The organism is Pandoraea sp. XY-2 (assembly GCF_004193915.1).
Classification (GTDB): Bacteria; Pseudomonadota; Gammaproteobacteria; order Burkholderiales; family Burkholderiaceae; genus Pandoraea; species Pandoraea cepalis.
This window is the reverse complement of the sequence record NZ_CP030849.1, coordinates 976,126-1,033,796: the sequence shown is the minus strand read 5'-3', so window position 1 is coordinate 1,033,796 and position 57,671 is coordinate 976,126. Positions and strand designations below refer to the sequence as shown.

The following is a 57,671-nucleotide window of genomic DNA, read 5'->3' as shown; positions in this document are numbered from 1 at the left end:
TGATATAGGTGGGCACATCCACCGTTCGCGTCTGATTCATGAAACTGTCTCCTCGGGGCGTGCCCGCCCCGGCTGTCGTCGCTTTGTAATTTTTGGCATTCGCCGCCGCGCAGGCGCGTCCATTTGCCGGGGGTGGCGCGCTTGTCGGCTAACCTGATTCGGCGGGTTTGCGGCGTCGATTTTCTGCCGCTACTGTAAGTCTTTCAACCGGTCGTCGAAATGATCTTTCGTCAGATCATCCATAACGGCCGGTTATACGTGCGAGCTGGCGAGCACCGGTGCCCGCGTGCCGATGCCCCGCCCTGCGCCTCAGGCAAGCGGCAGCCCCACATAGTTCTCCGCGAGCATGAGCGATGCCGCGCGCGAACTGACAACGTACTCCAGTTCCGAGCGCTGCATCTGTTGCTCGAACGGCGTGGCGTCGTCGAGGCGGTGCATCATGCGCGTCATCCAGTACGAGAAGTGCTCCGCGCGCCAGATCCGCTTGAGCGCCGCCTCCGAATATCCATGCAAACCGGCTTCGTTGTCGCGATGGAAGAAGTCGTCGAGCGCGCGCGCCAGACGCCACACGTCGGCCACGGCCAGGTTCATGCCCTTGGCGCCCGTCGGCGGCACGATATGCGCCGAGTCGCCCGCCAGGAACAATCGACCGTACTGCATCGGCGTGGCGACGAAGCTTCGCATCGCGATCACGTTCTTCTGGAAGATCGGCCCCTCCTTGAGGCGCCACCCGTCGTCGCTTTCCGTGCGCATGTGCAGCTCTTGCCAGATACGCTCGTCGCTCCAAGTCTCGGCGCGCTCGCTCGGATCGCATTGGAAGTACATACGCTGCACCGTCGGGGAGCGCGTGCTGATCAACGCGAAGCCGCGCTCGTGTGCCGCGTAGATCAGTTCGTCGGACGATGGCGGCGCCTCCACCAGCACACCGAACCAGCCGAACGGATACACACGCTGATATTCCTTGCGTACCGAGGCGGGCATGGCCGGGCGGCACACTCCGTGGAAGCCGTCGCAGCCCGCGATAAAGTCGCACGTCAGCCGTCGTACCTGGCCGTCCACCTTGAATTGCACGCTCGGTGTCGTGCTATCGATGTCATGCACCGAGACGTCCGACACGTCGAACAGGACGTCACCTTGCGCCGCTTCGCGCGCCGAGATCAGATCCTTGATCACTTCGTGCTGTGCGTAGACGGTAATGGCACGGCCGCTCAGCTCGGTCAGCGCAATGCGATGACGCTGGCCGCCGAACGCCAGCTCGATACCATGATGCAGCGCGCCTTCACGACGCATGCGCTCGCCCACGCCGGTTTCGTTGAGAATGTCCATCGTGCCCTGCTCCAACACACCGGCACGAATGGTCGACTCTACGGCAGCGCGCGCGCGCGATTCGAGCACGATCGAGTCGATGCCTTGCAGATGCAGCAGATGGGAAAGCAGCAGTCCGGCCGGACCGGCACCGACGATGACGACGGGGTAATGGGTTCGCATGCGTTGTCTCCTGTAGTGGCATTGCCCGCGCCTGGCACACCCGTGCCGGGGCATCTCGCGACGGGTCTACGGCATGCATGCGGCTTGCATTTCTCTGCTGCCTTGCGCCTGCTGCACCGAATTGGGACTACGCGTAAACGAGCATCCCTAAACCGATGGACACGCCTTGTCACGAGGGGCGAATGCGTCATATCTTATGGACCGCACGCGTCGGGTTGAATGGATGAATCGACGCCTTTCTTGTACTTTTTCGACAACTTCGACCAAGGGAAAACCAGAATGTCAGGCGCGTCACCCCGGCTGCGCGCGGCGCGCGAGGCGATTCCGGAATTCTCGCTGTATGGTGAATTGACGGGCACCGACAGCGCCGATTTCGTCCATATCGAGTGGATCGAAACGCGCAGCCGCCTCTACGACTGGCATATCGACACGCACCGGCATCTGGGACTGTTCCAGGTGCTGGCGATCTTCGAAGGGGCGGTGGAGGCGAACGTCGACGACGCCACGTGGGAGGTGCAAGGCCCGGCCGTCATCACCGTGCATCCGTCGGCCGTCCATAACTTCCGCTTCTCGCGCGGCGCGCACGGCTTCGTGTTGACGATGGCGCAGAGCGTGCCGTTCGATGCGGCGCTCGGCGCCGATGCCGACATGGCGTCGCTGCTGCGCAAGCCGTGGCTATTCCCGCTGGGGGACGCACCGCAAACGCGCGACCGTCTCTATACGTTGCTCGGCCTCATCATGGACGAGTTTTCGCGCCCGCAACTCGGGCATGCGGAAATGGTGGGATGGCTCACGCGCAGCGTGCTGCTGCTGCTCGCGCGCCTGCACGCGCATCACGATTCGGCGACACGGGCCGGACGCACGGAGCTGGATTTGTTTGCGCGCTTTCGCGCCCTTGTCGAGGCGCATTACACCGAGGCGTGGGCCGTATCGGCCTACGCCGAACGACTGCATGTCACCGAGAGCAAGCTCAATCGGCTATGCCGTCGCATCGCGGGAAAATCGGCCTTCGATCTGGTGCAGGACCGATTGATGCTCGAAGCGCGCCGCAAGCTGATCTATATTCCCGCGCCGGTCTCGCACGTGGCTTACGAACTCGGCTTCCAGGACCCGGCGTATTTCTGCCGCGTCTTCAAACGGCATGTCGGCGTCACACCGTCGGCGTTCCGCCGCAACGCGCAACATGCCCACTTGGGCGACGCCTCATAACCTCGCGCCCGGGGGCGGGCCTTCCCTGTTGAAGGCCCGCCCCCGGCGACGCACCGATTCTCCTATGCGTCGATGCGTCGGCGCTCAGTGCTTACGCATTGGCCGGCATCGGCACGCGCAGGAAGCTCAGGAGCGCCTCAGTCACGGCCGGGGCACACTCGATATTGGAGATATGCGCGCCCGGCACGATGATCTGCTGTGCGCCGGGAATCCGTTCGAGCATCGCGCTCGACATCGCGGGCGGCGTCGCAAGGTCCCCCGCGCCGGTCACGATCAGTGTCGGGGCGGTGATCAACGCAATCTCGTCGAGCTGATTCATGTCGCGCACGGCGGCACACGCGGCCGCGTACCCCTGCGGGGACAGCGAGCGGAACATCGCCTTCATGCGCTCGATCAACGCCGGTTCCTTCGCCGCGAACGCGGGCGTAAACCAGCGCGACACCACGGCGTCGGCGACGGCAGCCATACCATCGGCGAGCACCGTGCGAATGCGCGCATTCCAGCCGTCTTCGCCGCCGATGTGCGCCGACGAGCAAACGATAGCGAGACGCTCGAGACGCTGTGGTGCATGAATCCCCAGCCACATGCCCGTCATGCCGCCCATCGACACCCCCGCCACACTCGCACGCTCGATATGCAGCGCGTCGAGCAGTCCGATCACGTCACGTCCCAATTGGTCGATGACGTAAGGGCCCGGCGTGACGGACGAGCCGCCATGTCCGCGCGCGTCGTAACGGATCACCCGGAATTCGCGGGCGAGTGCCGGCACCTGCGGCGCCCACATCTCGAGCGTCGTGCCCAGCGAATTGGACAGCACCAGCGCCGGTGCGCGGTCGTCGCCGTCGATCGCCACGCGCAGCGTAGCGTCGCCCACCTCGATAAGACGTTCCGTCGTCATTCGTTTCGGCTCCTCAGCGTTGTGCGACGTCTCGCGCACGGGTCGTCGAACCGGGCTCGGCGGCTTCCATCTCCGCGAAGACCGTCTCGGCGTCGTGGATCGCCTGATTGGCGGCAGGCAGGCCGCAATACAGTGCAGCGTGCATGAACAGCTCCTTCATTTCCTCGCGCGTCACACCGTTGTTGAACGCGGCGCGCACGTGCATGCGGAACTCGTCGCCACGATTCAGGGCGATGAGCAGCGAGAGTGTCACCATGCTGCGCATATGGCGCGTGAGACCCGGACGCGTCCAGACATCGCCCCAGGCGAAGCGTGTGATGAAGTTCTGGAAGTCGTCGTTGAATTCGTTGCGGCGTGTAAGGGTGCGGTCCACGTGTGCGTCACCGAGGACGGCGCGGCGCACCTGCATGCCGTTGTCGTAGCGTTCCTGATCGTTCATGTTGATTTTCTGCCGGGTTGGGATGGCGCCACGGCGGCGTCGGCAAGCGCGAGAACTCGGCCCACAAACGTCTCGGCAGCACCCAGATAATGTTGCGGGTCCGTCAGTCGCTCGAGCGTTTCAATGCCGAGGCTGCGGGTGATGTCATCGTCTTCGCGCAGGATATCGAGCAAAGGACGGTGCTGCGCGAGCGCACTGCGGCAATGTGCTTCGACACGCCGATGGGCTTCGAGACGCCCCATCGTTTCGCCCAACGCCATCGTCACGGCCTCGGCCATGATGAGGCCGTGCGTGATGTCGAGGTTTGCCCGCATGCGCGTCGTGTCGACCGTCCAGTCTTGCACGAGGGTGCGCGCTGTCGCCAGCGCTCCGCCGCACAGCATGAGCAACTCGGGCAGCGTTTCCCACTCGGCGTGCCACGTGCCCAGACCGCGTTCGTGATCCTGCTGCATCGCGACGAACAGCGTGGCGGCCAGTTGCGGCGTGCGGGTAGCCGCCGCAAGTATTGCCGCGCACCCAACCGGATTGCGCTTGTGCGGCATGGTCGACGATCCGCCGCGCCCCGGACCGGAGGCCTCGGCGATTTCGCCGACTTCGGTTTGCGTGAGCATCGCCGTGTCACGCGCGAATTTGCCGAGCGAGCCGGTCAGCGACGCCGCCCAGCTTCCCACGCGCACGACGCGATCGCGCTGGCCGTGCCACGGGGTAGCCGCCTCGAACAGACCCAGGCGACGCGCGAGCGCTGCGGCAACCGCGGGGCCCTGCGTGCCGAGCGACGCCAGCGTGCCGGCGGCCCCGCCGAATTGCGCGCACAACACCTGTTGACGCACGTTCGCGAGATCGGTGCGCGCGCGCAACAAACTGTCGAGCGTGCCCGCGAGCTTGAGGCCGAACGTGATCGGCAAGGCGTGCTGCAGCCACGTGCGGCCGACCATGACCGTCGCACGATGCTGCCGGACTTGCGCCGCGAGTTCGACGATAAGGCCGTCGAGGTCGGCGCCGAGGTCGTCGAGCGCGCCACGCACTTGCAGGATGAGACCGGTGTCGATGACATCCTGACTGGTGGCGCCCCAATGCACGAAGCGAGCGGCGTCGGCATCGAGCGCTTTCACGCGCGCCGTCAGTTGCTTGACCAGGGGAATGGCGAGGTTGCCCGCGCACGCCGCGGCGTCGCGCAGCGCGAGCCAGTCGAGATCGCCGGCACGAGCGGCGGCGGTAATCGGGGCGACAGCGGCGGCCGGGATCAGACCGGCCTCGGCCTCGGCGGCGGCCAGCGCCGCTTCGAAGTCGAGCATGCCCTGTAGCGTGGCGTCGCGCGAGAAGCGCGCCGTCACGGCAGCGCCGCGCAGCAAAGAGTCAAGCAGTTCCGTCATCGGAGCGTCGATGGTGGTTAGAGTTGGGTAGGACCGGGCCGCCCGGGTACGTTGCAAAAATGCGGAGACGGCCGCGGGCCGGCGGCATTTGCATGCCGACAGCCCGGAGCCGCGCCAGTGTCAGCCTTGCATGACCGACGTCAAAGGTCGAGGAAAACCGTCTCCTCGTCTCCCTGCATGCGGATGTCGAACCGGTACGACACACGCCCGCCGTTCACCTCGCGGCGCGCAATCAGCGTGTGGCGACGCTCCGCTGGCACTTGTTGCAGCACCGGGTCGAGCGCGTTGGCCGCAGCCTCGTCGTCGAAATAGATACGCGTAAAAAGATGATTGAGCAAGCCCCGCATCGTCAGAATCACATCGATGCGCGGTGCCTCGCCGGGCGCGGCCGCGCCCGGCTTGATCGTGTCGAAGACGAAACAGTGCTCGGCGTGGGTGCCGGTGCCGCAACGGCCCGTGCCGGCGAAGCCGGTGCGCTCGATGTCGTCGGCGCTCTGCACGTAGCGGCCGGCGGCATCGGCCTGCACGACCTCGATCAACGCGTCGTTGATCGGCTGGCCGGCGCCGTCGAGCACCTGCCCGACCAGGCGGATCGCCTCACCTTCAGCACGATCGAGCGCCACCACGGGTGTGAAAGCGCTCTTGAAGTCGTAACGGTACTGCTCCGGCGAAAGGCCATAAGCGAAGTACGGGCCGACGGTCTGCGACGGCGTTTGCTGGTAATCGGACATGGCTCAGGACTCCATCGGCGTTTGGTCGGCACCGCGCAGGACGATGTCGAATTCGTAACCCAGTGCGTACTCGGGCTCGGTGATATCCATCGAGAAGCGCGCAATCAGACGGTCGCGGGCATGCGCCGGGGTGGCCTGGAAAATCGGATCGTAACCGAGCAGCGGATCGCCCGGGAAGTACATCTGCGTCACCAGCCGGGTCGCGAAATATTCACCGAACACCGAGAAATGCAGATGCTGCGGACGCCACGCGTTGTGGTGGTTCTTCCACGGGTAGGCGCCGGGCTTGATGGTCAGGAATTTGTAACGGCCCTGCGCGTCGGTCAGGGCGCGGCCGGCACCGAGGAAGTTCGGGTCCAGCGGGGCGTCGTGCTGGTCGACTTTGTGCACGTAGCGGCCGCACGCATTGGCCTGCCACAGCTCGACAAGCGTGTTCGGCACCGGACGACCGCCTTCGTCGAGCACGCGGCCCGTCACGATGATGCGCTCGCCAAGCGGCTCGCCGTTGCGCACCGCATTGCGCGTCAGGTCGCTATCGAGCGCCCCGACGATACCGTGACCGTAGACCGGCGAGCGCAGGTTCGCGAGGTTCTGCTTGACGGGAACGAGCAGTTGCTTGGGGCCGCGCAGCGCCGTGGACTTATACCCGCTGTCGATCAGCTTGGGATGCGAATCCCAGTCGCGGGGGCGCAGGACGGTCGTCGAATTCGACATGGTCTCACTCCATTTTGTGTTGACGAATCTGGCTTGCCGCCAGCTGGTTTTCGACACTATATCCATAATCATTGGATATATTTATTGACATTTTCTTAGGTTTTTCATAACTTTTCTGCATGGAAAGACATCGACTCGACGGGCGCATCAAGCTGCGCCATCTGCAATGCCTGCTGGCGGTTGCCCAGCACGGCAGCCTGCAACGCGCCGCGGAAGCGCTGTCCATTACCCAACCGGCCGTGAGCAAGACGATTGCCGAACTCGAGGGCCTGTTGGGCGTGCGTCTGTTCGAGCGCGGGCGCAATGGCGCGCGCCCCACCGCACAGGCCGAACTGTTTCTGCGGCATGCGGGCGCGAGCGTGAGCGCACTGCGTCAGGGCATCGACGTGCTCTCTCGCGCCAACGGTCAAACGGGCGGCGTGATCGAGATCGCCGTATTGCCCACCCTGGCGGCCGCCATGATGCCCAGTGTGCTCGAAACGTTCCGGCGCGAATGGCCGGGCATCGTCGTGCAAGTCCACACCGGCGCCAATCAACAGTTGCTCACGCAGTTGAAGTCTGGACAGGTCACGCTGGCGCTCGGCCGGATGTCGGACCCCGAGGGCATGGCGGGCCTCACCTTCGAGCACCTGTGCGCTACCCCGCTGAGCGTGGTGGTGCGTGCGTCGCATCCGCTCGTTCAGCAGCGCAGCGTGTCGATGGCCGACATTGCGCGCTATCACGTGGTGCTGCCGCCGAACGGCACGATCCTGCGGCATACCGCCGACGGCTTCTTGCGCGCGCATGGCGTGGGCATGCTCGACGACTACGCCGAGCTGCTCTCGATGTCGCTCGCCCGCGCGATGACCTTGCGCGACGATGTCGTCTGGATCGCCTCCGAAATCACCGTGCAGGACGACCTTGCCGATGGCGTGCTGTGTGCTCTGCCGTTCGCGACGAAGGGCACCGAGGAGTCCATCGGCATTCTGTGGCGCAGCGACACCGTCCCGACACCGCCGGAACAGACACTCATCAGCGCCATGCGCGAAGCAGCGCGCGTGCGCTACGGCACACCGGGCGTACGCTGACGGCAGCACGGCGTTACCTTTCACACCCGCCCCCGCTCACGTTGCCGACGCCGTGGTCTGCTGCGTGTCCGCAAGCCCGAGCATACGCGCTGCGTTGTCCTTGAGCACAAGCGGTTTGACCTCGTCGCGAAACCCCACCGTCTCGAAGTCGCACAACCACCGGTCCGGCGCGATGAGCGGAAAATCCGAGCCGAACAGCATCTTCTCGCGCAGCAGCGAATTCGCGTATTGCATCAGCTCCGGCGAAAAATACTTGGGCGACCACCCCGATAGATCGATGTAGACGTTCGGCTTGTGCAGCGCGATGGACAGGGCTTGCGATTGCCAAGGCCACGACGGGTGTGCGATCACGATGTTCATCTCAGGGAAGTCGGTGGCCACGTCGTCGAGATGGATCGGCTCCGAGAACTTGAGCCGCAACCCGCCGCCGCCGGGCATGCCGGAGCCGATACCGGAATGGCCGCTGTGAAAGACCGCGGTGAGCCGGTATTCGGCAATCAGCTCGTACATCGGATAGGCCATGCGGTCGTTGGCGAAGAATCCCTGCATGGTGGGATGGAACTTGAAGCCGCGCACACCGAATTCCTCGACGAGCCGCCGCGCCTCGCGCACGCCCATGCGTCCCTTGTGCGGATCGATGCTCGCAAACGCGATCATGATGTCCGCGTTCTCCTGCGCGAAGCCCGCGATCTCCTCGTTCGGAATACGGCGGCGACCGATGTTCGCCTCGCAATCGACGGTAAACATCACGAAGCCGATATTGCGCTCGCGGTAATGCTCGATGGTCTCGGGAATCGTGGGGCGGCGATTCTGCTTGAGCACCGTGCCGAAATATTTGTCGGCCGCGTCGTCGAACGCCTTGCCGAACAGGTCCGGCGGCTGGCAGCACGACACTTCAGCATGCACGTGCGTGTCGATCGCGATGAGCTTGTCGAGATTCATTCGGCGGTCTCCGGATCACGGATTTGCGCAGCGACGATCGCCATCGCACGACGCGTCTCCGGCAGGGTGAACTTCAACCAATAGCGCGCCGCGCTTCGTTTCCCATCGGCGATGGGTCCTGGGACGCGGTGCGCCGCCACCGCCGCCTGCGCCCAGAGGCCTGCCATCGACAGGCCGTGCACCACGCGCATCACCTCGCCCGCGACACACAACGCCGCGCGGGCGATGTTCGCGCCAACGCGATGACCGACGGCATCAGCATCGTCCAGTCGTCGAGCGCCGCCAGCGCGGCGTCGAAGCCATCGCGCGTGTCGACGATGCGCGCCTCGCTCACCTGCGCTCGCGCCCACGTCAGCCATTGCGACAACGTGGCGCCGTCGTCCTTGACGACCTTGCGCAGCATCAGGTCGATGGCCTGAATTTCATTGGTCCCTTCATAGATCATCGGGATCCGCGCGTCGCGCAGAAACTGCGAGATGCCGGTCTCTTCGACATAACCGTAGCCCCCGAAAACCTGCAACGCATCGCTCGCGCCCAGGAACGCCTGCTCGGTGAGCATCGCCTTGACCACCGGAGTGAGCAGCGCCGCCAGCGCATCGGCCTGCACGCGCGCCTGCGGCGTGTCGGCATGGTGAGCTTCATCGATGGCGAGCGCCGCGCGATACAACAACAGTCGCGCGCCCTCGACCGCGACGCGCTGACCCTCGAGCAAGCGCCACACCGCCGGATGCCCGGCGATGGGCACGCTGGCTTCGGCCCCAGGCACGCGCGATTGCACACGCTCACCGGCATGCCGCAAAGCCATGTCGTAGGCGCTCTGCGCCAGTCCAACGCCGGACGCCCCCACATGCAGCCGCGCCGAGTTCATCATTGCGAACATCGCCTCGAGTCCGCGATGCGGTGCACCGATGAGGTAACCGGTCGCGCCCTCGAACGCCATCGAGCACGTCGCGCTCCCGCGAATCCCCATCTTGTGCTCAATACCCGTACAACGCACGGCATTGCGCTCGCCATTCGCAAGCACCTTGGGGACAAGAAAGAGTGACAACCCGCCGCTGCCCGGTGGGGCATCCGGCGTGCGCGCAAGCACGAGATGAACGATGTTCGGGGTGAGATCCTGCTCGCCGCCCGAGATGAAAATCTTCTCGCCGGTCACTCGCACCGTCTCGCGCGGCCCGTCGATCCATTCGGCACGCGTGCGAATCTGCCCGAGGTCGCTGCCGGCGCCCGGTTCCGTCAACGCCATCGTGGCGAGCCATTCACCGCTGACCAGCGGCCCCAACCAGGCGTCGCGCAGTGTGGCGCTGCCGAATCGATGCACGCATTCATACGCGCCGTGAAGAATGCCCGGGTACATCGTCCAGGCGAGATTCGCGCCGGCCGTCAGTTCCTGCACGGCCACCTGCACCACGACAGGCAACCCCTGTCCGCCCAGTGACGGATCGCACGGTAGCGACGGCCAACCGGCGTTGCAATACTGGCGATAGGCATCGGCGAAGCCGGCGGGCGTGCGCACCTCGCCGTCGCGCCAGGTGCAACCTTCACGGTCCCCCACGGCGTTGAGCGGCGCAAGCACTTCGCGCGAGAAGCGGGCGGCTTCGTCGACGACTTGCACGAGTGTGGCCGTGTCGAATTCACGAAACGGGGCGAGGCGCGTCAACGCGCCGCCTACGCCGAGCGTGTCCAGCACGAACGCGATATCTTCGGCCGCGCCAAGCGATTGCGGGTACGCCATGTCAGCGCCTTGCGGGTGCGAGGATGACGCGCGAGTCGCCCGGCCGCGCGGCATGCAGCGCATCGACCGTCGCGGCGCGCTGGTCCTGCACCGCGCGCTGGTTTATCGACCCCTTGTCCGTAACCTCGCCCCGATCTAGCGAGGGCGGGGTGTCGAGCAGCATGAGACGCGCAACATACGTGGCGCTTCCCCCGGCGCTCGCATTCAGTCGTGCGAGCAGTGCCGAGAACGCTTCACGCACGGGACCGCTCGCCAGCACGTCGCTCAGCGGCGCCTGTGACGGCAAGCCGCTCAAGCGCCGGCAATCCTCGACGCGCGGGAAGACCATCAATCCGATATCGTCGCGATTGATGCCGGTGACGACCGCGTCCTGCACATAGGGGGCCCCTTCCGAAATCACGCGAGCACGCAACGGACCCACGCTCACGAATGTGCCCGAACTGAGCTTGAAATCTTCGGTGATGCGTCCGTCGAATTGCAGACCGACCTCCGGGTGCTGCGCGTCGACAAATGTGGCGGCGTCCCCTGTGCAGTAGTAGCCCTCGTCGTCGAACACCGGGTCGCCTGAAGGGTGACGCCAATAGCCGGCCATGACGTTCGGTCCGCGAAAGCGCACTTCGAGCTTGCCGCCGACCGGTGCGAGCTTCACTTCGCAGCCGGGCGCCGGCAAGCCGATATAGCCCGCACGCATGATCGGCCCGGTGGTGAACATGCAGCTCGGCGACGTCTCGGTCATCCCCAACCCCGACATGATCCGGATACGCTCGCCGCAATGCGCCTCGGTCACGCGTTCAAGCCGGTCCCAGGCCGCCTGAGACAGCCCGGCCCCGCCGAAGAAGTAGAGATTCACACGGGCGAAAAAGCGCTCGCGCAGGGCCGCGTCGTTTTCGAGTGCGATGGCGAGATCCTCCCACCCCTTCGGCACGTTGAAATACACGGTCGGCGAGATCTCGCGCAGATTGCGCAACGTTTCCTCGAACTTGCCCGCGACCGGCTTGCCGTCGTCGATGTAGAGCGTGCCGCCGTTATAGAGCGCGATGCCGACGTTGTGACTGCCGCCATACGTATGATTCCAAGGCAACCAGTCGACCAGCACGGGCGGCGCCTCGCCGAAGGTCGGGAACGTTTGCAGCAGCATCTGTTGATTGCTGCACAGCATGCGCTGGGTGGTCGGCACGGCCTTCGGCAGACGGGTTGAGCCGGATGTGAAGAGGATCTTGGCGATGGTGTCGCCGTTGACGCGCGCGTGAATGGCGTCGACATCGCGCGGCACGGTATCGCGCAGCGCATCGAAGGCCAGCGTGCCCCCGTCGCCGTGCGCGGTGACGCGGACCACATTGCCGTCAAGCACGGCGTCCATGGCGCGACCGTAGGCGCTCTCATCCGCCGCGTACACCAGCCCCGGCTGCAGCAATTCCAGCGTATGACGCAGCTTCCCGAAGTCCGTCGACACGATCGAATACGCCGGCGAGATCGGCGCAAACGGCACCCCGGCGTACATCGCGCCGAGCGCGAGTTCAAAGTGTTCCAGATCGTTGCCGGAGAGGATCGCGATGGGACGTTGCGGCGACATGCCGCGATCGCGCAATGCCTGACCGATCGCACGCGCACGCTGCAGCATCTGCGCATACGTGATGCCGATCCATTGACCGTCTGGGCCGCGACGCGCCACGAGCCACCGTTCCGGGTGCTGTGCCGCGCCGGCGATGAGCCGGTCTGTGAGACGCTCCGGAAAATCGCCGAGCGGCGCACGCGAGCGCAGATACCAGCATTCGCCATCGCGAATCACGTCGACCCCCGGGTTGCCGATGGCGACCTGGCGATAGCGATGAGCCGCCACGTCTTGCGTGGCGGCGGTGTTGTTGCGTTGATTCAAAACACTGTCTCCTGCTTCGGTCCCGCCGCGGCGCTCTCTCGGTAGCGTCCGCGCGCGGGCACAGCCTCATCCTGCGAACGATCAGATCGGGTAATGGCGCGGCGTTGTCTGCACGGTGATCCAGCGCAGTTCCGTGAATTCGCCGATCGACGCCTTGCTGCCGAATCGGCCGTAGCCGCTGGACTTCACGCCGCCGAACGGCATCTGCGCTTCGTCGTGCACGGTCGGGCCGTTGATGTGGCAGATTCCCGACTCGATGCGCTTGGCCAATTGCAGCGCACGCGATACATCCCGGCTGAAGATCGCGGCCGACAAGCCAAATTCGCTATCGTTGGCCACTCGCACCGCCTCGTCATCGCCGCTTACACGCTGGATCGTCACCACCGGACCAAACGACTCCTCGCGGTACAGTCGCATCGCCGGGCTCACGCCATCGACGATCGTCGCCTGCATGATCGCACCGTCAACCCGGCACCCCAGCGGCAGATGCGCGCCATGCGTGCGAGCGTCCTCGACCAGCGCCGCCACACGCGACGCCGCCTGCGCGCTCACCATCGCACCGAGCACACTGTCGGGCGACGTCGGCGCCCCGGCGCGCAAGGTCGCCGCCTTCGTCGTGAGCTTTTCGACGAAGGCGTCCGCGATGCGCGCGTCGACGATCACTCGCTCGGTCGACATGCAGATCTGCCCTTGATTGAAGAACGCGCCGAACGCAATGCCGTCGACGGCGGCGTCCAGATCGGCGTCGTCGAGCACGAGCACCGGGGCCTTGCCGCCCAACTCCAGCAGCGCCGGCTTGAGATGTTCCGCGGCGAGGCGCGCGATGATGCGACCCACGTGCGTCGAGCCGGTAAAGTTCACGCGCCTGACAGCCGGGTGCGCAATCAGTCGCGCCACGATCTCGCCGGCATCGTGCGGCGCGTTCGTCACGACGTTGACCACCCCGTCGCCCAGCCCCGCATCGTGCAGGCAGGCACCGATCAGCGCATGCACGCCGGGGCATTGCTCCGATGCCTTGAGCACGACCGTGTTGCCGCACGCGAGCGGCATGGCAAGCGCTCGCGTCGCCAGAATCACCGGGGCATTCCACGGCGCGATGCCGAGCACCACGCCGACCGGCGAGCGCACCGCCATCGCAAGATTGCCAGGCACATCGCTCGGGATCACGCTGCCGTCGATTTGCGTGGTCATGGCCGCCGCTTCGCGCAGCATGTTGGCCGCGAGCATGACGTTGAAGCCATACCAATTGGCCATCGCGCCGGTCTCGGCGGCCCCGATGGCGATGAACTCCGCCGCGCGGGCGTCCATGCGCTCGGCGGCCGCGAGCAAGCGTTGCCGACGCGCCGTCGGCGACAGCGCCGCCCAGGCGGGAAAGGCCGCTTGCGCCGCGTCGACGGCGGCGTCGGCATCCGCCAGTGTCGCGGCCGGTGCCCGTGTGGCAACTTCGCCCGTCACCGGATCGATGCGCTCGAACGTTGCCCCACCCTGCGCGCCGCGCCACTGGCCCCCGATCAGCATCTGCACTTCATGCATTGCGCTCTCCCTCTTTCCGGTCACCGATGAACGTTGCGCCTCAGCGCTTGTAAGCCTGCAGGCCCGGCTTGATCGCCTTGTCGTCGAGGAACTGCTTCAAGCCTTGCTCGCGGCCGTGTTCCGGGTCGCGCAGCTGGGCCTGATCGAGTTTCGCGTACAGATAATCTTCGCACTGCTCCCACGTCAACTCACGCGAACGCTTGAAACCATGCTTCGCAGCGCGCAGCACGACCGGATTCTTCTCCAGCAGCTTGGCGGCCAGAGCGAGCGTTGCGTCACGCAGTTGGTCGAGCGGCACGCTCTGGTTCACCAGCCCCATGTCCGCCGCTTCCACGCCCGTGAACGTGTCGCCGGTCATGATGTAGTGCAGCGCGCGGCGATGTCCCACCGTGTCGGCCATGGCCTTGCTCACCAGATTGCCCGGCGGAATGCCCCAGTTGATTTCCGACAGACCGAACACTGCCTCGTCGGCAGCGATCGCCAGATCGCACGCCACCAGCGGCGAGAAGCCACCGCCGAAGCACCAGCCGTTGACCATGGCGATGGTCGGTTTGGCGTACATGCGCAGGCGGCGCCATTGCCAATCCGACGCGTCGCGGCGTACGCGCTCCTGCACGACTTCCGGCCCGCCATCGATCTCACGGAAGTATTCCTTCAGATCCATGCCCGCCGTCCATGCCGCTCCCGCGCCCGTGAGCACGACAACGCGCGCATCGGCATCGAGCTCGAGCGCGTCAAGCACCTGGATCATTTCCGTGTTGAGCGTCGGGCTCATGGCATTGCGTTTTTCCGGGCGATTGAAGGTGACCCAGCCAATGCCCCCTCCACCTTCACGTCGATCGTCTTCCAGCGTCCTTCGTATGCAGTCATTTTGCGCAATTCCCAAGTGTTCCGGGCAACCTGTGCCGCGCGCCGGGAGTGGCGCGCGGTGTTGCCGACCGACACATTTAATATCAGGCAACCTTACATTGCAAGCATCACGTTTTCAGTGAAAACCCTGATCTCGAAATGTCAGAACGTGTGACGCATGCCGAGCATCACGCCAGCCTGGCCCTCACCGGCAGGCGGCGTGGTGCCGCCGCCCCGCCGCTGACCGAGTATGCTGCGCGGGCGCTATTGAAGAGATATGCCGCCTGTGCGTAGACCGCGGTGCGCACCGAGAGCGAGTAAGTGGCGCGCAGCGTGGTCATCGTGCCGCGCGTGTCGTGATCGCTGTTGACGATGCGGTAGACCTCGCCGTCCACCAGCCACGCAGGCGTAATGCTGTACGCCGCGCCGAGGTAGAAAAGGTTGGTGTGCGTATTGATGGCGGACGTCGACACGCGACGGCCCAGCCAGCCGCCACCGACCTTCAATGCGCCGTACTTGTAGTACGCACCGAGGGTCGTGCGGGTGTCCTTGTCGCCGCTGCTGGCGAACACCGAGGTGGGCTGTCCGTCGAAGAAGTTGACGGCGGCATTGGTGCCGCCACGCAGCTCTTCGTACGAGGTGGCGACGCCGAAGTTGTTCGCGTCGTACTTGAGCATCACCGACCAGTCACGGCATTGCACCGACTGCCCCGGCACCTGTCCGGCGCAAGTGCCCTGCCCCGGCGAATTGCCCGTGCCCGCCGCGTCGCGGCCGAACGAATACCCCGCACCGAAGCTCAACCCCTGCCAGCCGACCTGATAAGTGACCGAGTTGTCGGTGCGCGCATTGGGAACGTAAGCATCGAACGAGCCCATGCCGTAAATATCGGGGCCAAGGATATCGGAACCCAGCAGCGCGTGGAAAGTCATGGTGTACTGGCGGCCAAACGACAGCGTGCCATACGGGCCCTTCACGCCCACGAAGGCCTGGCGCCCGAACAGGCGACCGCCCTGGCCGAGATCGCCGCCACGCAGGTTGAAGCCGCTCTCGAGCTGGAAGATCGCCGCGAGCCCGCCGCCGAGATCTTCCGTGCCGCGTAGCCCCCAGCGCGACGGAAATTCGCCGGTCACGCCCGGCATGCGCAACACGGCACCATTCACACTGGCGTGCGAGACGTACTCGATTCCGGTGTCGACAATGCCGTACAGCGTGATATTCGATTGTGCGCTGGCGATATCGGGCGCCACCAGCGCGGCGGCCACGGCCAACGAAGCGAGCGCATGAGCGCGATGGGGAAATGCCATGTGAGTCTCCAATTATCAGTCAGCCGCGCGGGGACGACGAATGAGCATGAGGGCGGCCAGCGCGGCCACGATGGTGACGGGAATGCTCGCGCCGATCACCAGGGCGGCACTGCTGCCCACGGCAAGCAGCATGCCGGCCGCCAGTGGCCCGACCACCGAGCCGATGCGCCCGAACGCCACCGCGGCCCCCACACCCGTGCCGCGCATAGCGGTCGGGTAGTAGGCGGCGGCGAGCGCGTAGAGCACCGACTGGCCGCCGATGATGAACATGCCTGCGAAGAACGCCGCCGTCGCCAGTACACCGAAGCCCTGGGCCGCCGCGAGCCCGACAAGCGAGGCGATCATGCCCAGGTACATGCCGCCAATTACGAGCGACATGCGTGCGCGATCCATCAGGTAGCCGAGGGCGAGCACGCCGACGGCGCTCCCCACGTTGAAAAGAATCTGCACCCAACCGATATCGCCGCGCGCCAGACCGCGCGCCCCCATGAGCGACGGCAGCCAGTTGAGCAGGAAGTACAGCACGATGAGCGTGCAGAAGTAGGAGAGCCAGAGCTGGATCGTCGAGATGCCGCGCCCCTCGGAGAACAGCACCGTCATCATCGGCGCGGGCGTGGCGCGCTGGCCTTTCGAGGTCGCAGCCGCAAATGCGCGAGACTCCGGCAGGCACCAGGCGAGCAACGGCAAGAGCAACAGCGGGCCAATGCCGCCCGCGTAGAAGATATGGCGCCAGTCGGCGTCGCTCACCGCCAGCATGCCAATGGTCGCGGCAATGCCACCGCCGAGCGGAATCCCGCAATACATGATGCTCACGGCTGTGCCGCGCAGGCGTGGCGGCACGGCTTCCGACGACAAGGCAATCAGGTTCGGCATTGCACCGCCCAGGCCGATGCCCGTGAGCACGCGCACGATCACCAGCATCCCAAAGTCCGACACGAACGCCGTGGCAATCGACAACACGCCGAAGACCGCGGCCGAGAGTATCAGCACTCGCTTGCGGCCGATGCTGTCGGCCAAACGCCCGCCCACCATCGCCCCGGGCAGCAGGCCAAAAGTGCCCGCCGAAAAGGCGAGCCCCATCTGCGCGACGCTGAGCCCGAACTCCTTGGCCATGCCGCGTGCCGCCACCCCGACCGATTGCAGGTCGAGACCTTCGAGCAACGCCACGGCAAAGCACAGCGCCAACGTGAGCGCCATCGGACTGGCGAGACTCGCGTGCCCGTCCGGCGCCAACGGCAACGCCTGCGCGTTGCCCTCCTGATTCGATTTCATGGTGTCTCCTGTCATCTTCGTCATGGACTTCGGTCGCCGCCCTGCGAGAGCGGCACCTGATGCGCAGTCAGCCGACGCCGGCGGCGAAGCCCATTTAATCAGGTAACCTGATATATAGGGCGGACGTACGGCGGGCGCGACAATGCCGCGCGAGCCGCATATTGCGTTCGCCTTACCGTGCCACTGGAATGCTGTCGCCCGCTTCTCTGCGGCGACGGTCTCCATTTAATATCAAGCTACCTGACAATACAAGCCATCGGCAGGTCGGGACAAACCCGGGGTCAGTCGCGCAGATTGCGCACGAACATTTCGAGATGGCGTTGCACGGCGGCGGCGTCTTCGCGGCTCACATCGGCGCGCATGCGCGTGTCGATCTCCTTGGCGACGGCCTCGCATTGCGCGAGCACCCGGCGCCCTTCGTCGGTGAGCTGCAGCAGCACGATGCGGCCATGATTGGGGTCGGGCTCACGGGTGATCCACTGGCGCCCAGCCATGAGGCTCACGACCTCATTGGCCGATTGCGGCGTGATGAACGAGCGCTGGGCGAGTTGCGCATTGGAGAGCTTGCCGCGGGCGTCGAGCACCGATAGCGCAGTGAACTGGGCGAGCGTGAGGCCGAGCGGTGCCAGCGCTTCGGACATGTGGCGACGTAGCAGACGGTCTAGGCTGGCGATGACGTAGGTCAGACGCAACTTGGCCCGACGCGGCCGTGCCTCGGCCGAGCCTGCGCCCCCTTCGGACACTTCGGTGTCCGGTGCCCGCACGACAGTGTCGTCGGCGCCTGTGGCTGCGGTCAGCTTCTTTTTCTCGGGTACAACGCTCATGATGAGGAAGCGAGGATGCGCAAACAGCCTGCGCCAGTGCTCGCGGAGTGCGGGAAAGTCAGCAGTGTAACGCCGCCGTCGCGCAGTGGCGACGGTCCGGCGGCGAGGCGTCGCGGACCGGCCCCGCGGCACCGGTTCGCCTGCGATGTCAGCCGGCGAGCCGGCGGAACGTCTCGAGCACGGCGTCGCCCTTGAACGGCTTGACGATCCAGCCCTTCACGCCGGCCGCCTTGCCACGCTCCTTCATGGCCGGGCTGCTCTCTGTGGTCAGCATCACGACGTTGACGCTCTGGTTCGCGAGTTCGCCGCGAATCTTCTCGACCATCGTCAGGCCGTCCATATTCGGCATGTTCACGTCGCTGATGACGAGCTTCACGCCCGGGCTGGCCTTGATCTTGGCGAGACCGTCCTTACCGTCAACGGCGGTGTCCACGTCCAGGCCGTTCTTGCGCAGAAAGCCGGCGACTTCGTCGCGCACAGTGCTCGAATCATCGACCACGAGAATCTTCGACATGGTGTTGTCCTTGTGTGTAAGAGGGAGTAGAGGTTCGCGCCGGGATCTCAGAACAGCTCCAGCGCCCCGGTTTCGACGGGCTCGGCGCTTGCCTGCGGGGCGTCGCGAAACGCCTCCGGCGACCAGTTGAGGCTAAAGACGAAATGCTGATGCAAGGTCACAATCTGGCCGCTGACCGGATCGGTGAGGCGATAGACGAAGCACAACTGCGGGTTGTCGGTGCCGAACGAAATGTACTTCTGCTTGTGATTGATGAGCAGCGGCACCTGCACCTGAGTGCGGCCCACTGCCGAGGGGTCCCCCATGTAGCGGTTCTTGAACGCGCCCCAGATCAGGTTCGTCAGCTCGCCCAGCATGCCGTTGAGTTCGCGAAAGCCCGCCGGCCCCTCGCAGCGGCCGGCATGTTCGAGCAGTTGCATGAACGGAACCTGCTCGGCCTGCATCATCATGTAGCCGCGGCACCAGGCGCTCTCGAGCGGGATCAGGCTGAAGACCTCACCGAAAATGATGCGATCGCGCACCACGCCAGGCGGCTCGCAGTGCACGGCGATGTCGCCGAACAAGCCGCGAAATACGCCATCGGTGATATCGACCATGCCGCGCACGAGCGCTTCGGGGTATTCATGCTCGACGCTGTCGTCGAGGATCAGAAACTGGCTGACCGACTCGCGGGGGTGCTTCGGTTCATTATCGTAATTTCCTAGGGCCTGACAAAACCATTGCCAATTCAAAACAATTCCAGTTCACCGCTGCTGTCTTCCGATTCGCTGACGTCGGCATTGAAGTCGAGCGGGGCGTGCGCGCAGACGCACAGCGTGGCCGCCAGACGCACCGAACCATCAAGCGTGATGTCCCACGAGGACAGCAGATTCGGCTTGAGTTGCGTGAGGTGCGGCACGCAGTGCGCACTCAGCACGTACGGCGTCGACATGCCCAGATCGGGGAAGTAGTTGAGCAACTCTTGATTGATCGCCCCGCAGCACAGATTGCCAAGTTCGAGGAACACCTCGCGGAACGGCTTGTCGCGATCGTCGCCCGCGAAGTACGCGGCGGTCGCATCGTCCTCGTCGAAGTGCAGCACCAGCAGCATGCGAAAGCCGATGGACGAGATGGTGAACACCACCACGTTGGCATGCCGGGCGGCCAGATCGACCCCGACGTCCAGCGGCGGCGCGTCGTACTGGCGCACTGAGAGCGGCACAATCTCGCACGCGCCGTTCACCGAGCGTGCGAGCCGGGTGCGTGCGGCTTTATGGAGAATGCGTTCGAAACTGTCGCGGGCGTGAGCGCTGATCACAACGAAACCTGCTGGCTTAGTGAAGACGGGAATGCAACTGCTGCGCGAGGGCTTCAACGCTCGAGAGTGATGCCGCGATCATCTTGCCGCCCGCCTGAATGTCCTGGAACGTTGCCGTCGTCGTCACGTCATTGCGATGCAGGCTGTCGCGATAGCTCTTCGAGAGTTCTTCGGAGCGTGTGGCGAGCGAACGCACTTCGCTCGCGACGATGCCGAAGCCGCGCCCGGCCGGACCCGCGCGGGCCGCTTCGATGGACGCATTGAGCGACACGATCAGAACGTGCCGAACAATCGACGCCAGTTCGTGGTTCTTCGCGTGCATGTCCTGGTTCTGCGTCATCAGGGAGATCATCTGCTCGTGCCAGCGCTCGAAGGTCGCCGCCAGTCCGCGCAGACGCCCCGCCTCACCCGCAATGCGCTCGGCCTCGGCTTGCCAGTGACCTTTTGCTTCCAGCACGGCGGCCTCGGACTTGCGCGCCACTTGCAAATCGACTTCGGCCTGCGTCAAACGAGCCTGTTGCGCGGTGAGCGCCTCATCGTGCGCTCGTCCCTGTTCGTCGAGGCTGACAACCGCCAGGCGCTCGCGTTCGAGCGCCTGTGCCAGCGCCTCGTCATGCGCCTGGGTCAGCGCTCGCCAGTGTGCCGTGACCTGCGCCATGCGCCACCGGTGCACAACGAACGCCACAACGCCTGCGCTGATCACGCCCGCCATTCCACCTGCCAGTAACCATTGCACCGAGTTCATGCTCGAATCGTCTCCGAGCGCGGCACGTCGACATCCAGCGCCGGTCTGTCGACGGCATCGGCCGCCACGCTGTTCAGGTCGAAACCGTCGACCACGAGGTTGTCCGGCAGACACACCACTGTCTGGAACTGGCGGAACTCGGCCCCCTTGTGCTCGTCGGTGAAGCGCAGCTCGATGCGGCCATGCTCGCGCCGCACGAAGTCCTGCACCGCATCCATGCCCACACCGCGCCCGGACACCTCGGTGACCTGCGCCGCCGTCGAGAAGCCCGGGCGGAAGATGAACTGGGCGATCTGCTCGTCCGTCACGTAGGTCTCGGCTGTAATCCAGCCTCGTTGCACGGCGATGTTGCGAATGCGGTGCAGCGCCAGGCCGCGTCCGTCATCGCAGAGCGTGACTTGCAGCATGTTGTGATCAAGGCCGACTTCGATGTCGATGGTGCCTGCCTCCGGCTTGCCCTTTGCACGACGCTCGTCCGCGCTCTCCAGCCCGTGATCCATGGAGTTGCGCAGCAGGTGCATGAACACATCGCGCAGAATTCGCACGGCGGGCGAACGCAGGCGATAGCCGTTGTCGTCGACGCGCACCGCCGGCGCCGGCTTGCCGAGTTCGCTCGCCAGCGACGGCAGCGAATCGAGCACCCCGCCCAACGCTTCGCCCACGCCCTCGGTGCCCAGCAGGCGCAGGGTCTGATGCACGGCGTCGCGCATCGCGACGAGTTGATGCGGATCGTTCGGATCGGCCGCTTCGAGCATGCGCAGGCTCGCGCGGATGTGGGCACGGTCCACCACCATCGATTGCTCGTCGGCCGTCCTGCCCGGGCCTTTTCGACCGAGGCTCATCTCATTGATATGCGCATAGGTATCGACGGCATCGCGCACGCGCTCCAGTTCGCGCATCAGGCCATCCTGATCCCAGAGACGCGCAACGTCGGGCTGGCGCAGCTCGTGATAACGCTGCTCGGTTTCGTGCACGACGTTCGTCAGATACTGCAGGTTGTAGGTGCGCGCATTGCCCTTGATGGTGTGCATGTTGCGGAAAAGCTCGGCGATGGCCGCGCTGTCGGCCTGCGAGTGCTTGCGAATGATGCGCTCGTTCTCGCGAATGAAGCCGGTCGAACTTTCGATGAAATGATGAAACTTCTCCTGGCTGACCGACAGAATTTCGCCAATCATCTCTAGCCGCTGCTTCTGCTCGCTGGCCTCGGCCGCAAGTTGACGCAGTTCCGTCACATCGCGCACACACAGCATCAACCGCAGAATCGTGTCGTTCTCGTCGCTGATCGCCGACCAGGACAGATCGAGCTGCTTGATGCGCCCGTCCGTCATGCGCTTGCCGATCTCACCGACCAGCAGGTGTTCGTTGAAGACGAAATTGATGGCATCTTGCCCAATGCAGGCATCGACGGCGGCTTCGACCTGCGAGAGCGCATCCGCGCCCAGGTCGCTCTCGCCGAATACCAGCTCCATGACAGAACGCCCCGCGATATCCTGCGTCTCGAAGATCGCTTCGAGATAGGCCGAGTACTCTGCGTGCACTCGCGCGCCGTCGACGACCGTCAGAATGCCCTGCTGCATGTTCTGCAGCATCGCCTGAATGTCAGCCGTCTTTTGCTTGAGTTGCGCCGAGCGTTCCTGAATCTTCTCGATCATGCCGTTGAATGCCACAATCGAATGCCCGATTTCATCCATCCGACCGACCGGCACACGACGGGTGAAGTCCTGGCTTTTGGCGATCTCGCTCATCATCGCTTGCATGCGCGAGAGCGGACGCGTGATCTGGCGGTATAGCAACGCGCCGATGGCCGTGAGCAGCATGATCGCGAGTCCGGTCACGATGCCGATGGCCGTCGTGGTGGTCGAGAGCGTGTCGTTGAGCGTGGCAATCGCCGAGTCCTGCTGGCGCGTCTTCTCGACGCGCAGCGTGTTGACCACCCCTTCGAGTTCATCGCGATACTGCGCGACCATCGCGAAGAGGAACGCCTGCGCCATGTCCGTCTTGCCCGCCTGCTTGAGCTTGGCGGTGTCGTTGATGGCATTGAAGTAGTTCTCGACGCTCTCGCGGGCCTGGGTCACCAATCCCTTCTGCGCATCGCTCGCCGCGCCTTCGGCCTGACGGGTCAGCGACCGGTCAATGTCGCCGCGCAGCTTCTTGAGGGTGTTGAGGGCCTGTTCGACGACAGTGTCGTCCTGCGCGTAGACCAGCGTCATCGTGGCGATCTGCACCGCCTTGACTTGCGAGACGAGATCGGCGGAAGCGAGTGCGCTCGGCACCACGCCTTCCGTAACCTGCCGAACCTTGTGAGCGCTGGCGCGGGTCTGGTAGACCGCGTAGCCACCGATGATCGAGAGCGCGATAAACGTCAGGATCACCAATAGCGTAATTCGATGACGGATCGTCATGGCGTCGTTTCCCCGGGTCGCACCGGCCCCCGGTGCCACGCGCGATTCGACGCAGTAGATCGGTTGCCGAATTAGTTGGTATAGGCTTCGTGCGACGTGATTATTGCCGGGGAACTGTGACGATTCGATGAATCAACAGAATCTTAATGTGTTCTGTACGCCGTAACGCCGTGTAGGAATCCGAGATGAGTGAGCGCACGCCAACATCGCCTCTGGACACGACTTGGCATGCGCAGCGCCGCCCCATAAGAAAGCAGCGCCGGTGGCGCGGTGCGATGCACACCGCGCCACCGGCGCTGCGGGCACAATCGCTGGCTCAGTAACCGGCGGCGAGACCGTCGCGACGACTGTCGCTCGCGGCGACGTAGCCTCGATCCGGATCGTTGCGATCCAGGCGCCAAATGTACTGGCCCGAGCCGAAGTCCATGTACGGGTCGTCGATGGACTTCAGGGAGTGCCCCATCGCCACCAGTCCGGCCACTGTCTCGCGGTCAAGCGTCGATTCGATATCGACGGTAAAGTCGCGATTGACCTTCCAGCGCGGTGCGTCGCATGCCGCCTGGGGTTGCTGGCCGTAGTCGATCATCCGCACGATCGACTGCAGATGGCCCTGCGGTTGCATGTCACCGCCCATCACACCGAAGCTCATCACGGCCTCGTGCTTGCCGTCGACCTTTTGCGTGAGGAACGCCGGAATGATGGTGTGGAACGGTCGTTTACCGCCTTCGACCACGTTGGCCGACTTCGGATCCATGGAGAACCCGCAGCCTCGGTTTTGCAGCGCGATGCCCAGATCGGGCACCACCACGCCGGAACCGAAGCCCATGTAGTTCGACTGGATGAAGCTCACCATCATGCCCTGCTCGTCGGCGGCCGACAGATAGATGGTGCCGCCGGCCTTCGGCATGCCGAAGTCGAAATGCGACGCACGCTCGGGGTCGATCAGCTTCGCACGCGCGGTGAGATAGGCGTCGTCGAGCATCTGCTCAGGCGTCACCTCCATCGAGCGGGGATCGGCAACGTATCGGTAGAGATCGGCAAAGGCGAGCTTCATCGCCTCGATCTGCAAGTGTTGCGAATGCACGCGATCGACCGCCAGACGCGACACATCGAACTTCTCCAGAATGCCCAACGCCATGAGCGCGGCAATGCCCTGCCCGTTCGGCGGAATCTCGTGCACCGTATAACCGCGATAATCCTTCTCGATCGGCTTGACCCAATCGGCGCGGTAATTGCGCAGATCATCGGTCGTCATCGCCCGCCATGCTCTGCCGACCAGGCGGCGATGCGCTGTGCAATCTCGCCTTCGTAGTACGCGCGCGGCCCCTCCTTCGCGAGCAGGCGCAGCGTGCGCGCATGGCCGGGCATGCGGATCATTTCGCCGGTCGTCGGCGCACGGCCATGCGGCATGAACGTCTGCGCGTAACCGGGAAGGTCCTTCAGCTCAGGCACCGCCGCCGCCCATTTGCGTGCGACGATATGCGCCACGGCATGTCCGCGCTCGGCGATCTCGATCGCCGGCGCCATCAGATCCGCGAACGGCAGCTTGCCGAACTTCGCATGCAACGCCTCCCAGCCCGCGATCACCCCGGGCACGGTCACGGTGTCGAGACCCCGCGTCGGCTGCTTGGCGATACCATGCTGCTCACCATACTTCTTGCGGAAGTAATCGATGTTCCACGCGGCCGGCGCCACACCCGAGGCGTTCAGGCCGTGGAGTTCCTTACCGTCCCAGATCAGCGCGAAGCAATCGCCGCCCAGGCCGTTGGAGACCGGTTCGACGATTGTCATGCACGCGGCTGCGGCAATCGCGGCGTCGACGGCATTGCCGCCCTGCCACAGCATGCGCAGCCCGGCCTGGGCGGCCAGCGGATGCGACGTCGACACAATGTTGCGGGCGAACACCGGCAGGCGCGGCGTCGGGTACGGATTCTGCCAATTGAAGTGCGTCATATGACTGGCTGATGATCTCTGTAACGAATGAAATAGGCCTGTGGGGCAGCGGGGCTAACGAGGCTCGTCTCTCGCGCCGCGTTATTGCTCGCGGGGATCGAGCGCGTCGCGCAAACCGTCGCCCAGCAGGTTGAAACCGAGTACCGTCAGAAAAATGGCGATACCGGGGAAGATGGACATCCAGGGCGCCTGTTCGACGAAGTCCTTGGCCGTGTTGAGCATCGAGCCCCACGACGGCGAGGGCGGCAACTGTCCAAGCCCCAGAAACGACAGACTTGCTTCGGCGATGATCGCGGTCGCCACGGTCAGGCTCGCCTGCACAATGATCGGCGGCAGCACGTTGGGCAGGATATAGCGCACGATGATGCGCGCATCCGTCAGGCCGATGGCGCGCGCGCCTTCCACGTACTCCTCCGCCTTGACGGTCAACGCCTGCGCGCGGGCAAGCCGGACGAAACGCGGCATGGCCGACACGCCGATGGCAATCATCGCGTTCGTGAGGCTCGCGCCGAGGAACGCGGCCATCGCAATCGCGAGAATCAGGAACGGGATCGAGAGCAGCGCATCGGCCAGACGCGAGACAATCGCGTCGACCCACCGGCCGAAGTACCCTGCGAGCAAACCAAGCGGCACGCCAACGATCACCGCGATGCCCACGGACACCACGCCCGCCGCGAGCGAGGCGCGCGCACCGAAGATCATGCGGGCGAGCACGTCGCGGCCCAGTTCGTCCGTGCCGAACCAGTGCAGCGCGCTCGGCGCCTGCCGCACCGCCATGAAGCTTGTGGCGATCGGATCGTACGGCGACAACCACGGGGCGAACAGCGCGACGATCACGGCAAACGCCACGATGATGGCCCCGACGACCGCCGCCCGGTTACGTGCGAACTTGCGCAGTCCGCGATGACGACGGCGCGGCAACCGTTCGGGGCTGGCAACGGCCGCGGCAGGACGGCCCCCTTCGGAGCTCTGCGATGCGGTGGAAGTCGTAGGCAATGCGGCCATGTTCGAAGGGGTCTCAGGCGCGACGCAGGCGCGGGTTGAGCAAGACGTAGAGCACGTCGGCCAGGAGGTTGAGTGCAATGAAGCTTACGGCAGTCACCAGGACCACGCCCTGTACCACGGCATAGTCACGATTGAACACCGCATCGACGACCAGCTTGCCGAAGCCCGGGATCGTGAAGACCTGTTCCGTGAGAACCGCGCCCGCGAGCAGTTCGCCAAAGAGCAGCGCGAGCACCGTCACGATAGGTATCAGCGCATTGCGCAGCGCATGCTTGAGCACCACGGTGCCACGCAACAGCCCCTTGGCGCGCGCCGTGCGAATGTAGTCGGTGCGCAGCACGCCAAGCATGGCGCTGCGCGTGTGGCGCATCAACTGTGCCCCGAGCGCCGCCCCGAGCACGAACGCCGGCATGACCATCGTCTTGAAGCTCATCCAAAGGTCTTCGGTGGGCGACACGTAACCCGACGACGGCAGCAGGTGCCAACGCACCGAGACCAGGAAGATCAGCAGAATACCGAGCCAGAAGTTGGGGATCGACATGCCGGACAAGGCCAACACGTTCGCGCCGTAATCGATGGCCTTGCCGCGATTGGCCGCCGACAGGATGCCCAGTGGAATGCCGATGCCGATGGCAATCAGCAACCCGAACATCGCCAGTTGCAGCGTGACGGGCAACTTCTGCGCGATCAGTGTCGTGACCGGCTCCCCCGTGCGTAGCGAGTTGCCCAGGTCGCCGCGCAGCACGTCGCCGATCCAGAGCGCGTACTGCGCGGGCAGCGGCTTGTCGAGGTGATACTTCTCGCGAAGCGCGGCGATGACCTGCGGGTTCTGATCCTCGCCGGCCATCGCGAGCACGGGATCGCCGGGCAACATCTTCTGCAGCCCGAAGATCATCATCGACACGATGATGAGCGTGGGTATCGCGACCAGCGCACGATGGAGGACGAGGCGAAGCATGACGGCTCCTGTTTCCCTGGAAATGCCGGGCGGTCCCGGATTATCCCTTGAGGCTCACGCCACGCAGACGAATCAGCCCGTCCGGATAGGCGACGAACCCCTGCACCTTTTTGCTGAGCACGTACGGCCACGGCTGCACGTACAGATAAAGGATGGGATTCTCTTCGGACAGGATCTTGTCGGCAGCGTCGTAGAGCGGCTTGCGCTCCGCCACGCTGGATTTCACGCGCGCCTCGTTAAGCAGCTTGTCGACGTCGGCATTGCAGTACTGCCCGTAGTTCAGATTGCCCTTGCACGTGACGAACTGATGCAGGTTTCCGTCCGGATCCACGCGTCCCGACCAACCGTTGTAGAGCACGTCGAAGTCGCCGCGATGGGCGGCGTCGAGCGCCGCCGCGTAATCCATCGGCCGCAATTTCAGTTGAATGCCCGCCTCGGCAAGCATCGCCTGCAGCATCTGCGCCATCTGATTGGAGACCGTGTTGTTGCCGAAGCTCAGCGTCACGTCGACCTTCTCGAAGCCTGCCGCTTTCAGCAACGCTTTTGCCTTGGCAACGTCGCGCTTGGTCGTCTTGATCGATGCGTCGTAGTACTGTCCCGTGCGCGGCAATGCCTGATTGGCCGGGGTGAAGATGCCGCCGCCGATCACCTTGTTGATGGCGTCGCGATCGATGGCCAGATCGAACGCCTGGCGCACGCGCTTGTCGCGCAATGCCTTGGGCGCGTTCGCCGCCACATTGAACGTCAGGCCGTAGTAACCCAACCCGTCGATGGAGACGAACTTCAGGTTCGCATCGCGCTTGACCGAGGCCACGTCCGACGGCGCAAGGCGTTCAAGCATGTCGAGTGATCCCGAGCGCACGTTGGCCAGGCGCACCGTCGTGTCGGGAATCGGCAGGAAAACGACCTTCTGGATCGGATACTTGTCCGCTTCCCAGAAGCCCGGGAATTTCTCCAGCACCACGCGATCGTTCTGCACACGCTGCACGAACTTGTACGGGCCTGAGCATACGGGGTGAGACTGCACGGCGGCATCGTCGCTCAGCGTCTTGGGGGCGAGCATCATGCCCGCGCGATCAGACAGCGTGGCGAGCAGCGCAGAATCCGGCGCTTTGAGCACGATGTTGACGGTGCTGTCGTCCACGGCGTCAACATGATCGATGGATGACAGTTCGCTCTTGCGATTGCTGGCGGGCAGGCTGCGCGCGCGGTCCAGATTCGCCTTGACCGCGAGGGCGTTGAACGGCTCGTCGTCGTGGAACTTCACGCCCTGGCGCAGCTTGAATGTCCACGTCTTGCCGTCGGCACTCACACGCCACGCGGTGGCGAGCATCGGCACGAACTTCAGATCGGGGCTGATATCGACCAACGAGCTGCACAGCGAGCGCAACACCATGCGGTCGACGACCTGCGAACTGCGCGCGGGATCGAGCGAGCCGATGTCCTCCTGCAAGCCGATGCGAAGCGTCGATTGCGCCATCGCGGCGGCTGCGCCGGTCGTCAACGACGCCGCCAGTACAAGATCGAGCAGAACTTTTCGCATGCGTGAGATCCCTTGTGAATGAGAGTGGAGAGAAAGCGTTGTTATCTGCCGACGGCCGCATCGGCCTGGGCTTGGCGCGCACGATACAGCGCAAGTCGCGCGCTCAGCGCATCGCTCGGCGCCGCGGCGCGCGCCGGACTGGCCCCGGCGTTCTGAATCTCGCGCCAGAAATGACAGGCGACTTGCCTGCCGTCGGGCAGCACTTCGTCGACCGGCTTGTGCTCGCGGCACGCGGCGCGCGCATGCGGGCAACGCGGATGGAAGCGGCACCCGGGCGGCGGCGCGGTCGGGCTGGGCAATTCGCCGCCGAGCGGCGCGCGTTCGCGACGCAGGTGCGGGTCGCTCGCCGGGATTGCTTGCAGAAGCGCCTGCGTGTAAGGGTGCAGCGGCGTGTCGAAGAGCGCGTCCGCGCTGGCCAGCTCGACAATCTCCCCGAGGTACATCACCGCCACGCGATCACTCATGTGGCGAATCACCGCCAGATCGTGGGCGACCATGATGAGCGTCAGTCCGAAGTCGTGCTTGAGGCGTTCGAGCAGATTGATGACCTGAGCTTGCACGGAAACGTCGAGCGCCGAGACCGGCTCGTCGCCAACGATCACCCGAGGCTCCCCCGCCAAGGCCCGCGCAATGCCGATGCGCTGTCGCTGACCGCCGGAGAATTCATGCGGAAAGCGTTGTGCGTAATCGGGTTGCAGGCCGACGGTGCGCAGCAGTTCGGCCACGCGTTCGTCCCGGGCACGCCCACGGGCGAGGCCGTGCAAAGCGATCGGTTCGCCGATCAGTCCCCCCACGGTCATGCTCGGATTGAGCGACGCGAACGGGTCTTGGAAGATGATCTGAAGTTCGCGCCGAAGTCGCCTCATGGCGCTCGCGCCCAACGTCATGATGTCCTCGCCCTGATAGCGCACTTCGCCACGCGTGGCATCGAGCAAGCGCAACAACAGCCGCCCCAGCGTGGATTTTCCGCAACCGGATTCGCCCACGATCGCGAACGTCTCTCCCGCCTGCACGGAAAATGACACGCCGTTGACGGCATACACCGTGGGCGCACGAGAGAAGCCGACGCGATGTCCGCCGAAGTGCTTGGTCAGGTCGCGCACGTCCAACAGCGGGTGCACAGGGGAGGGGGCGTTCATACGGCAACCTCTTCCATCGGGAATGCAGGCGGTGTCAGGGCCTCGACCGGTGCCAGCCAGCAGGCCACGCGATGCTTGCCGGACAACGTGCGCTCGACAGGGGCTTCCTGCGTGCAGCGGGCTTCGGCAAACGGGCAGCGCGGCGCAAAGCGGCAACCGGCAGGCATGCGTTCCGGTGAAGGCACCGCGCCACGAATGGTCGCCAGCGTGCCCTCGCGTTTGCCGATCGACGGAATCGCCCCCATCAGGCCGATGGTGTAGGGATGCTGCGGATCATCGAAGATCTCGCTCACCGAGCCGTATTCGACGATGCGCCCCGCGTACATCACCGCGACATCGTCGGCGACTTCGGCGACCACGCCCAGGTCGTGCGTGATGAGCACGACGGCGGTGCCGGTTTCGCGCTGCAAGGTTTGAATGAGCGTGAGTACCTGCGCCTGAATCGTCACGTCGAGCGCGGTGGTCGGTTCGTCGGCAATCAGCAGCGCAGGTCGGTTGGCAAGCGCCATCGCAATCATTACGCGCTGACGCATGCCGCCGGACAGTTCGTGCGGATAGTTGTCGAGCCGTGTCTCCGGTGCGGGGATGCGCACCCGCTTGAGCATTTCGAGCGCCTCGGCGCGCGCGGCGCGGCGATCCAGACCGCGATGGCGCCGAATGCCCTCCTCGATCTGATGACCGATGGTGAACGACGGATTCAGCGAGGTCATCGGCTCCTGAAAGATCATCGCGAGACGATTGCCGCGCAGGTCGGCAAAGTCGCGCTCCCCCAACGTCAGCAGATCCCGGCCTTCGAACATCGCGCGCCCCGCCACGACATTGGCGGGCGGACTCGGCAACAACCCCATGAGGGCGAGCGACGTCACGCTCTTGCCGCATCCAGATTCGCCGACGATGCACAACGTCTTGCCGGGATACACGGCAAACGAGACGCCATCGATCAGATTCGGCGCGTCGGGCGCTTTGGAAAACTTCAGCGACAGTCCGGTGACATCGAGCACCGGCCCAGCGTCTGCGGGCATGGTCATGGGCGCGTTGTAGGGGTCATCAATCGTCTTGCCCCGGTTCCGGCAAGCCGGTCGCGAGGGAGGTGCGTGACACGATTATGTCTTCCACGCACGCAAAAGAAATATTAATATTTCTTTTTCATTCGTAAATTATTCTTAACCTCCCGATGCTTACGTTGCGCATGTTGAAGACGTTCCGACTGGTGGCACAAACCGGCTCGTTCGCGGCGGCCGCCGAGCGTGCCGCGCTGACGCAGGCGGCCGTCAGCCTGCAGATGCGCGGTCTCGAGGATGCCGTCGGTCAGCGGCTGTTCGATCGGCGTGGCCGGCAGATCACGCTCACACGTCAGGGACGCGATTTGTTTCCGCGCGTCGAGCAGATACTGGCGCTCACCGCCGAGCTGAGCGCCACCTCCGCCGGCGCCATGCAGGGCCCGGTCACCATCGGCGCCGTGGTGTCGGTCATTGGCGCACTGTCGATGGCTGTCGCGGAACTGAAGACCGCGCACCCACGGCTCGATGTGCGGCTCACGTCGGCACGCTCGGACGAACTGACCGATCTCGTCGAGCAGGGCGAGGTCGACATCGCCGCCGTGGTCGCGCGCGCCGACGATGCCCGCGTCGACGGCCTGGTGTGGACCCCGCTCTACACCGAGCCGATGATCATGGTCGTGAATCGCGACGTCACCGAAACCGACCCGCAGCGCATTCTCGACGAGCACGCGTTTTTGCGCTTCGACCGGCGCGTTCGCACCGGCATGGTGGTGGAGCAGGCGTTACGCGCGGCAAAACTCGGCGTGACCGAATATCTGGAATTGAACTCCATCGAGACGATCGTCGCGCTCGTGCGCAAGAACGTCGGCGTATCGGTGCTGCCGCAACTGCATCGCGGCGATTGGCAGTCCGACCCGTTATTGCGCATCGTGCCGATTGCCGAGCCGCCCTTGCTGCGCACGGTCGGCATGATTCATCGTGAGCATGACTCACGCACGCACGACATCACGGCCGCCATCGCCGGCATGCTGCACGACGTGTGAGTGGATGATGCGACGAGGGAAAAACGGCGCGAACCCTGTCGCGCCGTGACCGAAAACGAGAAGCCGCTTGCCGCGCATGCGATCAATCGCGCGTCTCGAAGGCCTTGTTGATGCGCAGTGCCAGCAGCGTGCAGACGGTGCCCGAGAGCAGATAGGCGCTCACCGCGATCAGCCCGAACTCGGACGACAATCCCAGCGCCACGAGCGGCGCGAAGGCCGCGCCGAACAGCCACGCGAAGTCGGTCGTCAGCGCCGCCCCGGTGTAGCGGAAGCGTTGCTCGAAGTTCGACGTCACCGTGCCCGCCGCCTGCCCGTACGACAATCCGAGCAAGGCGAAGCCGACCAGGATGAAAATGTCTTGCTGCGTCGAGCCGCCGCCCATCAGGAACGGGGCGAAGAGTGCGAATATGCCGATAAAGATGGCGAAGAGGCCCAGCGTGGTGCGTCGGCCGATGCGGTCGGCAATGCGTCCGGAAATGACCGTGCACACGATGGCGATCGCCGCGCCGCACAGTTGCACGATCAGCACATTGTTCAGATCCTGGCTGTTTTTCAGCGCGATCCACGACAGCGGGAATACCGTCACCAGGTGAAAGAGCGCATAGCTCGCGAGTGCGGCGAAGGCGCCGAGAAAGATGTTGTAGCCCTGCGAGCGCACCATCTCGCGCGTGCTGATCGGCTCCAGTTGGCCCTCTTCAAGCATCTCGGTATATTCGTGCGTCACCACCAGACGCAGCCGGGCAAACAGCGCGACCACGTTCACGGCGAACGCCACATAGAACGGATAACGCCACCCCCACGTGAGGAAGTCGTCGGACTCGAGGCTCCAGTGCAGGAACAGGAACAGCGAGGCCGCGATAATGAAACCGATCGGCGCGCCCAATTGCCCCATCATCGAATACCAGCCGCGCCGCTGAGGCGGCGCGTTCATCGCGAGCAGCGACGGCAGTCCGTCCCACGAACCGCCAAAGCCAATGCCCTGCACGAGCCGGAAGAACGCGAGCAGCCAGATGGCGCGGTCCCCCAGTACCGCATAGCCCGGCAGGAACGCCATGCCGGCGGTCGCCGTGCCGAGCACGAACAGCGCGGCGGTGAGCTTGACACTGCGTCCCCAGCGGCGCTGCGCGTTCATGAACAGCGCGGTACCGAACGGGCGCGAAATAAACGCGAGGGAGAAGATCGCGAACGCGTACAACAGGCCGTGCAGGCTGTCGGCGAACGGGAAGAAAACTTGGGGGAAGACGAGGACGGCGGCAATGCCGAACACGAAGAAGTCGAAGTACTCGGAGGCGCGTCCGACCACCACGCCAACCGCGATTTCCTCCGGCGCAATGCGCGACTTGCTCCCGTGATCGTGCGCTGTCGATGCGGCAGTCGCGCCGGGCGGCGTCGGCGATTGATGAGCACTGCTTGACATTATCGGACCCCCTTGCGGATCGGGATGACCATGACACTCGTGCCAGAAGAGCATCGCAGGTATCGCGAATCGACGCCATAGGGTTTACCCTAAATTGCCGCATCATGGTGGGGAGTCCATGATGAACCCGGTCTAAGGCTACGGTTCCATCGATCGCAGCATGACTTCCCCCAAGTGCCTTCGCGGGGTATTTTTGCTCCCCGCCACCGCGTTGCTGTCCGGTTGCAATACCGTATTGATGTCGCCCTCGGGCGATCTTGCGGTAAGGCAGCGGGACATCATCATCATTTCCACCGTCCTGATGTTGCTGATCATCGTTCCGGTGATCGTGCTGACACTGGTCTTCGCATGGCGTTACCGAGCGTCGAACAAGCGTGCCATCTACACGCCCGAATGGGATCACTCGACGCTGCTCGAACTGCTGATCTGGGCCGCGCCGCTGCTGATCATCATCGCGTTGGGCGCGCTCACCTGGGTCAGCACGCACAAGCTGGACCCCTACCGGCCACTCGAGCGCATCGACGCCAAGCGCGAGATCCCACCCGACACGCGCCCGCTCAGGGTGCAAGTGGTGGCCATGGACTGGAAATGGCTGTTCTTCTACCCCGATCAGGGCATTGCGACCGTCAATGAACTGGCCGCCCCCGTTGACCGGCCGATCCGATTCGAAATCACATCGACGACGATGATGAATTCATTCTTCGTGCCCGCCCTGGCCGGACAGATCTATGCGATGCCGGGCATGGAAACGAAGCTGCATGCGGTCATCAACAAGCCCGGGATCTATGACGGGTTCTCCGCGAACTTCAGCGGCGCGGGCTTCTCAGGCATGCGCTTCAAATTTCACGGGCTGTCGGCAGACGACTTCGACGCGTGGGTCAAGCAGGTCAAGGCCCGCGGCGACAACCTCACGCGCGACAAGTACGAGTCGCTCGCCCAGCCGAGCGAATGGGTGCCTGTCCACTATTACGGCGACGTCGCCCCCAATCTTTATGACGCGATTCTGAACCGCTGCGTGCAGCCCGGGCAGCCCTGTCTGAAGGACATGATGGATCAGCCCAATCATCCGCACGCCAGCCGAGCACGTACCGGCACGTCCGAGTCGTTGCTTGCCGACGCGATGTGCACGGCGCAAAACACCGTGCAGTTCGCGTCCGGCGCTCAGCGCGCCCCCGGCGAGGGACTTACGCAGTGACGCGCACCGCGCCCAACCGTCGACAATGATGCGCCTCGTGCGCGATTGATCCCAGGCTCGAGCTTATGGACATCGTCAAGTTGATCTTCGGCCGCCTCACGCTCGAGGCGATCCCGTACCACGAACCGATTCTCGTTGCGACCTTTGCCGGAGTCGCGTTCGGAGGCATCGTCGTACTGGGTGCCATCACCTACTTCAAGTTGTGGGGGTACTTGTGGCGCGAGTGGTTCACGAGCATCGATCACAAGAAGATCGGCATCATGTACGTGATCCTGGGCATCGTCATGTTGTTGCGCGGCTTTGCCGACGCCGCGATGATGCGTATGCAGCAGGCGATCTCGTTTGGCGACAACATGGGGTATCTGCCGCCACATCACTACGATCAGATCTTCACCGCGCACGGCGTGATCATGATCTTCTTCGTGGCAATGCCGCTGGTGACCGGCCTCATGAACTTCGTGGTGCCGCTGCAGATCGGCGCGCGCGACGTGGCGTTTCCGTTCCTCAACAACTTCAGCTTCTGGATGACGACGAGCGGGGCCATGCTCGTGATGCTCTCGCTCTTCGTCGGCGAATTCGCAGGCACTGGATGGCTGGCTTACCCGCCGTTATCGGGCATCCTGCAGAGCCCGAACGTCGGGGTCGATTACTACATCTGGGCACTGCAGATCGCCGGGATCGGCACCCTGCTCTCGGGGATCAATCTGCTCGTGACCATCGTGAAGATGCGCGCCCCCGGCATGACGATGATGCGCATGCCGGTCTTCACGTGGACCTCGCTGTGCACGAATGTGCTGATCGTGGCTGCCTTCCCGGTGCTGACCGCCGTGCTCGCGCTGCTGGCGCTGGATCGCTACGCCGGCACCAACTTCTTCACGAACGATCTCGGCGGCAACGCCATGATGTACGTGAACCTGATCTGGATCTGGGGCCACCCCGAGGTCTACATTCTCGTGCTGCCCGTATTCGGCGTGTTCTCCGAGGTGGTCGCCACCTTCTCCGGCAAGCGCTTGTTCGGCTATGCGTCGATGGTCTATGCGACGGTCGTGATTACGGTGCTGTCATACCTCGTGTGGCTGCACCATTTCTTCACGATGGGTTCCGGCGCGAGTGTGAACTCGTTCTTCGGCATCACGACGATGATCATCTCGATACCGACCGGCGCAAAGATTTTCAACTGGCTGTTCACCATGTATCGCGGGCGCATCCACTTCGAAGTGCCGATGCTGTGGACCGTCGGCTTCATGGTGACGTTCGTCATCGGCGGCATGACCGGCGTGCTGCTTGCCGTGCCGCCGGCCGACTTCTCGCTGCATAACGGCCTGTTCCTGATCGCGCACTTCCACAACGTGATCATCGGCGGCGTGATCTTCGGCGTCATGGCGGCAATCACCTACTGGTTCCCCAAGGCCTTCGGCTACCGGCTCGATCCGTTCTGGGGCAAGTGCTCGTTCTGGTTCTGGTTCATCGGCTTCTACGTCGCCTTCATGCCGCTTTACCTGCTGGGCCTGATGGGCGTGACCCGTCGCGTGAGCCACTTCGACGACATGTCGTTGCAAATCTGGTTCCAGATCGCCGCCGTGGGGGCACTGCTCATCGCCATCGGCATTGGATGCTTCATCGTCCAGCTCGTAGTGAGCTTCATCCGCCGTGAGCAATTGCGCGACGACACGGGCGACCCGTGGAATGGCCGCACACTGGAATGGTCGACGTCGTCCCCCCCGCCGGCCTACAACTTCGCCTTCACGCCGATCATTCACGACAACGACGCCTGGTGGCAGATGAAGCAGCACGGCTTCAAGCGTCCGGAGAACGACTTCATTCCGATCCACATGCCGAAGAACACGGGCGCGGGCATCATCCTCGCGGGGCTTGCGACGGTCTGCGGCTTCGGGCTCATCTGGCACATGTGGCTGGTGGTGATCGTGGCCTTCGTGGCGCTGCTGGCGACCGCCATCGGCCACACGTTCAACTACCACCGCGAGTACTACATCCCGGCCGATCAGGTCGAACAAACGGAGGCAGCGCGCACGCGCCTGCTCGCGCAGCATGTCTGATACGACGGCACCCTTCCCGGCAGGAGGCGCCCCGCTCGGGGCCCACACGCCCAGCCCGCCGCAAGCGGGCGAGTTGAAGTTCATGATGACGAGCGACTACCACCCGCCCAACGGGACGCTGCTCGGCTTCTGGGTCTACCTGATGAGCGACTGTCTCGTCTTCGCCTGCCTGTTTGCGGCGTATGGCGTACTCGGGCGCAACTACGCAGGCGGGCCGACCGGTGCGGAGTTGTTCGAACTGCCGCTCGTGGCAGTGAATACGACCTTCCTGCTGCTCTCGTCGATCACCTATGGCTTTGCGATGCTCGAGATGCAGCGGCGACGTCAGAGCGCAGTGCTAATCTGGCTTGCGGTCACCGGCGTTCTCGGTGCGGCGTTTCTCTCGCTGGAACTCTATGAGTTCGCGAACCTCATCCACGAGGGGGCGGGGCCCTGGCGCAGCGCGTTCCTGTCTTCGTTCTTCACGCTGGTGAGCACCCACGGGCTGCACGTCACGTTCGGCATCGTCTGGCTCATCACCCTGATGGTGCAGGTCGGCAAGCATGGCCTCACCGCGCCCAACCGCCGCCGGCTCATGTGCCTGTCAATGTTCTGGCACTTTCTCGACGTGGTGTGGATCGGCGTCTTCACGTTTGTCTATCTGATGGGAGTGCTGCCGTGAGCACCCACGACTCGACCCTGCACAATACCGACGGGCATGGCCACGATCACGATCACGACCATGGCGACGAAGGACCGCACAGCACCTTGCGCGGGTATGCGACGGGCTTCATCCTGTCTGTCATCCTCACCGCCATTCCCTTCTGGTTCGTGATGGGCGGGGTATTCGAGAAATCGAGTACCACCGCGATCATGATCCTGTTCCTCGGCGCCATTCAGATCATCGTGCACATGATCTACTTCCTGCACATGAACGGGCGCTCCGAAGGCGGCTGGAACCTGCTGTCGTTGATTTTCACGATCGTGCTGGTCGTGATCACGCTATCGGGCTCGCTATGGGTGATGTATCACCTGAACCAGAACATGATGGCGGGTATGATGCAGGATACGAAAAACCTCCCTTGAACGGCACTTCCCTTGAGCAGCAATCGACTTCATGACTCAGGGGGCGCACAGCGTCCCCCGCGCACTTCCGGTGCGCCCGCCCGCCCGTCTCCCCTTCGACTGATCATCCTTGGCGTTATCACGTTGGTGCTGGTCAGCGTCTTCGTCTCGCTCGGGACTTGGCAGCTTCATCGCCGCGCCTGGAAGCTCGATCTGATCGAGCGTGTGAATTCGCGCGTGCATGCGCCGCCCACCCCGGCGCCCTTGCGTGGCCAGTGGGCCTCGGTCAACGCGGCCGCGGATGAGTATCGCCACGTCTCGCTCAGCGGCACGTACCAGTTCGACAAGGACACGCTCGTGCAAGCCGTCACCGATCTGGGCGGCGGGTTCTGGGTGCTCACGCCGTTGCGCACGGCAGATGGCGGCGAAGTGCTGATCAACCGCGGCTTTGTCCCGCCGGGCTGGAAAGAAGCCGTGCCCGCCGCCCCGGCGGGTGACGTCACCGTCACCGGTCTGCTGCGCATGCCCGAGCCGGGCGGCGGATTCCTTCGCAAGAATGCGCCGTCGGAAAACCTCTGGTATTCGCGCGATGTCGCGGCCATTGCGGCCGCGCGCGGACTGACGGCCACCGACGTGGCGCCCTTCTTCGTCGATGCCGACGGCAAGCCGGGCGCCGATGCAAACCGCGCGCTCGTGGGCGGCGATGCCGAAGCCGTGACCGGCCAAGCACCGGCACGCGACTACCCCGTGGGCGGGCTCACCGTGGTGCGGTTCCCGAACAACCATATGAGCTATCTGCTGACGTGGTACGCGCTGGCGATCATGTCGGTCGTGGCCGGCGGGTTTGTCATCCGCCTCGAACTGCGCAAGCACGGCTAGTCGAATGCACTGCGGCCGCGACGCGGTCGCGTGTCGTATTCCTTCGGAAATCGCGTTCATGACAACGTGGTGACAGCGCAACGGCTGCCAGGCGGAATCTCATCATTTCAACCGGTTCCGCCTGCCGATCTGCCTCGATTCACGCAGCGATCGCCCATCACCATCCGACCCCATATAGCAACAACCGCTTGTCTGCAAAGGCAAGCGAGCACTTCCGCGGAATGTCCAGAGCCACTCGATCTCGCAATGTGGCCCGTCACGCGGACGTGTGAGACATCATTCCCTAATTAGCCGATATGCGTTAACGTTCCATGGTCGACGGAACTGTTACGCATGCCGAAACAGAGGCAGCCCAGACGTCGCCCCGTAGCCGTGCCGGCCTCAGGTGCGCCGCGCGGGCGGGCTGCTGGCCGTGCGTCCGTCGCCAGCGAAGTTGAAACTTCCCCTATCTCGCTCAAACAAGAACATTTATAGACGATGAAAAATCCAACCTTATCCAAAGCGTTTCTGGCGACAGCGCTGAGCTGTGCGCTGTTCAACGTTCACGCTGCCTCGCAGGCACCGGTCGGTGCCGAGAACGGCATGGTGGTCACCGCCCAGCATCTGGCATCGAAAGTTGGCGTGGACGTGCTCAAGGCCGGCGGCAATGCGGTCGACGCGGCCGTAGCCGTGGGATATGCGCTCGCCGTGGTGTATCCGGCAGCCGGGAATCTCGGCGGCGGCGGTTTCATGACGATCCAGCTTGCGGACGGCCGCAAGACCTTCCTCGATTTCCGCGAGAAGGCCCCGCTGGCCGCGACGGCCAACATGTATCTCGACAAGGACGGAAACGTCATCAAGGGCGCCTCAACCACGGGCTATCGGGCCGTGGGCGTACCCGGCTCCGTGTCGGGTATGGAATACGCCCGTGAAAAGTACGGCACCAAGACCCGTGCGCAACTGATTGCGCCCGCCGTCACGCTGGCGGAAAAGGGCTTCGTGCTCGATCAGGGCGACGTCGACATGCTTTGGACGGCGACCAAGAATTTCGAGAGCGACCGCGCCAATTCGGGCGCCATCTTCCTGAACAAGGGCCAGCCGTTCCAGCCGGGCGAACGCCTTGTGCAGAAGGATCTTGCACGTACGTTGAAGCTGATCAGCGCCAAGGGCACCGACGGTTTCTACAAGGGAGAGGTCGCCAACAAGCTGGTGGCGTCGATGAAGGCCGGCGGCGGCATCATCACGCAGGCCGATCTCGATCAATACAAGACGCGCGAACTGGCGCCGGTCGAGTGCGACTATCGCGGCTATCACGTGGTCTCGGCCCCGCCTCCCAGCTCGGGCGGTGTGGTGATCTGCGAGATCATGAACATCCTCGAAGGCTACCCGATGACCGAGCTGGGGTATCACTCGGCGCAGGGGGTGCATTACACCATCGAAGCGATGCGCCACGCGTACGTCGACCGCAACAGCTATCTGGGTGACCCCGATTTCGTGAAGAACCCGATTGCCCACCTGCTCGACAAGCAATACGCGGCCAAGATTCGCGCGGCCATCAACCCGCAGAAGGCGGGTATCTCACAGGAGATCAAGCCGGGGGTGGCACCGCATGAAGGCAGCAACACCACGCACTACTCGATCATCGATCGCGATGGCAATGCGGTGTCGGTGACCTACACGCTCAATGACTGGTTCGGTGCGAAGGTGATGGCCAATGGCACGGGCGTCATGCTTAACGACGAAATGGACGACTTCACTGCCAAAGTGGGCGTGCCGAACCTGTACGGCCTGATCCAGGGCGAAGCGAACGCCATCGGCCCGGGTCGTCGTCCGCTGTCGTCGATGAGCCCGACCATCGTCACGAAGGATGGCAAGCCCGTCATGGTCGTTGGCACACCGGGCGGTAGCCGCATCATCACGGCCACCCTGCTCACGATGCTCAACGTCATCGACTACGGCATGAATCTGCAAGAAGCCGTGGATGCCCCGCGCTTCCACCAGCAGTGGATGCCGGAGGCGACCAACATCGAGCGGTTCGCCCTGAGCCCCGACACGCAGAAAATCCTCGAAAGTTGGGGTCAGAAGTTTGCCGGTCCGCAACCGGCGAACCACGTCGCCGCCATTCTCGTGGGCGCGCCGTCGCTCGGCGGCAAACCGATCGGCAAGAACCGCTACTATGGCGCGAACGATCCGCGCCGCAACACGGGACTCGCGCTCGGTTATTGATTGAGGGAGTGTGATCCAAACGACATTGGGATCGCAGGAATTGATGGGGCCGCGCGCGCGGCCCCATTTTTTATGGATGCCGTCTGCGAACGCGTGTGTCGCGGCATCTTGGTAACCCGCGAGTTAGACATTTGTAACATTCTGTAATACGTCGGTTGAACGTTCAGGAACTCCTCGCTCGCGTAACGTCCAACGGGTTTCCCGTGCATTTTTTCGCCCGCATCGCGTGCGGTGGCTGTTGCCGCGAGTTGCCTTGTTGTGCGCACGTGTCGACCGTATCTTCTGACCATGGAACCGCGTGAAGATGTCTGCCCTGTGGTACCCGTTGTTTAGCTCGTCGTTGCCTCGTCTTCGTCGCCTCCCTTGTAGCCCTGTTCTCTCCCGGTTCCCTCGTCTGGCGCCACGCACCGTCGCGCTCGCTCGCCTGGCGCTCTTTGGTTTGACCCTTCTCGTTGCCGGGCTGCCAGTGAGCGATGCGCTCGCGGTGACCGGCCATCATTCGGGTCATGGCAAGCACCACCTCCAACCGGCGAAGAACAAAAAGATGGCGGCGAAGACGACATCAAAGCCCGCGCGTCGGAAAGCGACGGCTGCGCGTGCGCCGCACCACCGATCGGCACATCATCGGGCAAAGACCCATGCAGGCCGTAAAGCGGCGAAACCTGCGCGTCGGGCGCAGACTACGGTGAAGCATCGGGCCAATGCTACGCGGCGCCATGCGACCCCGAAAGTGTCGAGCGCAGCGGGAGCGGTGCGCGCTGCCGGCGCGGCAACGAACGCGACCGCGCGCGTGCGCACTGCGGCCAAACCACGCCTGCTCGCACGGTGTGGCTTCACGCCGGCATCACGCAAGCGGCTTTTCTCGCGTGCCGTTTATATTGTCGACGAGAATACCAAAACGCCGCTCTTTTCCCTCAACGCCAATCAAGTGCGCCCGATCGCCTCGCTGTCGAAGCTGATGACGGCAGTCGTCTGGCTTGATAGTGGACCGGCCATGCGTGCGCCCCTCACGGTCACGAATGCCGATCTCGATACGCTAAAGTTCAGCCATTCACGTTTGGCGGTAGGCTCGACGCTTTCGCGCGCCGACATGCTCCACATCTCGCTGATGGCGTCGGAAAACCGTGCTGCTGCCGCATTGAGCCGCGACTATCCGGGTGGACGACCTGCCTTCATCTCCGCTATGAATAGCAAGGCACGCGCCTTGAACATGCCCAACACGCGTTTCGCGAACTCGACGGGGCTATCACCGAACAATGTGTCGACGGCGCGCGAACTGGCGCGCCTGGTACGGGCGTCGAACGCTTATCCACTGATCCGTCGCTATTCGATTGATCATCAGCAACGGGTGAATACGGGTAAGGGGCAGTTGCAGTACGTCAATACGAACCGTCTGGTGCGCTACGGGAAAGTGGATGCAAGTGTCCAGAAGACTGGCTTCATTAACGAATCGGGGCATAACATGGTGATGCGCGTGCTTGTGCACAAACGGCGTCCCGTGATCGTGACGATGCTTGGCAGCGACACTCCGGAAGGCTCCCGCCTCGATGGCGTGCGCATCGCCCATTGGTTGTCGTGCTCGTTGCGATGACGCGCGCCACGGGCGTGTGAAGGCGCTCACCTTAACGGCGTACGTATCGCTCATTGGTTGTCGTGCTCGTTGCGACGACACGCGGCACGCGCATGTAAAGGCGCGCACCTCAACGACGTCAGTGTCTATCGGTTGTCATGCTCGTTGCGACGACACGCGGCACGCGCGTGTGAAGGCCCCCACCTCAACGACGTCATTGTCTATTTTAGTTGTCATGCTCGTTGCGACGATGCGCGTGTGTTGACTGGCGCGGTTCGCATATCTGAGTGAGCCGACACCTTGGCGGCTACGGATGGTCCAGCGTCCTGCGACGTCAGTCGCGCGAAGCCACGCGCCGGCGATAACGCTGTTCGATCACCCAGCGCATTGAGACAATTGAGGCGCCCCATTCCCGCAACGGCATCCACCGAAGACCGTCCGGCGAACGGGTTCCGAAATGGTGGATAGGTCGGGGGAATGTCAGCCAGATCAAGCTGCCCCGTCACGCTCTTGGCATTGAACCGCGCAGCCGTGCCAAGGCTGGGCGATATTGCCGGGGAAAAGCAAAAACCCCTTGCTACACGAGTTAGCAAGGGGTTTTAAGGGGAGCCTGACGATTACCTACTTTCACACGGGTATCCGCACTATCATCGGCGTGGAGTTGTTTCACGGTCCTGTTCGGGATGGGAAGGGGTGGTTCCAACTCGCTATGGTCATCAGGCATAACTTGTGTGTTCTGCTGAGCGGGGCTCAACAAAACCAATTCGGAAGAAGCGTAGTACTACATTGGTTGGGTTGTGAGTTGTATCGGCACATTGCACGACACTCACACCAGGAAAACACACTGGTTATAGGATCAAGCCTCACGGGCAATTAGTATCAGTTAGCTTAACGCATTACTGCGCTTCCACACCTGACCTATCAACGTCCTGGTCTTGAACGACCCTTAAGGGGAATCGAGTTCCCAGGGAAGTCTCATCTTAAGGCGAGTTTCCCGCTTAGATGCTTTCAGCGGTTATCTCTTCCGAACATAGCTACCCGGCGATGCCACTGGCGTGACAACCGGTACACCAGAGGTTCGTCCACTCCGGTCCTCTCGTACTAGGAGCAGCCCCCTTCAAACTTCCAACGCCCACGGCAGATAGGGACCAAACTGTCTCACGACGTTTTAAACCCAGCTCACGTACCTCTTTAAATGGCGAACAGCCATACCCTTGGGACCGGCTACAGCCCCAGGATGAGATGAGCCGACATCGAGGTGCCAAACACCGCCGTCGATATGAACTCTTGGGCGGTATCAGCCTGTTATCCCCAGAGTACCTTTTATCCGTTGAGCGATGGCCCTTCCATACAGAACCACCGGATCACTATGACCTGCTTTCGCACCTGCTCGACTTGTCAGTCTCGCAGTTAAGCACGCTTTTGCCATTGCACTATCAGCACGATTTCCGACCGTACCTAGCGTACCTTCGTACTCCTCCGTTACACTTTGGGAGGAGACCGCCCCAGTCAAACTGCCTACCATGCACTGTCCCCGATCCGGATTACGGACCTAGGTTAGAACCTCAAACAAACCAGGGTGGTATTTCAAGGACGGCTCCACAGAAACTAGCGTTCCTGCTTCAAAGCCTCCCACCTATCCTACACAGACCGGTTCAAAGTCCAATGCAAAGCTACAGTAAAGGTTCATGGGGTCTTTCCGTCTAGCCGCGGGTAGATTGCATCATCACAAACACTTCAACTTCGCTGAGTCTCGGGAGGAGACAGTGTGGCCATCGTTACGCCATTCGTGCAGGTCGGAACTTACCCGACAAGGAATTTCGCTACCTTAGGACCGTTATAGTTACGGCCGCCGTTTACCGGGACTTCAATCAAGAGCTTGCACCCCATCATTTAATCTTCCGGCACCGGGCAGGCGTCACACCCTATACGTCCACTTTCGTGTTTGCAGAGTGCTGTGTTTTTATTAAACAGTCGCAGCCACCAGTTTATTGCAACCCTTTCACCCTCCTGGCGCAGGCCAGTCAAGCTACAAGGGCGTACCTTATCCCGAAGTTACGGTACCAATTTGCCGAGTTCCTTCTCCCGAGTTCTCTCAAGCGCCTTAGAATACTCATCTCGCCCACCTGTGTCGGTTTGCGGTACGGTCTCGTATGACTGAAGCTTAGAGGCTTTTCTTGGAACCACTTCCAATTGCTTCGTACCCGAAGGTACTCGCCCCACAGCCTTGAATTACGCGCCCGGATTTGCCTAAGCGCCTTCTCCACTGCAGGGACCGGGACTTCCAACACCCGGACAACCTTCCGCGATCCGTCCCCCCATCGCATCATACGACGGTGCAGGAATATTAACCTGCTTCCCATCAGCTACGCATCTCTGCCTCGCCTTAGGGGCCGACTCACCCTACGCCGATGAACGTTGCGTAGGAAACCTTGGGCTTACGGCGAGGGGGCCTTTCACCCCCTTTATCGCTACTCATGTCAGCATTCGCACTTCTGATACCTCCAGCATCCTTCACAAGACACCTTCACAGGCTTACAGAACGCTCTCCTACCATGCGAGCAAGCTCGCATCCGCAGCTTCGGTATATTGCTTAGCCCCGTTACATCTTCCGCGCAGGACGACTCGATCAGTGAGCTATTACGCTTTCTTTAAAGGGTGGCTGCTTCTAAGCCAACCTCCTGACTGTTTTAGCCTTCCCACTTCGTTTCCCACTTAGCAATATTTAGGGACCTTAGCTGGCGGTCTGGGTTGTTTCCCTCTTGACACCGGACGTTAGCACCCGATGTCTGTCTCCCGTGATTGCACTCTTCGGTATTCGGAGTTTGCTATGGCGAAGTAATCCGCAATGGACCCTTCAACCATGACAGTGCTCTACCCCGAAGGTGATACACGAGGCACTACCTAAATAGTTTTCGGAGAGAACCAGCTATTTCCAAGTTTGTTTAGCCTTTCACCCCTATCCACAGCTCATCCCCTAATTTTTCAACATTAGTGGGTTCGGTCCTCCAGTACGTGTTACCGCACCTTCAACCTGGCCATGGATAGATCACTTGGTTTCGGGTCTACACCCAGCGACTGAACGCCCTATTCGGACTCGCTTTCGCTACGCCTTCCCTATTCGGTTAAGCTTGCCACTGAATGTAAGTCGCTGACCCATTATACAAAAGGTACGCAGTCACCCCTTGCGAGGCTCCTACTGTTTGTATGCATGCGGTTTCAGGATCTATTTCACTCCCCTCCCGGGGTTCTTTTCGCCTTTCCCTCACGGTACTGGTTCACTATCGGTCGATTACGAGTATTTAGCCTTGGAGGATGGTCCCCCCATCTTCAGACAGGATTTCACGTGTCCCGCCCTACTTTTCTCAAGCTTAGTTCCACACCAGGGTTTTCTCATACGGGGCTATCACCCACTATGGCCGGACTTTCCATTCCGTTTTGATAACACCGGTGCTAAATCTTGAAGGCTGGTCCCATTTCGCTCGCCACTACTTTGGGAATCTCGGTTGATTTCTTTTCCTGCAGCTACTTAGATGTTTCAGTTCGCCGCGTTCGCTTCACTAGACCTATGTATTCAGTCTAGGATGACCCAGAGGGCCGGGTTTCCCCATTCGGACATTTGTGGATCAAAGCTTATTTGCCAGCTCCCCACAACTTTTCGCAGGCTATCGCGTCCTTCATCGCCTGTAATCGCCAAGGCATCCACCACATGCACTTATTCGCTTGACCCTATAACGAGAATGTCTCCCCGTTATAGGTTGAGTTTTCGCGTTGTGCCGTATTCCAAGTCATCTTTCGATCACTTAAATACTAGTTGATACAATCACAACCCGTACAATTTCCACGCGCCATCTCTAACGCGCTTCCGTTGTACTACTACTTCTTCCAAATTGTTAAAGAACAAATACTGCATGACATTGCTGTCATTCAAAAACATTCACATTCTTGGGGATTTACCGCAGACGTAAAAGCTTTTGACTGACATCGATGTACGATCTAAGGAATTGGTGGAGGCAGACGGGATCGAACCGACGACCCCCTGCTTGCAAAGCAGGTGCTCTCCCAGCTGAGCTATGCCCCCAAATCAAGCCATTTACCGTCTGACTTGGTCAAGCGGTGGTTAAGCTTGGTGGGTCTGGAAGGACTTGAACCTTCGACCCCCGCCTTATCAAGACGGTGCTCTAACCACCTGAGCTACAGACCCGACTTAGATCTACGCAGTCAAACAACCGATAAGCGTGAACACTCAACTTCCAGTGCATGCTCTAGAAAGGAGGTGATCCAGCCGCAGGTTCCCCTACGGCTACCTTGTTACGACTTCACCCCAGTCATGAATCCTGCCGTGGTAAGCGCCCTCCTTACGGTTAGGCTACCTACTTCTGGCAAAACCCACTCCCATGGTGTGACGGGCGGTGTGTACAAGACCCGGGAACGTATTCACCGCGACATGCTGATCCGCGATTACTAGCGATTCCAGCTTCACGCAGTCGAGTTGCAGACTGCGATCCGGACTACGATCGGTTTTCTGGGGTTAGCTCCACCTCGCGGTTTGGCAGCCCTCTGTACCGACCATTGTATGACGTGTGAAGCCCTACCCATAAGGGCCATGAGGACTTGACGTCATCCCCACCTTCCTCCGGTTTGTCACCGGCAGTCTCCCTAGAGTGCTCTTGCGTAGCAACTAAGGACAAGGGTTGCGCTCGTTGCGGGACTTAACCCAACATCTCACGACACGAGCTGACGACAGCCATGCAGCACCTGTGTTACGGTTCTCTTTCGAGCACTCCCACCTCTCAGCAGGATTCCGTACATGTCAAGGGTAGGTAAGGTTTTTCGCGTTGCATCGAATTAATCCACATCATCCACCGCTTGTGCGGGTCCCCGTCAATTCCTTTGAGTTTTAATCTTGCGACCGTACTCCCCAGGCGGTCAACTTCACGCGTTAGCTTCGTTACTAAGGAAATGAATCCCCAACAACTAGTTGACATCGTTTAGGGCGTGGACTACCAGGGTATCTAATCCTGTTTGCTCCCCACGCTTTCGTGCATGAGCGTCAGTATTGGCCCAGGGGGCTGCCTTCGCCATCGGTATTCCTCCACATCTCTACGCATTTCACTGCTACACGTGGAATTCTACCCCCTCTGCCATACTCTAGCCTTGCAGTCACGAATGCAGTTCCCAGGTTAAGCCCGGGGATTTCACATCCGTCTTACAAAACCGCCTGCGCACGCTTTACGCCCAGTAATTCCGATTAACGCTTGCACCCTACGTATTACCGCGGCTGCTGGCACGTAGTTAGCCGGTGCTTATTCTTCCGGTACCGTCATCCCCCGAGGTATTAACCCAGAGGATTTCTTTCCGGACAAAAGTGCTTTACAACCCGAAGGCCTTCTTCACACACGCGGCATTGCTGGATCAGGCTTTCGCCCATTGTCCAAAATTCCCCACTGCTGCCTCCCGTAGGAGTCTGGGCCGTGTCTCAGTCCCAGTGTGGCTGGTCGTCCTCTCAGACCAGCTACAGATCGTCGCCTTGGTGAGCTTTTACCCCACCAACTAGCTAATCTGACATCGGCTGCTCTTGTAGCGCGAGGCCCGAAGGTCCCCCGCTTTCCTCCTCAGAGCGTATGCGGTATTAATCCGGCTTTCGCCGAGCTATCCCCACTACAAGGTACATTCCGATGTATTACTCACCCGTTCGCCACTCGCCACCAGGTGCAAGCACCCGTGCTGCCGTTCGACTTGCATGTGTAAGGCATGCCGCCAGCGTTCAATCTGAGCCAGGATCAAACTCTTCAGTTTAAACCTGTTACTGTTTTCGGTTTTTCGTGACAAATCACTCGAACCGGTCGCTCTCAAAGTATGCTGACAAGTTAATTACTTAACTTACCTATTACTTATGTGAGCCTCAATAAATTTAAAGCTTATCTGCCGAAGCAGACGCACCATTCATCGAGTGCCCACACTTATCGGTTGTCTAGTTTTTAAAGATCAATCGCATCGAACTTCGCTTCGTCGCACACTTACCGCGCCGTCGCTTCGTTTTCCGCGTCGCTGCATCTGCAGCAGAGAAGCAAGATTATGTCGCAGCTTCTCGTCGTCGTCAACAGTTTTTTTCGCCTTCTTCGCTCGCCGCCGTAGCGACTCACAAGCTCCAAAACCACCAACCACCGGGCTTTCCAGCCCGTCGCCTCCACCGCTTCGCCGCTTGCGCTGCGTCGCCGTCGTTGCGAGAGACGGAATATTAGACACCTTCGACGAACCGCGCAAGCCTTTTGTGAAACTTTTTTGAACGCGGCGACACTTCCCCGCCGTTTGGCGGCTTGTTCGGTGCTCGACACGGCCTCACCAACGGAAAATACTTGCACGCCAGAACGGTCTACAAGTGATCCGCAGCCGCGTAGAGCAACGTCGTCCCATGCCATCTCTCTATATATAGATCGGCTGGTCGCGTAGCCGCTGGAGATGGCGGGATAGATCTCCGGCAAACGACGATGCGCCAAGCGCATACGACGCCCCGGTCGCGCAGTTGGGCGTCGAGCCGTCGAACCGTCGATCTGTCGGGCGTTGGCACGCCAGGAATCGATGTGTCTCGCATCGATGCGTCCGGAGACGGCGGCAACAAGAGATGAAGGTGCGCGAAGCGCGCGCCGTCGATTACGCCGTCTCTCGGCGATTTCGGCCAATACCGCCGTGATAAAGCGCGGGGGACGTCATGCCTAGCTTGTGCGCCATGATGACGAGATCCGCAAAGGAGCGGGCTTCCATTTTGCGCATGGCATTGCCGCGATGAATCTTGACGGTGACTTCGCTGATGCCCAACTCGTCCGCAATATGTTTGTTCATGCGGCCCGCCGCGACCAACGCCATCACCTCACGCTCGCGCGGCGAGAGCCGCTGCGCCCGGTCGGCGACGGTCGTGCTCACTTTCTCGCGTGCGAGGCGCAGACGATCCTGCGCGAGCGCGACGCCCACAGCATCAAGCAACACGCCTGCCCCAAACGGCTTGGTGAGAAAGTCGACCGCCCCCGCCTTCATGCCCTGGACGCTCGTCGTCACATCCGCGTCATCGGCGATGAAGACCACCGGGATCGGATCGCGCATCGCGACAAGAGCGCGCTGCAACGCCAACCCGCTCCCGACCGCATCGAAATCCATGTCGACCACAAGGCACGCAGGCCCGGCAGCACGTTCGCTCGCAAGAAACGATGCCCCACACGCAAAGCCGCGCGCACATAGGCCGGCGGCGAAGAGTTGCGCGCAAAGCGTGTCTCTGCTCGCCGGTTCGTTGTCGACGACGTAGACGGTCGCGGTATCGTTATCCGAAAGCCCGTTCATGCGGATAGGCAGTGTCATGATTCAGTGCGCACGAGTATACGATAGCCGCGGGACATAACGTTCGACGCCATAGAAAAGCACGAACGTCCGCGCTATTTTCGGCAAACAGCGTCGGACGGACTGCGTCAGGCAAGGGATGACGGGCGCTAATACGAAGAGACGATAGTCCGCGCAACATGAACGGCATAGGCTTTCGGAAGATCTGCCGCCGTGGCATCACGCCCCATGTCCGCATTACCACCGGAGCCCCTCATGTCGAATCCCAAGCTCGAAGTTCTCACGCCGCAAAACAGCCAGCTCATCTTCATCGATCATCAACCGCAGATGGCCTTCGGCGTTCAGTCGATGGATCGTCAAGCACTCAAGAACAACGCGGTCGGTCTGGCCAAAGCCGCGCGTATCTTCAATATTCCGACAACGATCACGACCGTGGAAACTGAATCGTTCTCGGGCTTTACCTATCCGGAACTGCTCGACGTCTTCCCGAACCAGAAGTTGCTGGAACGCACCTCGATGAACTCGTGGGATGACCAAAAGGTGCGCGACGCTCTCGCCGCCAACGGTCGCAAGAAGGTCATCGTCTCTGGCCTGTGGACCGAAGTCTGCAACACCACATTCGCGCTGTGCGCGATGCTTGAAGGGGGCTACGAGATCTATATGGTTGCCGATGCGTCGGGCGGCACCTCGAAGGAAGCTCACGACTATGCGATGCAGCGCATGGTGCAGGCGGGTGTCGTGCCTGTGACGTGGCAGCAGGTGCTGCTCGAATGGCAACGAGATTGGGCGCATCGCGACTCGTACGATGCCGTGATGAAGCTCGTCAAGGAGCATTCGGGCGCCTACGGCATGGGCGTCGACTACGCCTACACGATGGTCCACAAGGCGGCGCAGCGCACCGCAACGCCGCACGACGCCATCCCGGCCGTGCCCGCTCGCTGACAGGAGGGACGCCATGTCCGCCCCCACCCCCGATCTGATTCTCATCAACGGCAAGTTCGCCACGCTCGATCGCGCCAATCCGCAGGCGGATGCCGTGGCGCTCACCGGCGGGAAGTTCACTGCCGTGGGCACACGCAACGACGTGATGCGTCTGGCCGGCAGCAGCACCGAGGTCATCGACCTGAAGGGCCGCCGCGTCATCCCGGGACTGATCGACAGTCACATGCACATCATCCGGGGCGGTCTCAACTACAACATGGAACTGCGCTGGGACGGCGTTCGCTCGCTGGCCGACGCCATGCGCATGTTGAAGGCGCAAGTCGACCGTACGCCTGCGCCGCAATGGGTTCGGGTGGTGGGTGGGTTCACCGAGCATCAGTTCGCCGAGAAGCGTCTGCCGACGATCGACGAACTGAATGCCGTTGCTCCCGACACGCCGGTGTTCATCCTGCATCTGTATGACCGTGCGATTCTCAATGGCGCGGCCCTGCGCACCGTGGGCTATACGAAGGACACGCCCAACCCGCCGGGCGGCGAGATCGTGCGCGACGCGTCGGGCAATCCGACCGGGCTGCTGCTGGCCAAGCCGAATGCAACGATTCTGTACGCCACGCTCGCCAAAGGCCCGAAGCTACCGCCCGAATATCAGAAGAACTCGACGCGCCACTTCATGCGCGAGGTCAACCGACTCGGCGTGACAGGGGTGATCGATGCCGGCGGCGGCTTCCAGAACTACCCGGAGGACTACGACATCATCGAATCGCTGCATCGCGAGGGGCTGCTCACGGTGCGCCTGGCCTATAACCTGTTCACGCAGAAACCCAAGGCCGAACTCGCGGATTTCAGCCAGTGGGTCAAGCAAGTCAGTCCCGGCCAGGGCGACGATCTCTATCGTCACAACGGGGCGGGCGAGATGCTCGTATACACGGCCGCCGACTTCGAGGACTTTCGCGTCGAGCGGCCCGAGATGCCACCATCGATGGAAGGCGATCTCGAACCGGTCGTGCGGCTGCTTGCGGAGAACCGCTGGCCGTGGCGTCTGCATGCGACCTACGACGAGACCATCTCCCGCGCGCTCGACGTCTATGAAAAGGTCGCGAAGGATGTGCCGTTCGACGGCCTGCATTGGTTCTTCGACCATGCCGAGACCATCAGCGATCGCAACATCGATCGCATCGCGGCCCTGGGCGGCGGCATTGCCGTGCAGCACCGGATGGCGTATCAAGGCGAGTACTTCGTGGAGCGCTACGGCGCGCGTGCGGCTGAAGCCACACCACCGATCCGCCGCATGTTGGAGCGCGGCGTGAAGGTCGGCGCGGGGACGGACGCGACGCGGGTCGCCTCCTACAACCCGTGGGTCTCGCTCTACTGGCTCGTGACGGGCAAGACCGTGGGTGGCCTGCGTCTGTCCGCGCCGGGCAACCTGCTCGATCGCGACGACGCGCTGCGCCTTTGGACGGAAGCCAACGCGTGGTTCTCGTCGGAGGTCGGCAAGAAGGGGCAGATCAAGGTCGGGCAACTCGCCGATCTGGCGGTGCTCTCCGACGACTATTTCAGCGTGCCGGAAGACGAGATCCAGGACATTACGTCGGTGCTCACGTTGCTGGGTGGAAAGGTCGTCTATGGCGACGGCGACTTCGGCCGCTATGCCCCGGAAATCCCGCCCGCCATGCCGGACTGGTCGCCGGCACGGCATGGCGTGGGCTACTCGCCTCGCCAGCCGCAAGTGCTTAACGTGAGCGTGAGTTGTGCATGCGCGACGTCGTGCGGGGTACACGGTCATGCGCATGCGAGGGCGTGGTCGTCCAGTGTGCCGGCGTCTGACGAAAGCGGCTTCTGGGGTGCGCTCGGCTGCTCGTGCTGGGCGTTCTGATCGTTCGGACGGTTCGGAGAATCCTCATGAAGCTATATCTCGTATCGCTCGGCGTCGGCGTGCTCGTCGGCATCATCTACGGCGGTCTCGGCGTGCGTTCCCCGGCACCGCCGGCTGTTGCGCTCATCGGATTGCTCGGCATGCTGATCGGCGAACAGGTTGTGCCGCCGGTCAAGCGCCTGCTCGCTGGCGAGCCGGTCAATCTCGTCTGGTTCCATCGCGAATGCGTGCCGAAGATCACCGGCTTGCCCGGGCCAGTGGCGCAACCGACGAAGGAAGCTGCCGAGAGCGACTCGCGCAAGGCTTGATCTGTCGCCGGAGAAGGATAGGTCGCTTTTTTGGGGCCCGGCGGGTAGCGAACCGCGCAACGCGGAGGGGGTATCGCTTCCCACCGGGCACGTCAAAGGGGGGCGGCGGCTTACATGCCTATTTCATACTGGCGAATCAACTCACGCACCCGATCCTTGTCCGCATCGGGGATTCGATCCAGCCCGATGTATTCCCAGAATTCCTCCGCAGCGGCCATACCCTCCTCGCCATCCGAGAGCAAACATGCCAGCGCGTCCGCTCTACGATTTGGCGGCAAGACGTCGATGCATAACATCAAGGCATCCATCACGCGTTGCTTCCGGCTGCCTTTAAAGAAGCGGGTACTGACGTCATCGACGAATCGGCACCATGCTTCGGATTGACTACCGGCGCTCGCCGCTTCCCCCATTGACTTAGAAGTGTGTCGTTCTGCTTCAAAGGCTCGCGGAAAAACGCGAAGTCGACGGCCGGTTCCGGCTCTGGCAAGTTCACCAGGTTACTGACGGACAAAAGCGGCAGCGAGCGTTGCACGGTGTCGTCACGCGTTCGTACCGCCAATACCGCCATGGGCGAGCGGAGACTTCCCGCCGCCTGGAGTCCAACGGTCCGGAGATCTGCGATGAAGCGCTCACTCGGGCGATCCAAAGGCCGATGCTCGGTGCTGGGCACCATCGGTACGATGCTGATCGTTGCGGCGCCTACAGGATTCATGGACAACCTCCGTGGTGGTGAGAGATTGCATCCTGCCATCGCCTTAGCGCCGCACTTTTCCATACGAGCGGTGAGTTTGCGATTCTGGCGAACACGCGGCGCCCCGTCGACAGTCTGCACAGTTCCCGACGCCGCCCCGACATGAACCGGCAATCAAGTCGATTCGGTATATCGCGCCACGCCGCCGTCGCTTGTTCGCGTGTGTGATGGCTTGCGACGGGAGGCTCCGGCGCGCAACCCGACGTCGTGGGCGATTAGCGCACCGGGCCGCGTTGCGACGCCTTAATCGTTCATTTCGGCATCAGGCCGGATGCCGCCTCGGGATACCGGACCGCCACCGCACCCCGATAGTCGGACTTCACGACATCGATCTTCTTCTGCTGGAGCAGAAACTCGGCCGTCGACTTCAGCGTTTGTGCCGCACCGCCCTTCTCCCCGCACCCAAGCCACTGACATGAGACCTGCTCGGCCAACGTCGGATACTTGTACAGTGCCATTTCCTCTGCCGCGTCGTTGGCATTGCCACCGAGCCCGCGCAGCACTGCCGCCATATTCTTCGAACCGGCACCCCATGCGTCGGGGTGCGCTACGAAGTCTCGATTCGTCGCGTTCAGCACCGCAATGAACTTGGCCATGAATTCAGGATTGCCGGCGCCAAACGCCTTCGTCACGGCCATGCCCTCAAACGTGCAACGGCCCAGCGCACAAATCTGCCCGGCCGTGATCAATGGTTTTCCGGTGGGCCGGATCCGGCCGAGCGCCGGCCCCCAGATGAAGGCACCGTCGACGTCGCCTCGCTCCCATGCGGCGGCGGCCTGCGTCGGCGTCATATTGACCAGCTTCACCTGCTGGGTGATGCCCCATTTGTCGAGCATGTACATCAACTGGTAATGGCTTGTGCTGGCCACCGGTACCGCGATGGTTTTACCCACCAGATCCTTCGGCGAGTGGATGTTGGCCGCGTTACGCACCATGAGCGCCTCGGCGTTGGCGATGTCCTCCAGAATCCAGAACAACTGAATGTCCATTCCGCGGCTGGCCGCCGCCGCCAGCGGGCTCGATCCCAGCACACCGGTGTCGATGCTGCCGGACGCCATTGCACTCATCACCGCCGCGCCGGAATCGAACTTCTTCCAGTGAATCTGGTAGCCGGTCGCCTTTTCAAACGCGCCATTCACCATCGCGGCAATCCAGGGGCTGTAGGTCGTCTGATACGCTACGTTGACGACCTTCTCGGCTGCGCGGGCCGGGGCCAATGCGACACCGCATGCCATCAGAAACACACCGCATACGAACGAACCGACGATTTTTGTCAGGTATTTCATGCCGTCTCTCCCAATTCGGCGTCGCTGGACCGGACTGGCGAGCATCGTGCTCGCCCCGCCTCCACGCCCGCCACTGTGGTCAAAGTGATTTTCGGCCGCGAATACTGTCCGCGAGCACACAGAGAATCTCGAACATCAGCGTCGCCCCCACCAGCGCCGTATTGCCGCTCGGGTCGAATGGCGGAGAGACTTCCACGACGTCTCCGCCGATCAGGTTCAATCCTTGGAGCCCGCGTATCATGCGCTGCGCGTCGAGGGTCGTCAGGCCGCCAATTTCCGGCGTTCCGGTGCCTGGGGCGTACACCGGATCCAGGGCGTCGACGTCAAAAGTGACGTAGGTTGCACCGTCGCCGACGACTCGCCGTGCTTCGGCGATGACACCCTCGACACCCAACGCGCGGCATTCGTCGATATCAATCACGCGAATGCCCTGTCGCTCACCCCAGTCGTTCTCGCTGTCGTTGTACAACGCGCCCCGAATGCCGATTTGTACCGTGCGCTTGGGATCGAGCAAGCCCTCCTCGATGGCGCGCCGAAACGGCGTGCCGTGGGTGTAGGCGTTATCGCCGAAATATCGATTCCACGTGTCGGTATGCGCATCGAAGTGCACCATGCCCACAGGCCGGTGCTTGGCCACGGCGCGCAAGATCGGCAGCGTCACCAGATGATCGCCGCCGACGGACAGCGGCGCGATGCCGGCATTGCAGACCTCATCGTAAAACGCCGCAATACGCCCAAGAGAATCCATGAGATCGACCGGGTTCACCGGGGTGTCGCCCAGATCGGCACAATTGCAAAGCTCGAAGGGGTTGATGCCGCTCGCGCGATTGACATTGCGCACCATCGTCGAAAGATCGCGCACTTGGCGCGGCCCATGGCGTGCCCCTGGTCGATTGGTGGTGCCACCGTCCCAAGGCACACCGATCAAGCCGACGTCCACGGCGCGAATGCGTTCGTCGTCAAGGCCGACGTAAGGCAACCGCATGAGTGTTGCCAATCCCGAGAACCGAGGCATGACGGTACCGGTAATGGGTGCGAATTTATTTTCTCTCATCGACAATTCCTGGGTGGCAAGGGGTGTCTCGGACATGATCGCCCGACGCGCACTGGTAAGCGGCATCGAGCGATGCGTGAAGCGAGTGTGTCCGTTGCGCACGCCCCATGGAATCACGATTGTTCGAACTTTAGTTTGGTATTTTCCGAAGCATTACCGACACCCTTGCGTGCCGATCCCTCGTTTGCCTGGCCCATGAGTCCATTGTCATGATCAAAGTAACTGACTTCGATCTGCGTCTGCTACGTATATTCAAAACAGTGTCGGACTGCGGCGGCTTCTCGGCGGCGGAGTCTGCGCTGAACATGAACCTGTCGACCATCAGTACGCATATGGCCGACCTTGAAGCTCGTCTCGGCATCCGACTGTGTGAGCGAGGCCGTCGTGGGTTTCGGCTGACGGACGAAGGGCACTCACTTTATCGCGCGGCAGAGCGGCTGCTCGATTCTGTCGAGGTGTTCCGCACGGATATTGGGGGAATACGCGGCCAGATCAGCGGCGAGTTGGCGATCGGTGTCGTGGACAACACGATTACCGACACGCATTCGCGCATTGCCCGTGCTATCGGCGTGCTCAAGGAACAGAGTCGCGATCTCGAGATCCGATTGGAGATCAAATCTCCCAGGGAGATCGAGGTCGGAGTGCTGGAGAGAAAGCTTCATCTCGGCATCGGACCGTTTCGAGATACGCAACCGGGCCTGATCTATGAGCCGCTGTATCGAGAGGAAATTCAGCTTTATTGCGGCGCGGGGCATCCGCTCTTTGCACTGGCGCCCGATGACGTTGACATGCAGAGCCTGAGTGGTCTCGACTATGTCGCGCGGGGATATTTACGGGAGACGAAAGAGTTCGGCATCCTGACAAACATCAAGGTCGGCGCGAGTGTTTTTCACATGGAGGCCGTCGCCACGCTCATTCTTTCGGGCAAGTTTGTCGGCTACCTGCCCACGCACTACGCGCAGCATTGGATCCGGCAAGACCTGATGCGGTCATTACGCCCGGATCACCTTACCCACCACGCCGAGTTCCGACTCATTACCCGAAAGGACCGCGAGACGACTGTCGCAGCACGGGCATTCCTGGATGCGTTGCGCGGCGGAGCAAATGGCAAGTAAGATGGCGCGGTTCGCGCACCATGACGGTGATGTTGCTGTCCGGCGCACGTTAAATCATGGCGTCGGGCATCCGAGCCGCCAACGCACAAAGGGCTTCCACTCGGGAAGCCCTTTGTTTATCTGTGGCGGAGAGAGGGGGATTCGAACCCCCGATAGGCTATTAACCTTGGGCAGGGGTGGCTGGAGGGCTTGTCTGGCAAGGGGTTGCGGGTGGGGTGTTTACTATTATGGAATGTTACACCGCGAGGGTAAGTCTTTGATTTTTATGGTGGGGGGATTGGGGTGATAGTGAAGATTTTCGGCGGCTGATCGAGGCGAATAAGAAGACTATGTGGTCACCGCTTCGACTCAAAACGGACAAGCAGCAGAGAAGAATATCGATGTCCCTTCGCCGTTTGTAATGCACGTTCATCGGCCGCACTCCGCTGCGACGGAGCACAGGTACAATCAGGAAAGCCTTACAGAGCATCGATTGTCCTCGGCGGAAAACCAGTCAGCGCCCACTAGGCAATGCGGCCGGTGAAAAAGTCTGCGTCTTGCCTTCATGCTTGTCGTACCCAACACCATCGTAGAGGAATTCCGCTTGGCGCATGAATCGAGCGACTGGGCGCACCACTCTCCTTTGTGCGACGGTATGAGATTACGATGAATCCTGAACTTTTTCGAGTATGGGGCTAAGCGATTCCTACGCATCTCCGGCGCGGTGCGCGTTGGTAGCGCCATCCACCGAATCGGAAGTCTCAACGCTGGTCGGTCCGGCATCTGGTAATCTGACCCCATGTGGGGCTA

44 protein-coding genes, 2 tRNA genes, 3 rRNA genes and 3 pseudogenes (1 of these 52 running past the window's edge) are annotated in these 57,671 nt (G+C 62.5%); 14 read left to right on the top strand and 38 right to left on the bottom strand.

Annotation, left to right across the window (positions count from 1 at the left end; genetic code table 11):
* Positions 1-40 carry the 5' end (the start) of an MFS transporter gene (locus DRB87_RS04775; protein ID WP_130025063.1) on the bottom strand. It extends 1,337 nt beyond the left edge of the window, so the window shows 40 of its 1,377 coding nt (coding positions 1-40); it begins with the start codon at positions 38-40; its stop codon lies off the left edge, out of view.
* A gap of 269 nt (positions 41-309) precedes the next feature.
* Positions 310-1,488: a 4-hydroxybenzoate 3-monooxygenase gene (locus DRB87_RS04770; RefSeq protein ID WP_130025062.1), complete on the bottom strand. Its 1,179-nt coding sequence runs from the start codon at positions 1,486-1,488 to the stop codon at positions 310-312.
* Positions 1,489-1,767: 279 nt separating this feature from the next.
* Here DRB87_RS04770 and DRB87_RS04765 point away from each other — a divergent pair, with 279 nt between their 5' ends.
* Positions 1,768-2,697 (top strand): helix-turn-helix domain-containing protein, encoded by a 930-nt coding sequence (locus DRB87_RS04765; protein WP_165385236.1) that lies wholly within the window; start codon positions 1,768-1,770, stop codon positions 2,695-2,697.
* A 91-nt stretch (positions 2,698-2,788) separates the two neighbouring features.
* Here the strand turns inward: DRB87_RS04765 and pcaD are convergent, their stop codons facing one another.
* The 5 genes from pcaD to pcaH all read right to left on the bottom strand — a co-directional run bounded on the left by pcaD (position 2,789) and on the right by pcaH (position 6,852).
* Positions 2,789-3,595, bottom strand: a complete 807-nt coding sequence (gene pcaD, locus DRB87_RS04760) for a 3-oxoadipate enol-lactonase (protein WP_130025060.1) — start codon at positions 3,593-3,595, stop codon at positions 2,789-2,791.
* A gap of 13 nt (positions 3,596-3,608) precedes the next feature.
* Positions 3,609-4,034, bottom strand: coding sequence for a 4-carboxymuconolactone decarboxylase (gene pcaC / locus DRB87_RS04755; protein ID WP_130025059.1), 426 nt, complete (start codon positions 4,032-4,034; stop codon positions 3,609-3,611).
* Positions 4,031-5,407, bottom strand: coding sequence for a 3-carboxy-cis,cis-muconate cycloisomerase (locus tag DRB87_RS04750; RefSeq protein ID WP_130025058.1), 1,377 nt, complete (start codon positions 5,405-5,407; stop codon positions 4,031-4,033). The genes pcaC and DRB87_RS04750 overlap by 4 nt, the downstream gene beginning before the upstream one ends.
* Positions 5,408-5,547: 140 nt before the next feature.
* Positions 5,548-6,138 carry a protocatechuate 3,4-dioxygenase subunit alpha gene (pcaG, locus tag DRB87_RS04745; protein ID WP_130025057.1) on the bottom strand — a complete coding sequence of 197 codons (591 nt, stop codon included), beginning with the start codon at positions 6,136-6,138 and terminating at the stop codon, positions 5,548-5,550.
* A 3-nt stretch (positions 6,139-6,141) separates the two neighbouring features.
* Positions 6,142-6,852 (bottom strand): protocatechuate 3,4-dioxygenase subunit beta, encoded by a 711-nt coding sequence (gene pcaH / locus DRB87_RS04740; protein WP_130025056.1) that lies wholly within the window; start codon positions 6,850-6,852, stop codon positions 6,142-6,144.
* Positions 6,853-6,971: 119 nt separating this feature from the next.
* Here pcaH and pcaQ point away from each other — a divergent pair, with 119 nt between their 5' ends.
* Positions 6,972-7,919 carry a pca operon transcription factor PcaQ gene (pcaQ, locus tag DRB87_RS04735; RefSeq protein ID WP_130025055.1) on the top strand — a complete coding sequence of 316 codons (948 nt, stop codon included), beginning with the start codon at positions 6,972-6,974 and terminating at the stop codon, positions 7,917-7,919.
* A gap of 36 nt (positions 7,920-7,955) precedes the next feature.
* Here the strand turns inward: pcaQ and DRB87_RS04730 are convergent, their stop codons facing one another.
* From DRB87_RS04730 to DRB87_RS04635, 20 genes and pseudogenes are all read right to left on the bottom strand, one after another.
* The gene (locus tag DRB87_RS04730) at positions 7,956-8,861 is read right to left on the bottom strand and encodes an amidohydrolase family protein (RefSeq protein ID WP_130025054.1); all 906 of its coding nucleotides are present in this window, start codon (positions 8,859-8,861) and stop codon (positions 7,956-7,958) included.
* Positions 8,858-9,052, bottom strand: coding sequence for a hypothetical protein (locus DRB87_RS04725; protein ID WP_130025053.1), 195 nt, complete (start codon positions 9,050-9,052; stop codon positions 8,858-8,860). The genes DRB87_RS04730 and DRB87_RS04725 overlap by 4 nt, the downstream gene beginning before the upstream one ends.
* Positions 9,052-10,596, bottom strand: coding sequence for an acyl-CoA dehydrogenase family protein (locus DRB87_RS04720; protein ID WP_130025052.1), 1,545 nt, complete (start codon positions 10,594-10,596; stop codon positions 9,052-9,054). The genes DRB87_RS04725 and DRB87_RS04720 overlap by 1 nt, the downstream gene beginning before the upstream one ends.
* A 1-nt stretch (position 10,597) precedes the next feature.
* Positions 10,598-12,472: a feruloyl-CoA synthase gene (locus DRB87_RS04715; protein WP_130025051.1), complete on the bottom strand. Its 1,875-nt coding sequence runs from the start codon at positions 12,470-12,472 to the stop codon at positions 10,598-10,600.
* A gap of 81 nt (positions 12,473-12,553) precedes the next feature.
* The gene (locus DRB87_RS04710; protein WP_130025050.1) at positions 12,554-14,005 is read right to left on the bottom strand and encodes an aldehyde dehydrogenase; all 1,452 of its coding nucleotides are present in this window, start codon (positions 14,003-14,005) and stop codon (positions 12,554-12,556) included.
* Positions 14,006-14,045: 40 nt separating this feature from the next.
* A pseudogene (locus DRB87_RS04705) lies at positions 14,046-14,875 on the bottom strand (p-hydroxycinnamoyl CoA hydratase/lyase).
* 141 nt (positions 14,876-15,016) lie between these two features.
* Positions 15,017-16,158, bottom strand: a pseudogene (locus DRB87_RS04700) (porin).
* A 15-nt stretch (positions 16,159-16,173) separates the two neighbouring features.
* The gene (gene mhpT / locus DRB87_RS04695) at positions 16,174-17,355 is read right to left on the bottom strand and encodes a 3-(3-hydroxy-phenyl)propionate transporter MhpT (RefSeq protein ID WP_130027724.1); all 1,182 of its coding nucleotides are present in this window, start codon (positions 17,353-17,355) and stop codon (positions 16,174-16,176) included.
* Positions 17,356-17,711: 356 nt separating this feature from the next.
* Positions 17,712-18,254, bottom strand: a complete 543-nt coding sequence (locus tag DRB87_RS04690; protein WP_130025049.1) for a MarR family winged helix-turn-helix transcriptional regulator — start codon at positions 18,252-18,254, stop codon at positions 17,712-17,714.
* Positions 18,255-18,402: 148 nt separating this feature from the next.
* Positions 18,403-18,768 carry a response regulator gene (locus tag DRB87_RS04685; RefSeq protein WP_017233217.1) on the bottom strand — a complete coding sequence of 122 codons (366 nt, stop codon included), beginning with the start codon at positions 18,766-18,768 and terminating at the stop codon, positions 18,403-18,405.
* A 47-nt stretch (positions 18,769-18,815) separates the two neighbouring features.
* Positions 18,816-19,499 carry a chemotaxis protein CheX gene (locus tag DRB87_RS04680; RefSeq protein ID WP_240756180.1) on the bottom strand — a complete coding sequence of 228 codons (684 nt, stop codon included), beginning with the start codon at positions 19,497-19,499 and terminating at the stop codon, positions 18,816-18,818.
* Complete coding sequence (locus DRB87_RS04675) at positions 19,496-20,065, bottom strand: hypothetical protein (RefSeq protein ID WP_130025048.1); 570 nt, start codon at positions 20,063-20,065, stop codon at positions 19,496-19,498. The genes DRB87_RS04680 and DRB87_RS04675 overlap by 4 nt, the downstream gene beginning before the upstream one ends.
* Before the next feature lie 16 nt (positions 20,066-20,081).
* A complete protein-coding gene (locus DRB87_RS04670; RefSeq protein WP_130025047.1) occupies positions 20,082-20,810 on the bottom strand; it encodes a methyl-accepting chemotaxis protein in 729 nt (242 codons plus the stop codon).
* Entirely contained in the window at positions 20,807-23,212 is a 2,406-nt protein-coding gene (locus DRB87_RS04665) for an MCP four helix bundle domain-containing protein (protein WP_130025046.1), read from the bottom strand. Before DRB87_RS04665 ends, DRB87_RS04670 begins: the two co-directional genes overlap by 4 nt.
* Positions 23,213-23,528: 316 nt before the next feature.
* A pseudogene (locus DRB87_RS04660) lies at positions 23,529-25,165 on the bottom strand (gamma-glutamyltransferase family protein).
* 81 nt (positions 25,166-25,246) lie between these two features.
* Entirely contained in the window at positions 25,247-26,170 is a 924-nt protein-coding gene (locus DRB87_RS04655; RefSeq protein WP_240756179.1) for an ABC transporter permease, read from the bottom strand.
* A gap of 13 nt (positions 26,171-26,183) precedes the next feature.
* Complete coding sequence (locus DRB87_RS04650) at positions 26,184-27,128, bottom strand: ABC transporter permease (protein WP_130025045.1); 945 nt, start codon at positions 27,126-27,128, stop codon at positions 26,184-26,186.
* Between the two features lie 40 nt (positions 27,129-27,168).
* Positions 27,169-28,671, bottom strand: coding sequence for an ABC transporter substrate-binding protein (locus tag DRB87_RS04645; protein ID WP_130025044.1), 1,503 nt, complete (start codon positions 28,669-28,671; stop codon positions 27,169-27,171).
* Positions 28,672-28,712: 41 nt separating this feature from the next.
* Positions 28,713-29,810: an ABC transporter ATP-binding protein gene (locus DRB87_RS04640; RefSeq protein WP_130025043.1), complete on the bottom strand. Its 1,098-nt coding sequence runs from the start codon at positions 29,808-29,810 to the stop codon at positions 28,713-28,715.
* A complete protein-coding gene (locus DRB87_RS04635) occupies positions 29,807-30,832 on the bottom strand; it encodes an ABC transporter ATP-binding protein (protein ID WP_370363523.1) in 1,026 nt (341 codons plus the stop codon). Before DRB87_RS04635 ends, DRB87_RS04640 begins: the two co-directional genes overlap by 4 nt.
* Before the next feature lie 152 nt (positions 30,833-30,984).
* Between DRB87_RS04635 and DRB87_RS04630 the strand changes: the two genes are divergently transcribed.
* Positions 30,985-31,854, top strand: coding sequence for a LysR substrate-binding domain-containing protein (locus tag DRB87_RS04630; RefSeq protein ID WP_130025041.1), 870 nt, complete (start codon positions 30,985-30,987; stop codon positions 31,852-31,854).
* A gap of 82 nt (positions 31,855-31,936) precedes the next feature.
* Here DRB87_RS04630 and DRB87_RS04625 read toward each other — a convergent pair whose 3' ends face one another.
* Entirely contained in the window at positions 31,937-33,271 is a 1,335-nt protein-coding gene (locus tag DRB87_RS04625) for an MFS transporter (RefSeq protein WP_165385235.1), read from the bottom strand.
* Positions 33,272-33,431: 160 nt separating this feature from the next.
* Here DRB87_RS04625 and cyoA point away from each other — a divergent pair, with 160 nt between their 5' ends.
* From cyoA to DRB87_RS04590, 7 genes are all read left to right on the top strand, one after another.
* Entirely contained in the window at positions 33,432-34,466 is a 1,035-nt protein-coding gene (gene cyoA / locus DRB87_RS04620) for a ubiquinol oxidase subunit II (protein WP_130025039.1), read from the top strand.
* Between the two features lie 65 nt (positions 34,467-34,531).
* Positions 34,532-36,523, top strand: coding sequence for a cytochrome o ubiquinol oxidase subunit I (gene cyoB, locus DRB87_RS04615; RefSeq protein WP_130025038.1), 1,992 nt, complete (start codon positions 34,532-34,534; stop codon positions 36,521-36,523).
* The gene (gene cyoC, locus DRB87_RS04610; protein WP_130025037.1) at positions 36,516-37,184 is read left to right on the top strand and encodes a cytochrome o ubiquinol oxidase subunit III; all 669 of its coding nucleotides are present in this window, start codon (positions 36,516-36,518) and stop codon (positions 37,182-37,184) included. The genes cyoB and cyoC overlap by 8 nt, the downstream gene beginning before the upstream one ends.
* Positions 37,181-37,588, top strand: coding sequence for a cytochrome o ubiquinol oxidase subunit IV (cyoD, locus tag DRB87_RS04605; protein WP_130025036.1), 408 nt, complete (start codon positions 37,181-37,183; stop codon positions 37,586-37,588). The genes cyoC and cyoD overlap by 4 nt, the downstream gene beginning before the upstream one ends.
* Before the next feature lie 117 nt (positions 37,589-37,705).
* Positions 37,706-38,446: an SURF1 family protein gene (locus DRB87_RS04600; RefSeq protein WP_370363931.1), complete on the top strand. Its 741-nt coding sequence runs from the start codon at positions 37,706-37,708 to the stop codon at positions 38,444-38,446.
* Between the two features lie 582 nt (positions 38,447-39,028).
* A complete protein-coding gene (gene ggt, locus DRB87_RS04595) occupies positions 39,029-40,651 on the top strand; it encodes a gamma-glutamyltransferase (RefSeq protein ID WP_240756274.1) in 1,623 nt (540 codons plus the stop codon).
* A 466-nt stretch (positions 40,652-41,117) separates the two neighbouring features.
* The gene (locus DRB87_RS04590) at positions 41,118-42,242 is read left to right on the top strand and encodes a serine hydrolase (RefSeq protein ID WP_240756178.1); all 1,125 of its coding nucleotides are present in this window, start codon (positions 41,118-41,120) and stop codon (positions 42,240-42,242) included.
* A 587-nt stretch (positions 42,243-42,829) separates the two neighbouring features.
* On the opposite strand, the gene rrf is transcribed toward DRB87_RS04590, so the two are convergent.
* From rrf to DRB87_RS04560, 6 genes are all read right to left on the bottom strand, one after another.
* Positions 42,830-42,942: ribosomal RNA gene (gene rrf, locus DRB87_RS04585) — 5S ribosomal RNA — on the bottom strand.
* Between the two features lie 131 nt (positions 42,943-43,073).
* Positions 43,074-45,950, bottom strand: a 23S ribosomal RNA gene (locus DRB87_RS04580).
* A gap of 276 nt (positions 45,951-46,226) precedes the next feature.
* Positions 46,227-46,302 (bottom strand) — tRNA-Ala (locus DRB87_RS04575).
* 46 nt (positions 46,303-46,348) lie between these two features.
* Positions 46,349-46,425, bottom strand: a tRNA-Ile gene (locus tag DRB87_RS04570).
* A 65-nt stretch (positions 46,426-46,490) separates the two neighbouring features.
* Positions 46,491-48,020: ribosomal RNA gene (locus DRB87_RS04565) — 16S ribosomal RNA — on the bottom strand.
* Together the 16S, 23S and 5S rRNA genes with 2 tRNA genes alongside form the textbook arrangement of a ribosomal RNA operon.
* Before the next feature lie 855 nt (positions 48,021-48,875).
* A complete protein-coding gene (locus tag DRB87_RS04560) occupies positions 48,876-49,574 on the bottom strand; it encodes a response regulator transcription factor (RefSeq protein ID WP_206100069.1) in 699 nt (232 codons plus the stop codon).
* A gap of 234 nt (positions 49,575-49,808) precedes the next feature.
* On the opposite strand from DRB87_RS04560, the gene DRB87_RS04555 reads away from it, so the two are divergent.
* From DRB87_RS04555 to DRB87_RS04545, 3 genes are read left to right on the top strand one after another with little or no spacing between them, the layout of a single operon-like run.
* Complete coding sequence (locus tag DRB87_RS04555; protein ID WP_017231634.1) at positions 49,809-50,495, top strand: hydrolase; 687 nt, start codon at positions 49,809-49,811, stop codon at positions 50,493-50,495.
* 13 nt (positions 50,496-50,508) lie between these two features.
* A complete protein-coding gene (locus DRB87_RS04550; RefSeq protein WP_130025033.1) occupies positions 50,509-52,368 on the top strand; it encodes an amidohydrolase in 1,860 nt (619 codons plus the stop codon).
* 26 nt (positions 52,369-52,394) lie between these two features.
* A complete protein-coding gene (locus tag DRB87_RS04545; protein WP_017231632.1) occupies positions 52,395-52,676 on the top strand; it encodes a XapX domain-containing protein in 282 nt (93 codons plus the stop codon).
* A 110-nt stretch (positions 52,677-52,786) separates the two neighbouring features.
* Here DRB87_RS04545 and DRB87_RS04540 read toward each other — a convergent pair whose 3' ends face one another.
* The 4 genes from DRB87_RS04540 to speB all read right to left on the bottom strand — a co-directional run bounded on the left by DRB87_RS04540 (position 52,787) and on the right by speB (position 55,767).
* Positions 52,787-52,987 carry a hypothetical protein gene (locus tag DRB87_RS04540; RefSeq protein WP_130025032.1) on the bottom strand — a complete coding sequence of 67 codons (201 nt, stop codon included), beginning with the start codon at positions 52,985-52,987 and terminating at the stop codon, positions 52,787-52,789.
* Entirely contained in the window at positions 52,984-53,388 is a 405-nt protein-coding gene (locus DRB87_RS04535; protein ID WP_130025031.1) for a hypothetical protein, read from the bottom strand. Before DRB87_RS04535 ends, DRB87_RS04540 begins: the two co-directional genes overlap by 4 nt.
* A gap of 290 nt (positions 53,389-53,678) precedes the next feature.
* Positions 53,679-54,713, bottom strand: coding sequence for a taurine ABC transporter substrate-binding protein (tauA, locus tag DRB87_RS04530; protein ID WP_130025030.1), 1,035 nt, complete (start codon positions 54,711-54,713; stop codon positions 53,679-53,681).
* A gap of 79 nt (positions 54,714-54,792) precedes the next feature.
* Positions 54,793-55,767: an agmatinase gene (gene speB / locus DRB87_RS04525; protein WP_130025029.1), complete on the bottom strand. Its 975-nt coding sequence runs from the start codon at positions 55,765-55,767 to the stop codon at positions 54,793-54,795.
* A gap of 209 nt (positions 55,768-55,976) precedes the next feature.
* Between speB and DRB87_RS04520 the strand changes: the two genes are divergently transcribed.
* Positions 55,977-56,882, top strand: coding sequence for a LysR family transcriptional regulator (locus tag DRB87_RS04520; protein WP_130025028.1), 906 nt, complete (start codon positions 55,977-55,979; stop codon positions 56,880-56,882).
* The last annotated feature ends 789 nt before the right edge of the window (positions 56,883-57,671 follow it).

Coding starts and splice junctions, on each gene's coding strand:
- DRB87_RS04770 (WP_130025062.1), bottom strand. CDS start 1,488: ATGCGAACCCATTACCCCGTCGTCATCGTCGGTGCCGGTCCGGCCGGA.
- DRB87_RS04765 (WP_165385236.1), top strand. CDS start 1,768: ATGTCAGGCGCGTCACCCCGGCTGCGCGCGGCGCGCGAGGCGATTCCG.
- pcaD (WP_130025060.1), bottom strand. CDS start 3,595: ATGACGACGGAACGTCTTATCGAGGTGGGCGACGCTACGCTGCGCGTG.
- pcaC (WP_130025059.1), bottom strand. CDS start 4,034: ATGAACGATCAGGAACGCTACGACAACGGCATGCAGGTGCGCCGCGCC.
- DRB87_RS04750 (WP_130025058.1), bottom strand. CDS start 5,407: ATGACGGAACTGCTTGACTCTTTGCTGCGCGGCGCTGCCGTGACGGCG.
- pcaG (WP_130025057.1), bottom strand. CDS start 6,138: ATGTCCGATTACCAGCAAACGCCGTCGCAGACCGTCGGCCCGTACTTC.
- pcaH (WP_130025056.1), bottom strand. CDS start 6,852: ATGTCGAATTCGACGACCGTCCTGCGCCCCCGCGACTGGGATTCGCAT.
- pcaQ (WP_130025055.1), top strand. CDS start 6,972: ATGGAAAGACATCGACTCGACGGGCGCATCAAGCTGCGCCATCTGCAA.
- DRB87_RS04730 (WP_130025054.1), bottom strand. CDS start 8,861: ATGAATCTCGACAAGCTCATCGCGATCGACACGCACGTGCATGCTGAA.
- DRB87_RS04725 (WP_130025053.1), bottom strand. CDS start 9,052: ATGCGCGTGGTGCACGGCCTGTCGATGGCAGGCCTCTGGGCGCAGGCG.
- DRB87_RS04720 (WP_130025052.1), bottom strand. CDS start 10,596: ATGGCGTACCCGCAATCGCTTGGCGCGGCCGAAGATATCGCGTTCGTG.
- DRB87_RS04710 (WP_130025050.1), bottom strand. CDS start 14,005: ATGCATGAAGTGCAGATGCTGATCGGGGGCCAGTGGCGCGGCGCGCAG.
- mhpT (WP_130027724.1), bottom strand. CDS start 17,355: ATGGCGCTCACGTTGGCGCTGTGCTTTGCCGTGGCGTTGCTCGAAGGT.
- DRB87_RS04690 (WP_130025049.1), bottom strand. CDS start 18,254: ATGAGCGTTGTACCCGAGAAAAAGAAGCTGACCGCAGCCACAGGCGCC.
- DRB87_RS04685 (WP_017233217.1), bottom strand. CDS start 18,768: ATGTCGAAGATTCTCGTGGTCGATGATTCGAGCACTGTGCGCGACGAA.
- DRB87_RS04670 (WP_130025047.1), bottom strand. CDS start 20,810: ATGAACTCGGTGCAATGGTTACTGGCAGGTGGAATGGCGGGCGTGATC.
- DRB87_RS04665 (WP_130025046.1), bottom strand. CDS start 23,212: ATGACGATCCGTCATCGAATTACGCTATTGGTGATCCTGACGTTTATC.
- DRB87_RS04655 (WP_240756179.1), bottom strand. CDS start 26,170: ATGGCCGCATTGCCTACGACTTCCACCGCATCGCAGAGCTCCGAAGGG.
- DRB87_RS04650 (WP_130025045.1), bottom strand. CDS start 27,128: ATGCTTCGCCTCGTCCTCCATCGTGCGCTGGTCGCGATACCCACGCTC.
- DRB87_RS04645 (WP_130025044.1), bottom strand. CDS start 28,671: ATGCGAAAAGTTCTGCTCGATCTTGTACTGGCGGCGTCGTTGACGACC.
- DRB87_RS04640 (WP_130025043.1), bottom strand. CDS start 29,810: ATGAACGCCCCCTCCCCTGTGCACCCGCTGTTGGACGTGCGCGACCTG.
- DRB87_RS04635 (WP_370363523.1), bottom strand. CDS start 30,832: ATGCCCGCAGACGCTGGGCCGGTGCTCGATGTCACCGGACTGTCGCTG.
- DRB87_RS04630 (WP_130025041.1), top strand. CDS start 30,985: ATGCTTACGTTGCGCATGTTGAAGACGTTCCGACTGGTGGCACAAACC.
- DRB87_RS04625 (WP_165385235.1), bottom strand. CDS start 33,271: ATGTCAAGCAGTGCTCATCAATCGCCGACGCCGCCCGGCGCGACTGCC.
- cyoA (WP_130025039.1), top strand. CDS start 33,432: ATGACTTCCCCCAAGTGCCTTCGCGGGGTATTTTTGCTCCCCGCCACC.
- cyoB (WP_130025038.1), top strand. CDS start 34,532: ATGGACATCGTCAAGTTGATCTTCGGCCGCCTCACGCTCGAGGCGATC.
- cyoC (WP_130025037.1), top strand. CDS start 36,516: ATGTCTGATACGACGGCACCCTTCCCGGCAGGAGGCGCCCCGCTCGGG.
- ggt (WP_240756274.1), top strand. CDS start 39,029: ATGGTGGTCACCGCCCAGCATCTGGCATCGAAAGTTGGCGTGGACGTG.
- DRB87_RS04560 (WP_206100069.1), bottom strand. CDS start 49,574: ATGACACTGCCTATCCGCATGAACGGGCTTTCGGATAACGATACCGCG.
- DRB87_RS04555 (WP_017231634.1), top strand. CDS start 49,809: ATGTCGAATCCCAAGCTCGAAGTTCTCACGCCGCAAAACAGCCAGCTC.
- DRB87_RS04550 (WP_130025033.1), top strand. CDS start 50,509: ATGTCCGCCCCCACCCCCGATCTGATTCTCATCAACGGCAAGTTCGCC.
- DRB87_RS04545 (WP_017231632.1), top strand. CDS start 52,395: ATGAAGCTATATCTCGTATCGCTCGGCGTCGGCGTGCTCGTCGGCATC.
- DRB87_RS04535 (WP_130025031.1), bottom strand. CDS start 53,388: ATGAATCCTGTAGGCGCCGCAACGATCAGCATCGTACCGATGGTGCCC.
- tauA (WP_130025030.1), bottom strand. CDS start 54,713: ATGAAATACCTGACAAAAATCGTCGGTTCGTTCGTATGCGGTGTGTTT.
- speB (WP_130025029.1), bottom strand. CDS start 55,767: ATGAGAGAAAATAAATTCGCACCCATTACCGGTACCGTCATGCCTCGG.
- DRB87_RS04520 (WP_130025028.1), top strand. CDS start 55,977: ATGATCAAAGTAACTGACTTCGATCTGCGTCTGCTACGTATATTCAAA.